The organism is Hyphomicrobium sp. 2TAF46 (assembly GCF_052114865.1).
GTDB lineage: Bacteria > Pseudomonadota > Alphaproteobacteria > Rhizobiales > Hyphomicrobiaceae > Hyphomicrobium_B.
In genome coordinates, this window is record NZ_JBFRFO010000013.1 from 1 (window position 1) to 48,468 (window position 48,468).

Annotated in this window: 33 protein-coding genes, 2 pseudogenes and 1 riboswitch; of the genes and pseudogenes, 20 read left to right on the plus strand and 15 right to left on the minus strand. The window is 58.4% G+C overall.

Annotated elements, in window-relative coordinates; genetic code table 11:
• A partial coding sequence (locus tag AB4Z24_RS21320) for an NAD(P)H-dependent oxidoreductase (RefSeq protein ID WP_441711473.1) occupies positions 1-384 on the plus strand: 384 nt, incomplete at its 5' end.
• A 468-nt stretch (positions 385-852) separates the two neighbouring features.
• On the opposite strand, the gene AB4Z24_RS21325 is transcribed toward AB4Z24_RS21320, so the two are convergent.
• A complete protein-coding gene (locus AB4Z24_RS21325; RefSeq protein WP_441711474.1) occupies positions 853-1,188 on the minus strand; it encodes a hypothetical protein in 336 nt (111 codons plus the stop codon).
• 190 nt (positions 1,189-1,378) lie between these two features.
• Entirely contained in the window at positions 1,379-3,067 is a 1,689-nt protein-coding gene (locus AB4Z24_RS21330; RefSeq protein ID WP_441711476.1) for a winged helix-turn-helix domain-containing protein, read from the minus strand.
• Between the two features lie 406 nt (positions 3,068-3,473).
• On the opposite strand from AB4Z24_RS21330, the gene AB4Z24_RS21335 reads away from it, so the two are divergent.
• The 3 genes from AB4Z24_RS21335 (at position 3,474) to AB4Z24_RS21345 (ending at position 8,060) form a co-directional block, all read left to right on the plus strand.
• Entirely contained in the window at positions 3,474-7,451 is a 3,978-nt protein-coding gene (locus AB4Z24_RS21335; protein WP_441711477.1) for an autotransporter domain-containing protein, read from the plus strand.
• A gap of 103 nt (positions 7,452-7,554) precedes the next feature.
• Complete coding sequence (locus AB4Z24_RS21340) at positions 7,555-7,734, plus strand: hypothetical protein (RefSeq protein ID WP_441711479.1); 180 nt, start codon at positions 7,555-7,557, stop codon at positions 7,732-7,734.
• Positions 7,713-8,060, plus strand: a complete 348-nt coding sequence (locus AB4Z24_RS21345) for a hypothetical protein (RefSeq protein WP_441711480.1) — start codon at positions 7,713-7,715, stop codon at positions 8,058-8,060. The genes AB4Z24_RS21340 and AB4Z24_RS21345 overlap by 22 nt, the downstream gene beginning before the upstream one ends.
• Before the next feature lie 257 nt (positions 8,061-8,317).
• Here AB4Z24_RS21345 and AB4Z24_RS21350 read toward each other — a convergent pair whose 3' ends face one another.
• Positions 8,318-8,539, minus strand: a complete 222-nt coding sequence (locus AB4Z24_RS21350; protein ID WP_441711482.1) for a hypothetical protein — start codon at positions 8,537-8,539, stop codon at positions 8,318-8,320.
• A gap of 194 nt (positions 8,540-8,733) precedes the next feature.
• Here AB4Z24_RS21350 and AB4Z24_RS21355 point away from each other — a divergent pair, with 194 nt between their 5' ends.
• Positions 8,734-9,273 (plus strand): DedA family protein, encoded by a 540-nt coding sequence (locus AB4Z24_RS21355; RefSeq protein ID WP_441711530.1) that lies wholly within the window; start codon positions 8,734-8,736, stop codon positions 9,271-9,273.
• A gap of 114 nt (positions 9,274-9,387) precedes the next feature.
• On the opposite strand, the gene AB4Z24_RS21360 is transcribed toward AB4Z24_RS21355, so the two are convergent.
• Together AB4Z24_RS21360 and AB4Z24_RS21365 are read right to left on the minus strand one after the other, a co-directional pair.
• Positions 9,388-10,782, minus strand: coding sequence for a sensor histidine kinase (locus AB4Z24_RS21360; protein ID WP_441711484.1), 1,395 nt, complete (start codon positions 10,780-10,782; stop codon positions 9,388-9,390).
• Complete coding sequence (locus AB4Z24_RS21365) at positions 10,772-11,440, minus strand: response regulator (protein ID WP_441711485.1); 669 nt, start codon at positions 11,438-11,440, stop codon at positions 10,772-10,774. Before AB4Z24_RS21365 ends, AB4Z24_RS21360 begins: the two co-directional genes overlap by 11 nt.
• Positions 11,441-11,529: 89 nt before the next feature.
• Between AB4Z24_RS21365 and AB4Z24_RS21370 the strand changes: the two genes are divergently transcribed.
• From AB4Z24_RS21370 to AB4Z24_RS21390, 5 genes are all read left to right on the plus strand, one after another.
• Positions 11,530-12,627, plus strand: coding sequence for an efflux RND transporter periplasmic adaptor subunit (locus AB4Z24_RS21370; protein WP_441711487.1), 1,098 nt, complete (start codon positions 11,530-11,532; stop codon positions 12,625-12,627).
• 11 nt (positions 12,628-12,638) lie between these two features.
• Positions 12,639-15,725, plus strand: a complete 3,087-nt coding sequence (locus tag AB4Z24_RS21375; RefSeq protein ID WP_441711489.1) for an efflux RND transporter permease subunit — start codon at positions 12,639-12,641, stop codon at positions 15,723-15,725.
• Complete coding sequence (locus AB4Z24_RS21380) at positions 15,722-16,969, plus strand: TolC family protein (RefSeq protein WP_441711491.1); 1,248 nt, start codon at positions 15,722-15,724, stop codon at positions 16,967-16,969. Before AB4Z24_RS21375 ends, AB4Z24_RS21380 begins: the two co-directional genes overlap by 4 nt.
• Positions 16,970-17,749: 780 nt before the next feature.
• Positions 17,750-19,195 carry a carbohydrate porin gene (locus AB4Z24_RS21385; RefSeq protein ID WP_441711493.1) on the plus strand — a complete coding sequence of 482 codons (1,446 nt, stop codon included), beginning with the start codon at positions 17,750-17,752 and terminating at the stop codon, positions 19,193-19,195.
• 713 nt (positions 19,196-19,908) lie between these two features.
• A complete protein-coding gene (locus AB4Z24_RS21390) occupies positions 19,909-25,008 on the plus strand; it encodes an autotransporter domain-containing protein (RefSeq protein WP_441711495.1) in 5,100 nt (1,699 codons plus the stop codon).
• A 188-nt stretch (positions 25,009-25,196) separates the two neighbouring features.
• Positions 25,197-25,257, plus strand: a riboswitch (Fluoride riboswitch).
• A gap of 299 nt (positions 25,258-25,556) precedes the next feature.
• On the opposite strand, the gene AB4Z24_RS21395 is transcribed toward AB4Z24_RS21390, so the two are convergent.
• A complete protein-coding gene (locus AB4Z24_RS21395) occupies positions 25,557-26,333 on the minus strand; it encodes an outer membrane protein (protein ID WP_441711497.1) in 777 nt (258 codons plus the stop codon).
• A 194-nt stretch (positions 26,334-26,527) separates the two neighbouring features.
• Between AB4Z24_RS21395 and AB4Z24_RS21400 the strand changes: the two genes are divergently transcribed.
• Positions 26,528-27,493 (plus strand): helix-turn-helix domain-containing protein, encoded by a 966-nt coding sequence (locus AB4Z24_RS21400; protein ID WP_441711499.1) that lies wholly within the window; start codon positions 26,528-26,530, stop codon positions 27,491-27,493.
• A 435-nt stretch (positions 27,494-27,928) separates the two neighbouring features.
• On the opposite strand, the gene AB4Z24_RS21405 is transcribed toward AB4Z24_RS21400, so the two are convergent.
• Entirely contained in the window at positions 27,929-28,225 is a 297-nt protein-coding gene (locus tag AB4Z24_RS21405) for a hypothetical protein (protein WP_441711501.1), read from the minus strand.
• 773 nt (positions 28,226-28,998) lie between these two features.
• Between AB4Z24_RS21405 and AB4Z24_RS21410 the strand changes: the two genes are divergently transcribed.
• From AB4Z24_RS21410 to AB4Z24_RS21445, 8 genes and pseudogenes are all read left to right on the plus strand, one after another.
• Positions 28,999-29,838, plus strand: a complete 840-nt coding sequence (locus AB4Z24_RS21410) for an alpha/beta fold hydrolase (RefSeq protein ID WP_441711503.1) — start codon at positions 28,999-29,001, stop codon at positions 29,836-29,838.
• A 523-nt stretch (positions 29,839-30,361) separates the two neighbouring features.
• A complete protein-coding gene (locus tag AB4Z24_RS21415; RefSeq protein WP_441711504.1) occupies positions 30,362-31,810 on the plus strand; it encodes an APC family permease in 1,449 nt (482 codons plus the stop codon).
• Positions 31,811-31,876: 66 nt separating this feature from the next.
• Complete coding sequence (locus AB4Z24_RS21420) at positions 31,877-33,121, plus strand: SfnB family sulfur acquisition oxidoreductase (RefSeq protein WP_441711506.1); 1,245 nt, start codon at positions 31,877-31,879, stop codon at positions 33,119-33,121.
• 105 nt (positions 33,122-33,226) lie between these two features.
• Positions 33,227-34,495, plus strand: coding sequence for an SfnB family sulfur acquisition oxidoreductase (locus AB4Z24_RS21425; protein WP_441711508.1), 1,269 nt, complete (start codon positions 33,227-33,229; stop codon positions 34,493-34,495).
• A 221-nt stretch (positions 34,496-34,716) separates the two neighbouring features.
• The gene (locus AB4Z24_RS21430; RefSeq protein WP_441711510.1) at positions 34,717-35,535 is read left to right on the plus strand and encodes an alpha/beta fold hydrolase; all 819 of its coding nucleotides are present in this window, start codon (positions 34,717-34,719) and stop codon (positions 35,533-35,535) included.
• A gap of 342 nt (positions 35,536-35,877) precedes the next feature.
• Complete coding sequence (locus tag AB4Z24_RS21435) at positions 35,878-36,954, plus strand: sulfate ABC transporter substrate-binding protein (RefSeq protein WP_441711512.1); 1,077 nt, start codon at positions 35,878-35,880, stop codon at positions 36,952-36,954.
• A gap of 61 nt (positions 36,955-37,015) precedes the next feature.
• Entirely contained in the window at positions 37,016-38,797 is a 1,782-nt protein-coding gene (locus AB4Z24_RS21440) for a SulP family inorganic anion transporter (protein ID WP_441711514.1), read from the plus strand.
• A gap of 69 nt (positions 38,798-38,866) precedes the next feature.
• Positions 38,867-39,058: pseudogene (locus AB4Z24_RS21445) on the plus strand (arsenical resistance protein ArsH); the annotation flags it as partial.
• Between the two features lie 134 nt (positions 39,059-39,192).
• Here the strand turns inward: AB4Z24_RS21445 and AB4Z24_RS21450 are convergent.
• From AB4Z24_RS21450 to AB4Z24_RS21480, 7 genes are read right to left on the minus strand one after another with little or no spacing between them, the layout of a single operon-like run.
• Positions 39,193-39,852, minus strand: a complete 660-nt coding sequence (locus tag AB4Z24_RS21450; protein ID WP_441711515.1) for a hypothetical protein — start codon at positions 39,850-39,852, stop codon at positions 39,193-39,195.
• Positions 39,853-39,854: 2 nt separating this feature from the next.
• A complete protein-coding gene (locus AB4Z24_RS21455; RefSeq protein ID WP_441711517.1) occupies positions 39,855-41,255 on the minus strand; it encodes a selenium-binding protein SBP56-related protein in 1,401 nt (466 codons plus the stop codon).
• Between the two features lie 60 nt (positions 41,256-41,315).
• The gene (locus AB4Z24_RS21460) at positions 41,316-42,089 is read right to left on the minus strand and encodes an ABC transporter ATP-binding protein (protein ID WP_441711519.1); all 774 of its coding nucleotides are present in this window, start codon (positions 42,087-42,089) and stop codon (positions 41,316-41,318) included.
• The gene (locus tag AB4Z24_RS21465; protein ID WP_441711521.1) at positions 42,086-42,907 is read right to left on the minus strand and encodes an ABC transporter permease; all 822 of its coding nucleotides are present in this window, start codon (positions 42,905-42,907) and stop codon (positions 42,086-42,088) included. The genes AB4Z24_RS21460 and AB4Z24_RS21465 overlap by 4 nt, the downstream gene beginning before the upstream one ends.
• A 10-nt stretch (positions 42,908-42,917) precedes the next feature.
• Positions 42,918-43,982 (minus strand): putative urea ABC transporter substrate-binding protein, encoded by a 1,065-nt coding sequence (locus tag AB4Z24_RS21470; protein ID WP_441711522.1) that lies wholly within the window; start codon positions 43,980-43,982, stop codon positions 42,918-42,920.
• Positions 43,983-44,025: 43 nt separating this feature from the next.
• Entirely contained in the window at positions 44,026-45,342 is a 1,317-nt protein-coding gene (locus AB4Z24_RS21475; RefSeq protein ID WP_441711524.1) for an NtaA/DmoA family FMN-dependent monooxygenase, read from the minus strand.
• Between the two features lie 54 nt (positions 45,343-45,396).
• On the minus strand, positions 45,397-46,863 hold the full coding sequence (locus AB4Z24_RS21480; RefSeq protein WP_441711526.1) for a tetratricopeptide repeat protein: 1,467 nt from the start codon (positions 46,861-46,863) through the stop codon (positions 45,397-45,399).
• Between the two features lie 390 nt (positions 46,864-47,253).
• On the opposite strand from AB4Z24_RS21480, the pseudogene AB4Z24_RS21485 reads away from it, so the two are divergent.
• Positions 47,254-47,976: pseudogene (locus AB4Z24_RS21485) on the plus strand (chromate resistance protein ChrB domain-containing protein); the annotation flags it as partial.
• On the opposite strand, the gene AB4Z24_RS21490 reads toward AB4Z24_RS21485, so the two are convergent.
• Positions 47,906-48,382 (minus strand): RrF2 family transcriptional regulator, encoded by a 477-nt coding sequence (locus tag AB4Z24_RS21490; protein ID WP_441711528.1) that lies wholly within the window; start codon positions 48,380-48,382, stop codon positions 47,906-47,908. The pseudogene AB4Z24_RS21485 and the gene AB4Z24_RS21490 overlap by 71 nt on opposite strands.
• Positions 48,383-48,468 lie beyond the last annotated feature (86 nt).

Here is a 48,468-nt window from a genome sequence, read left to right on the forward strand (position 1 = left end):
ATCGACTGGATACCGTTATCGACGGGCGCAATTCGACCAACGCAAGGCAAGACGCTAGCGGTGATGCAGGTCAGCGGCGGCTCGCAATCCTTCAACGCCGTGAACCAGATGCGCGTACTCGGCCGCTGGATGCGGATGATCACCATCCCAAACCAGTCCTCGGTGGCGAAGGCCTTCAATGAATTCGACGAGGATGACCGCATGAAGCCGTCCTCGTACTACGACCGCGTGGTGGATGTGATGGAAGAACTCGTGAAGTTCACGCTGCTCACCCGCGACCGCGCGGCGTACCTCGTCGATCGATACAGCGAACGTAAGGAGAGCGCCGAGGAACTATCGCGGCGGGTCAATCTTTCGAAAGCGACAGATGGCCGGTCGTCTTAGCTGGCTGCGCCGAGTCAGAAGTGTCTGTCGGCGACGGTCAGCTGACATCCGGTTCTCCGCGAAAAGCAGACACCGCGTGAGATGTGCCACCACGCTTGCGTATCGAGCGAGCGAATTCCGCTAATGGGATCTTGCAGCTATGTCGCAATGCCGAGTTTGCAGACATCGTCTCAGAGCGAGGATGCCCCGGCGGCAGCAAGCTGGAGGACGTCGGCTTAAGCCTTAGAAGCGTCCAACATTCAGGCCGCATATGTAGAGGGTTCGCGTCAGTCGATCTGCATTAAAGTCTGACGCGGTGGTGAAGGTTCGCTGTAGCTGGCTATGTCGATCCCTTTGTCTCTAAGGAATGGTGCGTCCTGCAGCTTGTCGCGCAGATTCATCATTCGACGTTCGCCTCGCCTGATAAATGTGGGGTACGCTATCGGAGAGATGACGACGCGGTCATAACCGCGAACGATCGGGTCCGCCTCAGAAGCCAACGCTGCCCTGCGGAACGATGACAAAGTCTGGCCGATTGAGTGAGCCGATCTTGCTCTTGTCGCCGAAGATCTCGCGGACAACAGTAGTCATGCCGCGATTAGACGTGTACTCAACGCTCTCGAACTCCGGTCCGAAGATCCATAGCGCACTTTCGATTAGCGGCTGAAGCTCTTTCACCTCGTCGGCCGAAGTATTGCGCAACTTGATGTCCAACTCCTTGAGCAGTTTGAGGCGCGTCTGAATGACGTCGAGAGCGATCTTGGCCGTCTTCACTGTCCAATCGGACAGCAGTTGGTGGAGGGCGTCCAGGTCGCCCGGTCCCATATCATGAAGCTTGGCGAGAAGCCCGTATTGGCTCGACGCTTTTCGAGATTGGCCAGAAAAAAGACAAAGCCGAGGCAGCAGCCAAGGCCGCCGCAGCAACAACCAAACCATCGTTAGCACGTCCGGGCTTACGGATGATCAAATGGCCCGGTTCAAGGCTCTCGGCGTGGATGGCGAATGTCAGCTGCGTTCATTGCTCCGGCAGGCCCGCATCGACCATAAGCTGGATGACCTTTTCGCACGCCGCAAGAAAAACCGGACTGGAGTTCTTCGTCGGCGGCGCGACGTTGAGCTTGGTCGTGCCAGGCACTAGTTTCAAGCCTTCCTGCATGGCGGCCTTTGCTTCGTCGAGCCGACCGGCTTTCTGATAGGCGGCGGCGAGCAGCATGTGGGTGCGTCCGGACGCCGTGGTGATTGCGATTGAACGTTGCAGCCATGGCAACGCGTCTTCGCTGCGGCCCATCAAGAGGTTCGCCCATCCCGCGCCGAGCAGCCAAGTCCAGCGTGACACTGCGGGCGTGTCGAAGCGGTCGGCTTGCTGGAATGTCGCGAGCGCATCTTCAAAGCGGCCAAGGTTGATCTGCCCGAGGCCGATGAGATAGAGCGCGCCGCCATGCCACGGGTCGAAGCTCAAGACCCTCGCGCAGGCGACGAGGCTTTCCAGAAAGCGATTGGTCGCGCTGAGGAAGCGGCAATACGTTTCCAGCACTGCAACGGAATTTGGCTTCGTCCGCAATGCGCGCTCGAGTATGGCGCTGGCCTGGCCTTCAACTGCGATCGCATCGTCCGGGCTGTACCACCTCAACTGAATGCCGCGCAGTTGAAGGGAGGAAAGCGCGACCGCGATGTTCACACTGTCGGGTTTGTCGGCGAGCGCCTTTTTCAGCACGGTCTGCGCCATGCCAAAGCGCTCGGGCGTTGTCTTGTTGATCGAGGCGAGAGCCTGCTCGATGACAACTTTGCTGTCGCCCATCGGCACGCCGTCATTCGCGGCGGAGGAGTCCTCGGCTTCCAGCAGTTCGTTCAGTCGCTGCGCCAGCAGATAGCCAGCTCCCGCGGCGAGCCGCGATTGCTGGAGTTGTCCCATCTCGTTGGAATCGACCGAAACGGTCGCGACCGATTGAACCTCGCCGGTAGCAGTCTTGATGATGCGCGAGCGCAAGGTCCACGATTGGTCAGCGCGCTGCAGTTCGCCACGGATTTCGAAATCGGCAGGCGTCGTAGAGGGTGATGCGACAACTTTAATATTGTCGATCCTGGCGAAACCATCGGCAATGCCGCTGGTGACTTCTCCGGCCATTACCACGCCGTGCGGGTCGTTGCTCGCGTCGACAATCGGCATCACGGCGATGACCGGCGGCGTTCGCTTGAAGAGGGCGTCCGCCTGCAATACGAATGTCGCGACAGCAAGCCCGATGACCGCGCAGAGAACAGCAGCGATGGCCGCGATCCGTCCGCGCGAACCGAAGATCGATCGCCGGAATTGTGACGGATCGATTACAGTTTCGGCCGGTGGCCTGGGCGCGGTATCCGCGGGCTGTGCCGGGGAGACTTCGGGAGCAGGCGGTTCAACACGCTCGGCCACCACGTCGGCGGTCAGCACATAGCCGCCGCCGGATGCGAGCTTGATCATCTGCCGCTGGTCGTCGCCGAGCGCGGTGCGCAGTTCGCGGATGCATTGGAAGAGGCTGTCCTCGCCGACGTGAATGTTCGGCCAGACCGCCTCCATCAACTCTTGCTTGCTGAGCACACGTCCGGCGTTCGTCACGAACACACGCAGCATTTCGAAGGTCTTCGGCCGGAGCTTGACGACAATGCCGTCAGGCCCGCGCAGCTCAGCGCGCTGCCGGTGCAGCTCGAAACCGGCGAAACGAATCAAAGGTTCCCCCAAAGGCGGCGTTTGAGCCGTCTCACACCCCCGAAAAGGCGGCGCTTGCGTGCCGCCTCATACCCCAAAGGCGGCGCCCAAGCTACGGCACGATAACGAGCAGCTCTCGGCCTATAAGTACAACAGAACATTATTGAAAACGGTGTTGAATCGGAAATTTCAGAAATTTTCAGAACGCTATCCACAGCGGTTTCAGGACATTGCTCTCCCACCAATGAGATGAACTCGCTGCAGATTCGTTTTCCGAACTGCGGGGGCTATCGTGCATGGATGAGTGAGCAGGCTGATCCATGCCGCGAGAAGGGGGAGCGCATTAGTGGCAGTGGGTGTGGATCGACTTGGAAGCAAGCGCCGGTTGCGCGCTGTATTGCTCTTGTCAACGTCTCTGGGCATAGCGTTGGCATTAACGGCAATCGGGACGACACCCGCTGCCGCCAGCGACATTCTGGTGTCCGACGCATCGCAGTTGTCCGCTGCGATCGCGGGCGCGGCGGCGGGCGACCGCATCCTGCTGCAAAACAATATCGCGCTCGGCACGACGCTGCTGCCGCCCGTGGCGGCCAATATCACTATCGATGGCAACGGCCACACCATCGATGCGCAGGGCAATAACCGGATATTCTTTCTCAACAGCACGGCGACGATCCAGAACGTCACGCTGGTCGGCGGCAATGCCCAGGGTGGCGCCGGCGGCAGTGGCGCTGGCAAGGGTGGCGGCGGGCTTGGCGCCGGCGGCGCGATTTTCGTCAATACTGGCAATGCCACGATCAGCAATGTCAGCTTTGCCAACAACAGCGCAGTCGGAGGCAACGCCGGCGGCTCCGCGACCGGCGGCGGCACACCTGGCGGTGGCGGCGGCGGTGGTTTGGGGGGCAGCGGCGGCAATGCCGGACAGAACGCCGGCGGCGGTGGCGGCGGCTACAGCGGCGGTGGTGGCGGCAGCGGTGGTCCGACCGACAATGGCAGCCTCAATATTCCTGGCGGTGCCGGCGGCAGCGGCCCTGGCGGCAGTGGCGGCAACGGTGGCATGGGGACAAGCGGAAGCCCGGGCGCGAACGGCGGCGGGGCCGGCGGCGCGTCGGGCGTCCGGCTATCCTTCCAGACCGGCGGCGGCGGCGGCGGCGGTGGCATCGGTGGCGGCGCCGGCGGTTCGGGTACCTCCAATGACATCGATGGCGGTGGTGGCGGTGGTGGTGGCGGCCTCGCCGCGGGCACCGGCGGCACTGGAGGCACCCACGGCGCCGGCACCAACGGCGGCATCGGCGGCGGTGGAGGTGGCGCCGGCGGCAACGGCGGCGGCAACGCCGGTAATGGCGGCGACTTCGGCGGCGGCGGCGGTGGCACCAACAGCGGTAACCCCGGCAACGGCGGCTTCGGTGGTGGCGGCGGCGGTACCGGGTATTACAGCACGAACGGCGGCGCCGGCGGTTTTGGTGGCGGCGGTGGCGGCACGCAGTCCGGGCCGAGCGCCGGGGCGGGCGGCGTCGGCGGTGGCAATGGCTCCGGCAACTCTGGCGGCGGCGGTGCGGGATTTGGCGGCGCGGTGTTYGTGCGTGGCGGCGCCAGCCTGACCGTCAGCGATGGTTCGTTCACCGGCAACAGCGTGACGGCCGGTGCCTCCGGCAGCCCGATCAGCGGTGCGGCCGCCGGCTCCAGCCTGTTCCTGATGAGCGGCACGACGACCACATTCAGCCCCACTGGTACGCTGACCATCAACGGCACCATCGCCGACGACAGCGCCGCGAGCGTGGCGGCCGGGCAGAGCTTCGCCGCCGGTACCGGCGCGGGCGCGGCGATCGCGATCGCAAGCGGCACCGTGGTCCTGAATGGAGCCAACACCTACAGCGGCGGCACGACCATCGACGGAACGGCCGTGGCCGGCAACAATTCCGCGTTCGGCACCGGCACGGTGACGATCGACGGCGGTACGCTCCAGGCCGGCGCCAACAATCTGACGATCAGCAACGCCATCGCGCTGAGCCGCAGTGGCGGCACGGTCGACACCAATAGCAACACGCTCACGCTTTCTGGCGTGATCGTCGACGCCGGCGCCAGTCCGGGCGCGCTGACCAAGGCCGGTGCCGGCACGCTGATCCTTATCGGCGCCAACACTTATTCCGGTGGCACCACGATCAATACGGGAACGCTGAAGATCGCTGGCGCCGGCACGCTCGGCGCCAGCAGCGCCACCACCACTGTTGCGGGTGGCACGCTCGACCTCGGCGGCACGACCCAGATCCAGAACGGCGGCGTGATGCTGACCGGCGGCCGCATCACCAACGGCACACTGTCGTCATCAGGCGTCTTCGGCGTTCAGGCGGGCGCCATCGACGCCACGCTCGCGGGTAGCGGTGCACTGACCAAGAGCGGCGCTGGCATGGTGACGCTGTCGGGCATCAACACCTTTACCGGTTCAACGACTGTCAACGCCGGCACACTGGTCGTCGCCTCGGGCGGGAGCATAGGCAGCGCCGCCGGCCCTACGTCGGATGCGACCGTCGCCAACGGCGCCACGTTCGAGAACGCCGGCACGGTCGTAACCGGTCTTTTGACCAATAATGGAACCGTCACCGTGGATGCGGGCGGCGCACTGACGGCGAACAGCGGGATCGCCAACCATGGCACGTTCACTAACAACGGCACAGTGACCGATGATCTCGCCAATACCGGACTTTACACCAACAACGCCATAGAGAACGCCAATGTCGCCTCGAACATCGGCGCCATCGTCAACAGCGCCGGCGCGAACTGGAACGGCAATTTCAACACGGCCGGCGTCGTTGACAACGAAGGCACGATCAACGGTTCCCTGACGCAGACGGCGGGAACGACTACCAACAATGGCTCGATCACGGGCGCAGTCATAGTCTCAGGCGGCCTATTCACCGGTGCCGGCTCTCTAGGCGGCCTGACGATCGCCTCGGGCGCGAGCTTCCGGCCGGGCAGTGGTGTCGCCGGAACTACCACCACCGTGAACGGCGATCTCACCCTAAGCGCTGGATCCACCTATGTGGTGAACGTCAATCCGGCGACGGCCTCGAAGGCGATCGTCAACGGCACCGCGACACTCGGGGGCACTGTCAATGCCGTCTATGCTTCCGGTCGCTATATCTCGAAGCAATACACGATCCTGACCGCAACCGGCGGTCTGGGCGGGACGACCTTCAGCGGGCTCACCAACACCAACCTGCCATCGAGCATCACCGACAGCCTGAGCTACGACGCCAACAACGCCTATCTCGATCTGGTGCTGAACTTCAGCATACCGGGTGGCCTTAACCGCAACCAGCAGAGTGTCGCCAACGCGCTGACGAACTACTTCAACACGAGCGACGGCATTCCTGTGGCCTTCGGTGCGCTGTCGCCGGCCGGCCTGGCGCAGGTCGATGGCGAGCTCGCCACCGGCGTGCAGCGCGTGACCTTTGACGCCATGAACCAGTTCATGGGCGTGATGGCTGATCCCTCAGTTGGTGGATGGGGAACTTGCGATATCGCCAAGTCCGGCCGTCGCAACACTGCGGCCAATCCTGGATGTGATGTCAACCGCTGGACCGTCTGGGGCTCAGCCTATGGGGCTGGCCGCAATACCGATGGCAATGCCGCCATAGGCTCGAGCGATGTGAGCAGCCATGTCTGGGGCCTTGCCGTCGGCGCCAACTACCGCTTCTCGCCTGATACGGTTGCCGGTTTCGCGACGGGTGGCGGAGCCACCGGGTTCGGTCTCGGCAATGGCATGGGCTCGGGCCGATCCGACCTGTTCCAGGCGGGCGCCTTCGTCCATCACGCCATGGGACCGGCCTATATCACCGGGACGCTCGCCTATGGCTGGCAGGACGTCACCACCGATCGCTCCGTCGCGGGTCAATTGCACGCCAACTTCAACGCCAACGCGCTTTCGGGCCGGCTGGAAAGTGGCTGGCGCTTCGATGCGCCGGGCGGGATCGGTCTGACGCCCTATGCGGCCGGGCAGTTCACCGGCCTGTTCCTGCCGGGTTATTCCGAGCATGCGCAGTCGGGCGACGGGACCTTCGCGCTCAACTACGACTCGAAGACCGAGTCGGACAGCCGCGTGGAGCTTGGCCTGCGCGCCGATAAATCCTTCGTGGTCGAGGACGGCGTCGTCACGCTCGGGAGCCGTCTCGCCTGGGCGCACAACTTCACCCCGACGCCCTCCGCCACAGCGTCGTTCCAGGCACTACCGGGATCTTCGTTCACGGTGGATGGTGCTTCCATTGGCCACGATGCGGCGCTCACCAGCGTCTCGGCCGAGATGAAGTGGCGCGACGGCTGGGCGGTCGGTGCTTCTTTCGATAGCGCCTTCTCTGGACAAAGCCAAACCTACGGTGGCAAGGGCACCCTTCGCTATCAGTGGTGACAAACCAAAACGGAATTCGGCAGAGATCAGCCAACTCCATATCAGGAATCTGAACATCACCGATTGCTATGCTCCTGAAATGTAGCAGGGAGAGAATCCTTCCATGAAGGCAGCCTTGACCACGGACGTCCACCAGTTCGTCTCGCGCTTCAACCGGATGGTCAGCGCCGACGATACCAAAGCGCGCGTTGCTGCTTGCTATGCAATCATCATGTCCATGGAATGCGCCATCTCCGAGCCAGCGATGGCGATTCCGACGCAATGGCCGGCACGCGTTCCTTAGCTCGCGCCATCCTCGACTTCGGCGGGGAACACGTCCTCACCAAAGACTTCCATGAAGATTATCTTCTGGTCGCGCGGCTGCTCACGACCCCCGGCGAAATCAAAGAAGAGGCGATGGCCTTTCAAGCCTCGACGACCTTCTTTGCCTGCGGGTGCATATCCCGCCAGAAGGAGCGAGATAGATCACCAGGTCGCCAGAGCTACGATCCTAACGGTATGTTCCGTGTGTTAGGGAACGGCAAATTCAACGCAAGCCAGACGGATAAGCTGACAGAGGACCTGAGCCGTCTCCGCGACAACAATCGCCGGGCAGCGCCGCGCAACTGATTTAGCACGACCAGCACGCGGAAGGTGCGGCCGTCTTGTGTACGGTCCTGGGTGACTTGCATTGTAACGCGGCGCCAGCTTCGCCAATGATGATCCGTGGGTCTCGGAACGGATCGACGATCCTTCGACTTGCAACCTGATTGTCGTACCTGCTACCCGCTGCTCCTATGCAGCTCATTTTTCCAGTTGGCTGTGGTCGGCTTTTGCATACGATCGTAGTGTGCAACCAAATCTAAAAAATATGAGTGTGAACGTGATCATGAAGAGAAATCGAGCATCCCTGAAATTGCAAAGTACGCCGAACTAAAAATAAATCGGCGAAAGGCAGTCGGGCAAGCTCGATCGGGACCATTTTGCGGTTCGTCACGATTGGACACACTACGATATTCGACAAACAATAATTCTTTCGCGAGCTTTCGTGGCGCGCGGAATGGAAATGTCTCCGGGGCGACCACTTCATGGGGGAACGTATCAACCATTGAGCGCCGCCATCAGTGCCACTTCAATGCAACACATCTGGCGATTTGATTGGTTCATGATCCACAATTGGCTCCCGCTGTAAGGACTACGTAAACCGGCCTAGGAAACAAACGCTCAAACGACGATTGCGGCATGCTTTCGACGGCGAGAATGCGTTTGGGTGCGGTCGGAGTGAGCTGGGATTATCGGCGTGATGATTGGGCTCTTCGCCGAATTGGATCGGTATACGGTACCTGCCCGCGAACTGATGCAGCAAGCGGGACATTGGATCATCTTGATCACCTTCGCGCTGGCATTCGTGAAATCACTTCCGTTTGTTCCCCTGTTAGTGCCAGGCACCGCGGTTCTTCTTGGCATAGGCTTCGTGGTCGCCAGGGGTGGCCTTGAGATCGTGCCTATATGGGTTGCGATCAGCACGGGTGCAGCTCTGGGAGACTGGGTTTCCTATTGGCTTGGTCTGCACTTCGCGCACGCGGTGCGCGAATCTCGATTGGCTGCTCGCTATCCCGAAGTTTTACCCCGCGGGGAGGCCTTCTTTGCCCAGTGGGGCGCGCTCAGTATTGTTCTCTGTCGATTTTTCGGTCCCTTGAGGGCGACTGTCCCTTTCATCGCGGGTGTCTGCAATCTGCCCTTCGCCATGTTTCAGCTTGCTAACTGGTCGTCGGCCTTTCTGTGGTCTGCAGCCTTGTTGACGCCCGGTGTCGTGGCCACGTTGTACCTGTCGGGCCCATAGCAATCCTGTACGGTTAGGGTCGAACGCTTTTTGGATTTGTCGCCCGGTCTTGAAAGCGAGAGTTTTCCTCGGATTTGCCGGTGCAGTCTTCAGGGAGCGGGTTACTTGAGCTTCTCACTTCTGGCGGTTCACACGAATTGGAAGCTCGATAGATACCAGCAATCCATTACCATTCGGCGATCTCGATAAGATGAGTGATCCCTCATGTATGGATGCGATATCGTTTGCGATCGTTAAACCGATTCCGCTGCCCGTACCGATTGTTCCTGGCGAACGATAAAACGGCTTCAATACTTGGAGCAGTTCGCTATCGTTGATGCCGGGCCCGTCGTCAGAGATCTTCAAGGATGCACGGTCGGCTATCTGCGTGACAGCGACGCTGACATTCCCATTTCGGGGAGTGTATCGGATGGCGTTGTCGAGGATGTTGGCGATCATCTCGGCAAGAAGGTCACCGTCTCCCCAAATCCGTCCGATTTGAGGATCTATCGCAACGCTAAGATCTACATTTTTCTGCAGGGCATCAGGCGCCAGCAAAGCGACCGTGTCGGTAACGAGCTCTGCAAAGTCAATCGTCTTGAAATCAATAATTCCAGCCAGCCCTGCTTCTGCGCGACTGAGGTTCAACAATTGCTTGGCTAATCTGACAAGCCGCGCCGAAGTGTCATCGAGATTATTCACGATGCCGCGCAGATCATTCAAATCGGTGGCGCGCACAGCCATTTCCGCCTGCGTTCGAATAACGGCAACCGGGGTACGGAGTTGATGCGCGGCATCGCCAATAAATCTTCGTTGACTGGAAATAATCGAATCCAATCGAGCCATAAGATCGTTTATGACTTGAACTTGTTCTCGCAATTCCGTCGGCAGACCTTTGGTCTCGAGCGGCGTCAAATCATCATGTGAGCGCCCGGAAATTGCATCGCGAACGCGATTAATTGGTGCCACACCTCGGCCGACGCCATTCCAAAGCAAGAGCATCAATCCAGACAAAAACAGTGCTTGTGGAGCAATCATGTAAGCAAGAGCTTCTGCTGCGAGAACTTCACGCTTGCGCATGGTCTCGGCAACGCGGATCTGAAGTGGCTTTTGAGTAGAGGCGAGTGATAATGCTCGCTCGACGACGCGGACAGGGCTGTTTCGAATGAGGGAGTTATAGAATTGGGTACCACCCAGGGCGGTTGCCTCCGGGGGCGGCGGTACAGACTCGCTTGCAGCAATCACACGTCCTGATCCGTCTGACACCGAATAAAATATTCTATCGAGGCGATCGAAGAGAATCATCTTTTGAGCGGCAGCGGGAAGGTCGATAGCAATCGAGCCTTCATCCTCTGTGATCTGTCCCGCGATTGTATCAACTGTATCTTCCAGAGCCCGATCATAAGCCAGGTCGGCAAAGCGGAGGACGACGGTGTAAGTTGCCCATATCCAAATGCAGGTCAGAACCGCTACCGGTGGAAGTAGCCACAGCAATAGCCAAACTCTCAACGTCCAACGGCTACTTTTCACGATGGAGGTCCATCAGGTAGCCTAAGCCACGTATGGTCTGAATATTGATGTGAGGTTCTAGACGCTTCCGAACGCGATGAACGTAAACCTCTATGGCGTTGATGCCAATTTCGTGGTTCCAGTCGCTGACCTGTTGCGCCAAGCTCGTTTTCAGAACCACTTTTCCGATCTTCTTCATCAGCGCTTCAAGTATCGACAGCTCGCGTAAAGAAAAATCAATTCGCTTGCCATGTAGAAGTGCGGTGCGCCCCTCGATATCGAACTCAAGAGGCCCGTTGATGAGCCGCACGACGCCGCCGGAGCTTCGCCGGATCAATGCTTCAATTCGCGCTTCAAGCTCAGAGAGAGCGAACGGCTTGCCAAGATAGTCATCGGCGCCGCTCTTCAGGCCGGTGATTCTATTCTCCAAGCTGTCGCGTGCTGTCAGGATGAGAACAGGCGTATCGTCCCGTCGAAGACGCAAATTGCGAAGCACGGTAAGGCCGTCGATATCGGCCAATCCAAGATCCAGAACGACACAGTCGTAGACATCCGTTGCAAGTGCCGCTTCAGCAGCTCCGCCATCCGCAACGAAATCAACGCTGTAGCCAGCCAGTGTCAGCGCCTTCACCAGCGCATTACGGAGGTCGGCGTCATCTTCGATAACGAGAAGTCTCATGCTTCAAGAACTGCCGTTTGTAAGAACAATGTAAGTGAGAATGCAGCACGTAAGTGGCCTAGAAAGCTGGTCTTTCCGGAGAATGCAAGATGGCCGACATACAAAAGGCGGCGCCACGTGCGGCTTGGCTGCTCGTTTGCGCCTTGCTCGGCGCTTGCTCCAATCCTGTCTCGGAAGCCAGCAATCGCAAAACGGATGACCCGCCACAGAAGCCGAATGAGTCTCTGAGGTTCGAGGTCGTTCGAAGCACGTCCGGCGAACTGAGCGGCGTTGTGCCTGGGCGTTTGGCTTTCAAGCCGACTGCACTTGCGGCAGTCAATACGCCAATACAGGCTCGGATTGTTGCGATACACGTCAGCCCAGGACAATTCGTCAGTTCCGATACGCCTCTGGCGACACTTCAAGGTTCGGAAGTTGCCGGAATACGTTCTGCACTTGAGCAGGCAGAAGCGCGCAATGCGACCGCGGAGGATGCGCTCAAGCGCCAACAAGAGATGATGCAGAAAGGGGTCGGATTAGAAGCCGAACGTTTCGCTGCGGAAACTGCAGCGCGCGAGGCCCGTTCCGAGTTGGCGCGCGCAACGCGCGCAGCCCATATGATTGGCGATGGCGATGGCGACGCATTTATATTGCGTACCCCAAAGAGCGGAGTCGTAACTGCCGTCAGAGGTCATCTCGGCGCGATGGCTTCGCCCGACGGAGAGCCATTGTTCGACGTCGGTGATACGTCAAATCTTGGGGTTGTTGCCGATGTGCCGGAAAGCGACATCATTGGGATTGATGGCGGACAACGGGCTGAAGTTTCGCTTCCGCTAATAAATAGGTCGTTTCCCGCCGTTGTCGATACCGTTGGCCGTGTTGTCGATGGGGAGCAGCGCAGAGCGCCAGTCTATCTCTCGTTCGAAGGCGACGGTGAGCGCCTGACAGCCGGCATGCTAGCCGAAGTCCGCTTTCACATCAAAGCCAGCTCCCTGATTAGCTTGCCTATCGAAGCCGTGCTGATCAAGGACGGCGCGCAACGCATTGTCTATGTCTTGCGCGAGGACGGACGTTTGGAAGCGCGCCCTGTCATCGTTTCTGCTTCGCGAGACGGGCGTGTAACTGTCTCGGATGGTCTTCACCCCGGCGACAGCGTCGTTGTACACGGTGCCCTGCTGCTCGACAGCAGTGCCGAGCAATTGCTCTGACGGGCAGTTCAATGTTCAAACTGTTCATCGAGCAATGCATCGAGCGCCGAAGCGCTATTGTTTTTATGACGCTGATTTTGGCGGCATTTGGCGTTCACGCTTATCTTAGAACGGCGATCGAAGCCTACCCTGACGTCACCAACGCACAGGTGCAGGTAATCACCCAGATGCCGGGCTATGCGGCCGAGGAAATTGAGCGGCAGATCACCGTGCCGCTGGAGCGTGCATTGAATGGCACGCCGGGAATGACGCTGCTTAGAAGCGAAAACTTGTTCGGACTCTCCATCGTCACGTTAATCTTCGCAGACGATGCGGATCCGTTCATTAGCCGCATGGTTGTCGCGCAACGCATGAGCGGCGCCGAGCTTCCCGAAGGCGTGACTCCTTCTCTAGCGCCGGAAGCAACCCCGCTCGGAAAGATCTTCCGTTTTCGACTGCAGAGCGACGCGCATGATCTCTACCAATTGCGTTCCGAAATGCAATGGAACGTCACGCGTGTCCTGCGCCAAGTGCAGGGTGTTGCCGACGTCGTTCCGTTCGGAGGCTTTCTCAAGGAGCTTCATGTCGAGGTCGACCCGAGCCGACTTTATGCCGCCGGCCTTACGATCCGCGAACTGGAAGATGCAATTACCAAGGCCAATCTAAACGTCGGCGGCGGCTTCCTGCGACAGGGCGATCAAGAACTAACAATTCGTGGTATCGGACTGCTGCAATCGGCCGAGGATATCAAAAAAATACCCTTAAAGTCGAAGGATGGCTCACCTCTCACGATCTCCGACATTGCAACGGTGAAAATGGCCGCTACGCCGCGACGCGGTTCGGTAGCTTGGAATGATAGCAAAGAGGTGGTCGAGGGCCTTGTCTTGATGCGACGCGGGGAGAATCCCTCGGTCGTTCTCGATGGCATCCACCAAAAGGTCGATGAGCTAAATAATCGTATTCTACCGAAAGGTATGCGCATTGATATCGCGCACGATCGCAGCGTACTGGTAGAGCACACGCTTGCAACCGTGCACGAAAATCTACTACACGGATTTATCCTCGTCGTTGCGGTCGTCTGGTTGTTTCTGCGCAGCGTGGTCGGTTCGGCGATCGTATCGACCGTGATTCCGCTCTCGCTTCTCGTCGCATTCATTGGCCTGTATTCACTAGGCCTGCCCGCAAATTTGATCTCTATGGGGGCCATCGACTTCGGAATACTCGTTGATGGTGCCGTCGTTCTGGTCGAAAGCGTCTTTCATGCACTCAATGCTCAAAGACCTAAAACGCGCATTGGGGTGATCAGGCTTATTGTGCAGTCGGCCGTGAGTGTTGGCCGGCCGACGCTCTATTCGATGCTCATCATCATTGCGGCGCTGATGCCCGTGTTCACGCTCGAGTCGGTCGAGGGCCGGATGTTTCGGCCGTTGGCCTTGACTTACGCGTTCGCGCTTGCTGGCGCACTTGTTTTTTCTTTGGCGCTGATCCCAGCTTTGTGTGCCTTCGCATTTCGTCCGAAGCACGCTTTCATTGAGGAGCCACGGTGGCTCATAAAGTTGCGCGAGATGTATCGCGACGGGCTTGCACGATTGCTCGCCAATAGAAGTGTGACGCTGACAGTGGCTGCCGTGTTGCTCCTCTCAGGGGTGGTCGCGGCAAGAAATCTCGGTACCGAGTTCCTGCCGGAATTGGACGAGGGTGACATTGCGATATTCGTCGAAATGCCAGCCAGCATATCGATGGAAAAGGCGCAAGAAATTCTGCTTGATGTGCACGGACGGCTCCAAAAGTTCTCGGAAGTCTCGGAAGTTCACACGGAACATGGCCGGCCTGAGGACGGCACTGACAACGAAGGCGTCAATATGCTGAAAACCTTCGTGAAGCTCAGACCGGAGCCCGAATGGGAAACGAAATGGACGAAACCGCAACTTGTTCAGGCGATGCGATCTTCGCTCGCCGAGATCAAAGGTGTTCGGTTCAACTTCTCTCAGCCTATCAAGGATAGCGTTGAGGAAGCCGTCAGCGGTGTGCGCGGCAAAGTGGTTCTCAAGATTTTCGGCGATGATTTAGAGCTCATGCGGTCCACGCTCCTGCGGGCGAAGGCCGTGATCGAGAAAGTCGACGGCGTTACAGAACTCGACCTCTATCGCGACGCGTTTATTCCCCAGCTTCAAATTCATCTCAACCGACAGGCGCTCGCGCGCTCGGGAATAGCGATCGAAGACGCCGCCCGAACGATCGAGACGGCTTTGGCAGGTCGCGTTGCTACACAATTGTGGGAAGGCGAACGGCCAGTGCCGGTCCGTTTGATACTTGCCAAGACTGCTCGGGACGACATCGAAAAGCTCAATGCTCTCTCCATCCCGACGCCGTCGGGCGGGCGCGTGAGCCTTAAGGGGCTTGCCGACATCAAGGTCGCGAGTGGCGCCGCATCGATTGTTCGAGAAGGCAATGTTCGCTTTCTCGCATTGAAGTTCAATGTCAAGGGCCGCGACATGGGCTCGGTAGTTCGCGAAGCGATCGAAACGCTTGACGCTTCCGTTACGGCCCCCGATGGCCATTACTTTGTTTGGGGTGGCGAATTCGAAAATCAGAACCGCGCCGCGAAGCGGCTTATGGTGATCGTTCCGCTGGCGGTCGTGCTCGTTCTGGTGTTGCTGTACGCGGCGATGAACAGCCTGAGAAATGCACTGCTCGTGCTTGCAACCGTTCCCTTTGCGATCACTGGGGGAATATTCACCCTGCTGCTGACAGGGACATACCTATCGGTCAGTGCGGCGATCGGGTTTATCGCGCTCCTTGGCCAGATTTCTCTCATGGGCGTGCTCGTTCTGTCTGCCATTGATGAGTTTCGCCATTCCGGTGTCAGCGTTCGCGATGCCATCGTCGCAGGCTCCGTCGAAAGGCTTCGGGCTGTCCTGATGGCCTCCACCCTGGCGATGCTTGGGCTGCTGCCAATGGCCTTGTCGACAAGTGTTGGTAGCGAGACGCAGCGTCCGTTCGCGTTGGTCATCGTTGGCGGCATGGTCACGACGCTGATCATCGCACTCTTTGTACTGCCCGTCTTCTACAGCCTCTTTGTGCCGCGCGAGGTGAAAAGCAAGGAAATAGCGCTATGAAGCGGATCTCGGCATTGTTCATATTTTTCGCGATGTCGTGCGGAGCGAATGCTCAATCTTTGCCTGCACAGATAACGCTTCGTGGGGTACTCGATCTTGCGCTTCGCGATAGCCCGCGTGCAGCTTTGGACGAGCAGGATGTGGAGGCGGCGCGCGCCGACAAAAAAACGGCCAGCGCTTATCCCAACCCCAAGCTTTCTTATACTGGGTCGCATCAACCGGGAGAGCTCACAAACTTTTCGAGCAAAAATGCGCACGACGTCTCGATCGAGATGCCTCTCTTGATTGGCGGCCAGCGACAAGCGCGGAAGGAAGCGGCACAGAAGGGTATCGAGGCCGCGGCCGCGCGAGCAACAGCATCGGGAATTAACAGAGCGGTGGAGGCTGGTGCCGCCTACATTGGTCTCCTGGTGGCGCAGGAAAAGCTCAAAACGCAAATGGAGCATCAAACGGAGCTGGCGCGTCTTCGTGACATCGTTCGCGGACGGCAGGCGAGCGGCATGGCCAGCGAATATGACTCACTCCGGCTCGATGTCGAGATGTCATCGTTTCGTACGGACATCGCAGAGACAAAATCAGACCTTGCGGAGCGGCAAGGACAACTTGCCTCCATTTGCGGTTACAAAGATTGGCGGCCTCGCGGGGTCAATAAGCTGAAGCCTTGGTCGATCGTCGTCGGTTCCGAGGATCTCGCAGCAATTGCCGACCATCCCAACATTGTGGCGGCGCGGCGAGACGAGGCCTTTTCGCGCGCTGGCGTCGAGGCGGCGCGGCGCGAACGATTTCCCGAAGTTTCGCTGACCGGCGATCGATTTTGGACGGACAATCCTTACGGCGCTACGACAAGTGTCGGCGTGTCTATTGAGGTGCCGATTTTTGACACCCGTATTGGTGCCGTCGAAAAGGCGCAAGCGGAAAGCAAGGCGGCCGCCTTGAAAAGGCAAGTTGCCGAGGTGGAACTTGAGGCCGATCTTACAAAGTTTCGGTCGCAAGTCGTCGAGCGCACTCAAGCGCTCAAGAATTTTCAGAAATCTGTTGCGCCGCGCCTTCCGGAGCTGAAGCGCATGGCAGAGGATGCTTATCGATTGCGGGGTGGATCAATTATGGATCTGCTCGATGCCACACGATCCCGAACCGAAAGCCAAATGAATTACATCGAGCTTGTTGGCCGGTTGATGGAGGCGCAATTGCGCTATGAGGCGACGCGCGGTGGGCTCGTCGCTTTATTTGAAATAGCTCGGTAGGCATCTTTGCGTTTGCGCGTGACTGCAAGTAGCTAGCTTCCATCAATAAAATTCACGCGGTTTGAAATCGGCTTGTTTCGATCTTTGATTCTATGCCTGCGAATATGTGTGGCAGACCGATTTATGCGTCCAATAAACCCCGACATCGCGATTCTGTTATTTCAACTGGTTATTAGGCGTTGAATTTATTGAGTGCCCAAATGGCATCAACAAAGGCCCTCCGTACTAACAGGACGCAATTCGCTGACCGGAATGGCGATAGCTGCGCTCCGCAAGCCGGCTCCGCTGTAAGGACTATGTAATGCTGGCCGGCTCACAAAGGCGAAAATCAAACAGCCGTCGATGAGCAATCGTGACGAGCAACGAACCTGAAAAAAAACGGGGGCGAAGAGCAAATGCGGCTATTCGTGCATAGGTCAGTCACAATTGTCGTGGCTGCGCTGGCGATGACGACGGCAGCCCGTTCAGACGCGCGTCCTGCTGAGGGGTATTGGGTTTGCAACGCTTACGGCTACAGCATGTCTCCCACCAGATGGCACATGGTCAGTGGTCCTCCAGCGGCCACGAAGCCCGATGCTATTCGGAGCGCAAATGAAAAATGCCGACGCAAAGGCTTGAACGTGTGCAGTAAGAGCGGGTGCACAAGTTACTCGAGAAATTAATCGACTTTGAGGGTTGGTGGCCGGTCCACTCCCGATCATCTGGGGCAGCACCAGACGACAGTTTCGCCAACCCGATCGCCGTTCTGGTGGCAAAATTTCGCAATAAGGGGATTGCGACGTGACTCCTCGCATGATCGATTGGGAGCTAACGCGGACCATCGTTGCAATTGGCATGCGCTTGCAGCGACTGTGGGGGCCTCAGCTTCTTGCTGCGACCGCGTCTTTGGCGTCGGGGATTTTCGCGGCGAATCCCGCCCTTGCGGATGACGCGAAGAATAGCCCGGACGGCATCCCCACACCCTCTATTGCCACAAGTTTGCCAGCCAACGGCGACCCGACAGGCGCCCGCAAATGGCTAGCCCAGCGTGGAGTCAATTACGGCGTCATTTATACCGGCGAAGCGCTCGGCAACGTGTCCGGGGGCGTTCGGCGCGGCGCGCTCTATGAGGGCAAGCTCGAAGGTTTTGTCGATGTAGATTTGGAGAAAGTCGCTGGCATATCGGGGCTGAGTTTTTTCGCCAATGCGTTCCAGATCCATCAAACGTCAGGCCCACGCGACGATCATTTTCAAAGCCTGCTCACGATAAGCAACATCGAAGCGACGCCGTCGACGCGGCTTTCTGAGCTGTGGCTGGAACAGAAGCTCTTCAACGACCGCTTTAGCATTCGTTTTGGCCAACTCGCCGCAGATGCGGAATTCTTCATCAGCGACGTCAGTCAGGTATTTATTAGCAGCGATTGGCCGCTGATCACGGGCGCCAACTTACCCAGTGGCGGGCCGGCCTATCCCCTGGCAACGCCCGGTGTTCGATTGAAGTTCGAGCCAACCGAGAATTGGACGGCACTGGTCGCGCTGTTCAACGGCGACCCCGGCAATCAGGCTACGGTCAATCGCCATGGGACCAACTTCCCAATCGATGATCCGCCACTTCTGATGGGCGAGCTACAATACCGCTACAATCAGGTGAAGGATGCCAAAGGCTTGGCTGGAATTCTGCGCCTTGGCGCATGGCAGCACTTAGGGCGGTTTGAGGACCAGAGATTCGACGACACCCATCTCTCGCTCGCGAGCCCGTTAAGTAGCGGCCGGGCCCGCATGTTTCGTGAAACGAGCGGTATTTACGGCATCATCGATCAACAGATCTATCGGCCCCAAGGGGGAGATGCAAACAGAGGAATTAGTGTGTTCGGCCGTATCGCCGGAACTCCATCAGACCGCAATTTGGTCGACTTCTATCTCGATGGCGGTATCGTATTCTCGGGCATGCTGCCGAGCCGACCAGATGATAAATTCGGTGCTTCGTTCCTCTACGGGCACATGTCGGATCGTGCGCGGGCCCTCGATCGCGACACAATCGCTTTCACCGGAGTCGACCAGCCGCTTCGAGATTATGAGCTGACTTTCGAGCTAAACTATCAGTCGCAGATTGTGCCGGGCTGGACGGTGCAGCCGTTGTTTCAATATATCGTGCATCCTGGGGGAAATGTTCCGAACCCCACCGCGCCAGCGTCAGCCATCCCGGACGGAGCTCTTTTCGGCGTGCGCAGCACTATAGCCTACTGACCAGGCTAATGGCCTTGATGGAGGCGGGCGGCAAGGACGTCGAAGAAGCCAAGCTGAGCCTTCTTAAAATGAGAGAGCTTATCCATGGATGGTCGGGGGCGTTCAGCGAGTCGACGACATCAAGCCGATACTTAGAGAATATCGGCGCGCATTCAAATTCTTGAGATGATGAAGATGAGAACTTTTGCATCATCTTTAAGGTTGATCGATAGCCGATCCGGTACACTTCCGATGGACTATTTCCTTCTTAGCGACGGTCAGCGGAAGACGGCCCGACCGAGTAACGACGCTACTTTGGGCCAATAGCGGCCATCGTAGACAATCCGTCAGAACGGCCGCTCAATCCCACAAACGACTTCGAAGCCGTTATCGATGTGAGTGACGCGAAGAAGAATCCCGCTGAACAGCTGCCGTTCGCGAGGCGGCCCAACGGTAGTCAATGACCCTAAGTGTTGTCGTTTGGCCGTGCTCCGCGGACTTCTTCGATTGCGGCCATTGAAGAGGAGAATCGTCACAAATGCTTTATGCAACTGTCCTAGTTAGCCCGCCGGTTTGGGGCGGAGAGTTGGTAGCGAATGTTGTTTTCAGTCGTGGGGTTGGTGCGTTCAGTCGCGTGCGTTAGCGGATATCGGAAGTCTCAGGGGAGCTTGCATCGGCGTTTCAAGTTGTTGTGCTCCGCGTCGGTCGCCGCTCTTATTTTGGCCGATCCAGGCGTGGCGGGGCAGCTCCCTGCATCGGCCTTTCAGAACTACGACGCGAGCGTAGCTGCGAGCATTGCCGCCGGGCCAACCGCGCTCTACACGGTGCGGGTCAACGACATCCTACCGACGCAGGCCAATCTGGGTTTTGCGGAGATCGGCAAGAAAGTCTCCGCCTATGATCTGCTAACTCCGTCAGGGCTCGCCAATGATTTGCTGACGGGCGGCAGCATCGAGCCGGTGGTTATTGGCCCTGGCGGCAAGCTTTATCTGACCAATGGCCATCATACGTTTACGTCGCTGCAACAGTCGATATACGGCGCGTCGAATCCGCTGGTCTATGTCAATGTCATCGCGAACTATTCAAATCTGACCGAGGCCGAGTTCTGGGCCAAAATGCAGGCCAGCAATTTTTTGCTGCCGCTCGATAATGGCGTTGTGACGCCTGTCGATCCGCTCACCGGGTCCCCGATTCCATCGGCGCTCTCCGGCATGACCAACGACCCCTATCGGGGACTGGAATATGGAATTCTGAAGAACAAGAGTTCAAAGCTGTTTCCGACGGCTGCGAACGTCACCGGGGCTGTCGGCTCCTCGATTCCCGGTCTCGACAAGACTGCCGCCTACTACTCCGATTTCATTTGGGCGAACGCTTACCGCAACGCGAACAACGGACTTGGCCTGCCGTATCTGTCGCCGGGCGACATTGCGCTTGCGACTCAGTGGAATCTCAACGGCGCCAATGTAACGAAGCTTCAGCAAGGCGGCACGGACGTCACCGTGGCGCAGCTTCCGGGTTACATTCTTTCGAACAGCCTCAATATCTCGAGCGTCATCGACACAAATACCGTCAACAGTGGCGTGCTGGATGGCAATGGCGGATTCACCGGCCTGCGTGGTCTCGATCTCGGGACCGTAACCATCGGCACACCAGCTTCAACGACCGGCTTCATCCTGCAACTTGGGGCCGATCGCGGCGGCACGGTCACGCTGTCGGGCAATAACACTTATGCCGGCGGCACCACGATTCTCGCGGGCACGCTGGTTGTCAGCAGCGACACCAACCTCGGCGCGGCAAGCCCGTCGAATCCGGCCATTTCGAGCATTCACACTGCCGACGACGTGCGCGCCGCGAACGGCATCGTTTTCAACAGCCTCAGCGAGGGCAACGGAACGCTGCAAATCAACAGTTCGATGACGTTCGATCGGCCAATTGGTGTCGGCGGCGAAACCGCGATCATCAACCCGAACGGCAATACCGTCACGCTGGCGGGGATGATCGTTTCGCTGGACGATAACGCCAACGGTTTCTCCGACCTCACCATAGCGAAAACGGGAGGCGGAACGGTCGTTCTTGCCCCGACTGCAGGCAGCAATCCCTATTTCTACGGCAACTGGATCATCTCGGGCGGCACGTTGCAGGCTTCGAGCGATGCGGCGTTGGGCAATACGACCGGTCCCGCCTATACAATCGGCCAGATCATCCTCGACGGTGGAACCTTCCAGGCGGGCGCCTCCTTCAATTCGGTTCGCAGCCTGGCGCTGACCGGCAGCAGCACCTTCGACACCAACGGGTTCGCGACCTCGTTCGCCGGCTCGCTCACCGATGTGCAACGCAAGCTTACCGTGACCAACAGCAGCGCGAACGATGGCGCGGTGACATTCGGTTCGCTCAATATCAGCGGCACGAACACGACGAACGCCACCGGCGCGACCTCCACCTTGGCCTTCAAGGCCGGGGGCAGCGGCCATACGACCGTCAACCTCACTAACGGCGTCACCCGCACAGACCGATCGACACTCTTCATCCAGCCAACGTCCGCGACGTCGCTCGGTGCGAGCGAATTCGTCTTCTCTGGAGTTGGAACATCGTCTCTGATCAACGGTCTGGCTCCGGCCTGGATGATTTCCGACAGCGGCGGAGCGAATGCTTACGATTTCCTGACCTATAGCCCCGTCAAAGGCTACATCAAGGCCACCTATACCCAAGTCGGTTCTGGTTCTAGTTCGGGCATTCGCGCCGCGACGGCGAGCGATATCGTCGAGCAGACCGGCAATGCGACGCTCGCGAAAAATGCGGCGGCCTATGCGCTGAAGGTCGATTCCGGGAATACCATCACGGCGACCGGCTTCACGATCACGCTCGGCAACGGTGTCGATCCGGCCGGCCTGATCCTCGGCGGAAGTGGCAGCAATACCTCCGGTATCTCAGGCGGCACGCTGGCTTTCGGCGGCAGCGAAGGCATCATCTACGCGCGAAGCACCGCGGGCACTACAGGCAATGTGATATCCTCGACGATCACGGGCACGAACGGACTGACCCTCGCGGGCCAGGGGATGCTGACCCTTGCCGCGGCATCGCCGGGCCTTTCGGGCGCCGTAAACATCGATTCCGGCACCTTGAATCTGACCGCCGCCAACGCGCTGCTGAACGTCAGCAGGGTGAACTTATCGAACGTCAAGAGCAATCCGGCTGCGGCCAGCCTATCGATGTCGGCCAGCAATGCCTTCGCCTCGCTCAATAGCGGCGGCAGCAACAGTTCGATCACGGTCTCCGGCGCGAACACCGTGCTGACCATCGGACAGATCGGCAACGCCAATGCAGCGCTGAATAATTTGGACTCGACGATCTCCAGCACGATTACGGATACTGACGTCGCTACCGGATCGACGGCGATCGTCAAAGCCGGCACTGGCATGCTCGATTTGTCCGGCGCCAAGCTAACCCTAACGACGGGCAGCAATATCGCGGTGAACGCCGGCACGTTGCGAGTCGGCGGATCGTCTTTCACCAATACGAATAACATCGTGACGGTGGGTGGAAGCGAGGTGCAGTTCGCGTCGAATGCGGGCGGCATGTTCGCAGGCAACATCACCGGCGGCGGCACGATGCACCTGATCGGCGGCACGCTGCAACTGACGGGAACCGGCAACAACTATTTGGGGGGGACAATCGTCGAGCAGGGATCGATCCTCGATCTTACCACTGCGAATGTTTCAAGCGGTAACTCCAATATCGTCAATGCCGGCGGCTTGGTCGTCTTCGATCAGGCAACCAATGGCACCTATAGTGGCGTTATCAGCGATGGCTGCCAGATGATGCTGGCCTGCACCACAAAGCTCTCCGGCAGTCTCGTCAAAGACGACAGCACTGGCGGCAACACGGGCAACGTCACGCTCGGCGCGGTGCAAGCCTATACGGGTGGCACATTCATCGAGGCCGGCACACTGACGCTCGGTTTGGCGGATGTGATTTTCTCCAGTTCAGGAGTTGACCTCGGGCGCGTGGGCGGCGGCGCGACGGTAACCCTCGCGCTTATGGCGGACAATACGATCAAGGGGTTGATGAGCGAGAAGGGCAATACGACGACGGTCGAGATCAACGACAAAACGCTGACGATCAACACCGCCAATGGCCAAGCGTGGGATTTCGGCGGTGCGATCACTGGGTCAGGCGGGTTCGTCAAATCGGGCGCAGGAGTCCAGATCCTGAGCGGCGATTCCAGCGGTTTCACCGGCGCGACGAATATTGTGAATGGGACGCTTGTCGTTGCCGGTTCGCTCGGCGGCTCGGTGGACATCTGGACCGGCGGGCGCCTGCAGGGCATCGGCACGATCGGCAATACCGTCGTCAACGGCACGATCGCGCCCGGCAACTCGATCGGCACGCTCAACGTCGCTGGCAACATCACCTTCAACCCAAACTCGATCTACGAGGTCGAGGTAAACGCAGCGGGAGAGTCGGATAAGATTCTCGCATCGGGCACGGCGACCATCGACGGCGGCACGGTCAAGGTTCTTGCGGGCACAGGCAATTACGCGGCGCTGACCCCGTACACGATCCTCACCGCCAATGGTGGGCTTTCGCCCAACAGCGCTTTCGACGGCGCGACCTCGAACCTCGCCTTCCTCGATCCCTGGCTCAGCTACGACACCAAAAACGTTTATCTGACGATGGTCCGCAACAACATCGACTTCGCAAGCATCGGCATCACGCCAAACCAGATCGCCACCGGCGGTGGCGTGGAAAGCCTCGGCTTCGGCAATCCCGTCTATAACGCGGTGCTGAGCCTGTCGGCCGAACAAGCGCAGTATGCCTTTGATCGGCTCTCGGGCGAGATCCACGCCTCGGCGAAGGCGGCGCTCATCGAGGACAGTCGCTTCATCCGCAATGCTGTCAACGACCGCATGCGCGCGGCCTTCGACGACGGCGCGGGAATCGGCGGCACGGTCGTCACCTACGAAAACGGCGAACCGCGGGCGGTCGCAGCCAACACCAATCGCTTCGCTGTCTGGGGTCAGGGTTTCGGCTCCTGGGGTCATACGCAAGGTGACGGCGACGCGGCGCGTCTCAATCGTTCGACCGGTGGTCTCTTCATCGGCGCCGATGCGCCGGTGTTCGACACTTGGCGCTTCGGCGCCGTGGCTGGCTTCAGCCGCACCACCTTCAACGTGAAGGACCGCAACTCGTCCGGCTCGAGCGATAACTACGATGTCGGCGTCTATGGCGGCACGCATTGGGGTTTAGCGGGCGGCGATCTCGCCTTGCGTACCGGTGCGGCCTACGCTTGGCACGACATCTCAACATCGCGGGGCGTGATGTTCCCCGGCTTCGTCGACAGCCTCAAGGGCGACTATAATGCCGGTACAGCCCAAGTCTTCGGTGAATTGGCCTACGGCCTCAATGCAGGTTCTGTCCAGTTCGAGCCTTTCGCGAACCTCGCCTATGTGAGCCTGCAGACAGACGGCTTCACCGAGCGGGGCGGTGCGGCAGCACTGACCGGCGCTTCGGCCAGCACCGACGCAACCTTCTCGACACTTGGCCTGCGCGGCACGGCGGTATTCAACTTCAACGGGGTAGGCCTCATCGCCAGGGGTGCGGTCGGCTGGCGTCATACCTTCGAAGATGTGACGCCGCTCTCGACAATGCGCTTTGCTGGCGGCGGCGCCTTCACCATCGGCGGCGTTCCGATCGCGCGCGATGTGGCGGTGCTAGAGGCGGGTCTCGATTACATGCTGACGTCGAATGCGACGCTCGGAGTCTCCTATAACGGTCAGCTTGGCTCCGACTCAACCGACCAATCCGTCCGGGCCAACTTCGACGTGAGATTCTGAAAGTCTTTTTGGAAATCAGGTATGGGCGCTCCTTCATAGAAGGTCAGCGCCCATGCTGGCGAGAATCGTGACTTAAAGCTTCGGAACTTGCCTTAGCATCATGTTCATGACCGCAGTCTTCCTAAGGTCGCGTGCTGAGCAGGCGCATCCGTGAGGACGTTCGCGTACGGCGCACTTGAGTATTTTCGTTGTGAGATGGGGATGTAGTCCCCCGACAATCGCCGTAAGGCTGATGGCTCCTACCGAGTGCTTTCGACGTGCCTTCGTGCTTTCGGCATATGCTGTTGGCACACTCTTCGATCAGACGCTCAACCCAGTGGACGTATTACGGGTAATGAGTCCGGCTGGGTCGTGGGCGGCGGGGCCGGGCCAGACCAGTCTCCGGCGCAGGCGCTCGATGCGACGAGGCCCGATACGACGAGGACGGCGGCAAGCCCGGCGGGTGCTGCAGCAAAGCAATTTGTTGTCACTCGTGTGCTCCATCGAGCTGCCTAGGGCAAACTCGGACAGGCAGCTCACTCTTATCGGAGCGAGCAGGAATAGTTCGCCTAGAATTTGTAATTGATGCCTGTGCGGACGATATGGCCGCTCAGCTCATCGGAAGCGGTAAAGGCCGCTCCCGATGCTGAATCCAGAAACCCGTAAGAGATCCGGCCAAGATCGTAGTAGAGATATTCGAATTTGACGCTCCAGTGATCGGCAAAGGCCTGCTCCCATCCGCCGCCTATCGTCCAGCCCGTGCGCCACTCCTTCACCGCGTTCGAAGCGCATAGGCCGGCGACGTTGCCGCAATTGGTCGTGCTGCTGAAATCATTGATGCCGACAACGCTGCTCGAGGTTTCGGCCTGACCAAAGGCCAGACCTCCGGTGACATACAGCAGCGAGCTATCCCAAGGGGTAAAGCCGAGGCGGCCGCGCAGCGTCCCGAATGCGTCGAGTCTGGATTGGGTCGCGCTCGCAAACGTGACCGGGAATGCGTCCACCGCTGTTGAAGCATCTCCCTTCAGCGCAGCGGCCGAAATATCCGCCTCAATGCCGAAAACGTAGCCGGCGGTCTGATAATTGACGCCCACTTGCGCGCCGCCCAGCAGACCTGATCCATGAATATCCTGAGATCGCGGAACGAAGCCCCCGACAAAATAAGCGTCGCTGAACGCGTTACCCGATCCGAAATCGACGGGACCGGGCTGCCATCCATATCCGAGGTTTCCGCCGACATAGAAACCGGCCCAGTCATGGACGGATGCTTTGGCCTGCAAATCAGCCGCCTGCGCGGCCTCGCATAGGATGGCGAGCAAAGTCGCAATCGTAATTCTTAGCAGCACAGTCCCCTCCCCGCTTATTGGAAAAGGCGTACTCGGAGTCGGCGGTGCGCTCTTGGACTGGGCGCTCCAACGATCAGGACTGCGCGCTCCTTGGCTCTTTTCGAACCGATTGTTATAATTGGGCTACATGCAGTTGGTTGGCCACCGAGCCGACGTAACGATTGACGAGCATCGCTGGCTGGCTGTCGAAGATAATGCAACGGATCATTTTTGATGCAGCCGGATTGCCCGGCGACGAAGGCCAACGCAAGGATCAATGGATCGAAAATCTCTCCTCCGGCTATGTGCGGCTGAATGCTGATCCTGATGTGAGCGTGCCGTTCCGGGGCTCGCTCAGAATCGCGGCTCTCCGCAACGTCGCCGTCGGCACCATTCAAGGCACGGTGAAAGCCATCACCCGGACAGGACGGGAAATCGCGCTGGAGGATACGGATAACATCGTGCTGCTGTGTAACGCAGGGAAACAAGCGATACGCATCGTTCAGGGCGCGGGGGTTGTTGATCTCAGCGAGGGATCATCGGTTTTGATCGAACAGTACCGACCATCCCAAATTACTGCTCCGCACGGGAGCTGCCGTTTGCTGGCGCTGCAAGCGCCCCGTGCGTGGCTACGCGCGCGCCGACCGCTTGTGGAATCCCAAATCATGAAACCCATCGGCCGACACTCCTCGGCGCAGGACCTTGCGAAGGCCTACGCCGGAATTCTGCTGCGCGATGAGGGAAGCGAGCATCTTGAAGGGTATGCGTCAGACCATATAGCCGACCTGATCGTCGCGATTGGCTCATCATCTCAGGAGCCGGTAGAAACGCGCGGCGTGCGAGCGGCACGTTTGCGCGCCATCAAGGATGACATCGCCCGCCATCTCGGCTCGCCTTCTCTTTCGGCGTCCGAGATCGCTTCCCGGCAGGGCATATCGCCGGCCTATCTGCGAAAGCTCTTTTTTGCGAGCGGTACCAGCTTCACCGATTTCGTACTCGGGGAGAGGCTCAGCCGGGCCTATCGCATGCTGCGTGATCCGAGGCTCGCCTCCCACCAGATCGGCACCATTGCATTCGATGTCGGCTTCAGCGATCTCTCCTATTTCAATCGGACCTTCCGGCGTCGCTACGGTGCAACGCCTTCTGAGGTGCGGGCGAGCTCCCGCGACAAGGAGATATAGAGCGCCTCCGGAAAAGGGATGCCGCATGTGCGACAGCGACGTGTATTGGGCCGTTCCTGGATCGGAGTTGATCGCTGAACTTTCGCGGCTCCATCCGGTCAGTTCTGAAACTATTGGGCTTCAGCGATGGGGCCCAACTAGACTCCCGCTTTGTTGCCGACAACCCCGATCGCGACGCCGACTACGGCTATTCCCTCTCTCGATCGCTTCTGGAACGAGTTCTCGGCGACGCCAGCACGCTTTACCGAAGCGGCGCGTGAGCATTATGCGAAGCTCTACGCGCTGCCCGGTGCAATCTATTCTGGTTCGCCGAGAAAGCGGACACCCACCGTCGAACGCGTTAGACGTCCTGGTGCGTCAGCACGGCGGCCGCAATGCCATCTCAAGCAGACGTCCATCAAATGACGCGAAGGGCCACTAACCGACATCACATAGTTAGCACGCAGCGATCGCTTCCTGCCACCTAAAGGGGCTAGAGGAATTTGCGGCTATTCGGGCGGATTGCTTCGAAAATCCGAATGGCGATTGCCGTTCACGCCTGAGCCGGGGGAATATGCCGTGGATCGCGTTTTCGAGTTGAGCGATGATTTTGAGAGCGCTTGAACGCATCGCAAAGATGCTGGGACTAGGAAAATTTGCCGTGTCGGCCAAAAACTTTTTCCGGATCTCTATCGCACGAGAGTTGCCAACAAGAGCTTGCTTCGCAACTTCCAGTTCTTTGTCGTTGCTCATGGCTTGTCCGGGCGTTACAAAATAGAACAGCCGAGCGTCTAAGTTCGTCTCACGAATGCAGCGCTCGTGCTGCGGTTTCTCTCCTCCAATGCTTTTCGCCTTCGCTATGCTGATTTTTCACCTTCCACATTTTTCACAATGTAGTCTGACAAAACCCGTTCCAGAGATGCGTTGCACCCGAGAAAAAATGATTTGAACGACAGCGGCGAAACCGAGTATCGCGGAAGAAGGGAGATTTGGATCGGCAAGAAATCTGCGGGCCTACCTGATGTCGCCGTACGACCCAAAACTCTATCCCACCGAAGCCGATATTGATCGTGCCTTTCACCTGTAGCCGCGCGGCAATGATTGGATGGCCGTTACGTTGGCGCACATAGAACAGCGTTATCCCGATAAATTCGCTGTTCCAATGTTCAGACATTGACTGCCTGACATCTGGTGGTCGCATATCGATTTTATCGGAATAAAGTTCCCCACATCCGTGCCCATGCTTCGGAGAAAGAAGTGAGTCCGGCGCGTCGACGGCGTCTCTCGGGCGGCACCACGAGCGGGCCAAACAGGGTCGAAATGCGATAAACATCGAAGAAATTCTTCGTTACCTATAAGGGCACCCCGCAATACCCTAGCTGCGCCACAACCCGCGCTGCGTCGATCTCCGACTCGGCGACGCTAACCAAATGACTTGCGTCTCACGAGAGCGGAACACCGGCTTCGCTTTTCTCGAGCGCCGCTATCTTCATCACCGATCAATTGGAACATAGAGGAATAAATTGATGCGCTTCTTCGCGCTCGTATCTTTGGGATTGGCCATAACGACGCCGACGCTTGGGGCGGAAAAATGGGAAGCCTTGCCGCCGACACCTGCTCCCATTGCCACGGATCGCGGCGGAGAAATTGCGGCCAACGGCATCAAAATCCACTATGCGATCTACGGCCAAGGTTCCCCTGTCGTCTTCCTGCACGGCGGTCTCGCCAATACTGATTATTGGGGCAACCAAGTTCCCGCCGTTGCCGCACACCATACCGTCATCCTCATCGATAGCCGCGGCCATGGCCGCAGCACGCGCGACAACCGTCCTTACGGCTATGACCTAATGGCCGACGATGTTGTGGCCGTGCTCGACGCTCTAAAGATTCCCAAGGCAGACATTGTCGGTTGGAGCGATGGCGCCATTCTCGGAATCGATCTTGCTTTGCGGCACAAGGATCGTGTCGGCAAAGTCTTCGCCTTTGCAGCGAATACCGTTACTTCGGGCGTCAAGGAGGGCGTTGAGAAGAATCCAACGTTCGCAGCATACATCGAGCGTGCCGGCCACGAGTATGAAGCGCATTCCGCCACGCCAAAAGAATACAACGCCTTCGTCGATCAGATCAGCAAGATGTGGGCCGAGCAGCCAAATTGGACCGATGAGCAGCTAAAGTCGATCGTAACGCCGATCCTCGTCGTTGATGGCGATCACGACGAAGCCATCAAGCGCGAACATACTGAATATATCGCGGCGACGATCCCGCATGCAGGCCTCTTGATCCTTCCAAATGTCAGCCATTTCGCCTTTCTGCAGGATCCGGCTCTCTTCAATTTCACGGTGCTCCACTTCCTGGACGGCCAGTGAGGCAGTCGGAAGGTGAAAGCCTTCGCCGCTGAAACCGGACGAGCTCTTCATCAGGCCGTTCGTGAAACGAACTGACGTTAAGACAAAACTTTTGAGGCATATGCCGAAGCCACATGGCCTGGATTATCTGCCTCACTGCCTTTGCCTAGACAAGCGTTAGTGCGCACACAGCCGATTCCGGATCGGCTTTTGAAAGAGGCCCGAATTGGCGTCGCCCGACAACTAAGGGCGACGCCACGATGCGATACACGTACCGCAATCGGAATTCACGGCCGCTCATATTCTTCCATGTTTTTCTTTGTTCGCCTCCTGGCTTGAAGCCACGATTATCGCCGCGAACCGCGGGCGGCTGTTTCGAAGGCGTTCGTGGGTTCATGCGTCATCTTTTTATCATTCGGTGTCCCTTCGACCGATTCCGGTTGGCACTGACTGAACACGGGAGGTGGTCAGTCCTCGCCCTTCAGCGCCGGCGACAGATGACCTCGGCACGTCAAGAGACAAGGCCAGAGAGCAGGAGATATCCATGGTCAGCACGTCGCCGGAGGTCGCATCTCATGCGATCACTCCGGGCAAGGGACTAAAAAGAAATTATCTATCGTTTTCCGAAATCGTCGCCCAGTCCATCGGGACCATTGCACCGTCCGGCACGCCCGGCTTGGTCATCTCGGTCGTCTTTGCGACGGCCGGCAACGGCACGTGGCTCGCGTACGCCTTTGCGACGATCGCACTCCTGATTGTCGCATTCCAGATCAACGTCTTTGCGACACGCGTCGCAACGCCTGGGGCTCTCTATGTATATGCCGGACTTGGGCTCGGACCTTTTCTTGGGGTGATTTCGGGATGGGCGCTGCTCATCGGTTATGTGTTCACAGCCGCCGCCGTCATCAACGGCACCGTCTACACCTCATTGGCGGTCTTCCACTCTCTCGGGGTAACGACCCTGGATACGGTGCTTAACTATGGCATCGCGGTCATTGCTACGTTTGCGGCCTGGTGGCTTGCATACCGCGACATTCGCCTCTCCACGCGGACGACACTCGCCATCGAGCTCACCACTATCGTGCTCATTCTTGCGCTCGTCGCAGGCTACTTTATCCATCGTCAAAGTATCATCGATGAACCCCAGCTCCACTTGGAGGAAGTCGATTTCGATAAGCTCCGGCTAGGCCTGGTGTTGGCGTTCTTCAGCTTCGTAGGCTTTGAGAGCGCCGCCGTACTCGGTGCCGAGGCGAAGGATCCCCACCGGTTGATTCCGCGGTCGGTTATCGTCAGCGTGATCGGTGTCGGCTTGTTGTTTATTATCGCTTCCTACGGCCTGACCTCGGGCTTTCGAGGCGCCAATCCGCCGTTGAGCACGGCCGAAGCACCGCTGACGACGCTCGCGAACACCTTCGGAGCGGGAACGGTCGGGTTTCTCGTATCCATCGGCGTAGCGTTGAGCTTCTTTGCCTGCATTCTGGGCTCAATCAATGCTGCGGCGCGTGTGCTTTACACGCTGTCGCATCACGGCCTCTTCCATCGCACGGCCCGCTCAACACACGCGACCAATAGCACGCCTCACATCGCCGTAACGCTCGTAGCCATCATTGCCCTCGTTCATGCTGTTGCATTGACGTTCGGCGGGTGGGGGCTACTCGATGGCTACGGTATTCTCGGCTCGATCGCGACCTACGGGTTCCTCGTCTCGTATTTCCTGGTGTCGCTTGGAGCACCGCTCTATCTCCGGCAACAGGGCAGCCTCAAGTTCTACCATGTTCTCTCCTCTGCGGCTGCAATCGTGCTGCTTGCCGTCGTGCTGGTCGGCACCGTCTATCCCGTACCTGCGTGGCCCTACAATATTCTGCCCTACGTGTTCCTGGGGCTGCTTGGCGTAGGCGTCGCTTACTTCCTCCTTCAGCGCGTGATCGCTCCTGACCAGCTCGTCGCCGTTGAGAACGACCTGCTCGGCACTCCCCCTGCAGTGAAGGGCTGAGAAAGTCAGCGCGGTGACGTCCTTGGCGACGTCGCCGCGCGCTCCTCAATCAGGAAAGAGCAAACCATGACCGAACTGCAATCGACCGCGAGCTTAACGAAAACATCCTTGCCCATTCTCGAGGAGCCGAAAGGCGCTCACGTCGTCGCCAATGCAAATGAAGCAGTCGAGGTTGCGAAACGCTTTGCCGCAAAAATTGCGGGTTCCGCCAGCGAACGTGACCGTGAGCAGCATTTGCCAGTCGTCGAGATCGTCGAATTTACCCAGAGCGGGCTCTTGTCGCTCAACGTCCCCAAAGACTATGGAGGGCCCGATCTTTCCTATTCGACGATCGCTGAAGTGATTGCCATCGTCTCAGCAGCGGATCCATCCCTCGGACAGTTGCCGCAAAGCCATATCGATTTCGTCGATACGCTTAGAACGACGGCAACGCCCGAACAGAAAGCCGAATTCTTCCCCGCCATACTCGCAGGCACCCGTACCGGCAACGCTTTCTCCGAACTCGGAAGCCGCACCGCTGCCGATTTCGAGACGAAGATCACGAGACGGGGCAATGACTATGTCGTCAATGGCAAGAAGTTCTATTCGAGTGGCGCGCTTCTCGCCCACCTTGTCCCCATCACGACGGTCGATGCCGAAGGCAGGCTCTATATTGCTGTCGCCGACCGCTACACTCCGGGTCTTACTATCATCGACGATTGGTCGAGTTTTGGCCAAAGGACAACAGCAAGCGGCACTGTAATCATCGACAATGTCGTACTTCCTGCTTCACGTGTCATTCCGACCTATGCGGCGCAGGATAGCCCAAGTGCGAACGGCGCGGTCTGCCAGATCATTCACGCCGCCGTCGATGCCGGGATTGCTCGCAGGGCCATCGACGATACCATTGCGTTCGTCCACGATTCCGCTCGTCCCTGGATCGACAGCGGCAAAGGGAAAGCAGTCGAAGATCCTTACACGATCTCCGATATCGGCGATCTCAAGATCAAGCTGCACGCGACGGAAGCCTTGCTCGCGCGGGCCGGGCGCGTCCTCGACGAGGCCGTGGCCAATCCAACCGCTGAGACCGTCGCGGCGGCATCAATTGCGGTGGCCAAAGCCAAAGTCCTGTCGACCGACGTTGCACTTCTCGCAGCGAACAAGCTGTTTGAGCATGGCGGCGCGCGTTCGACGCTTCTCAAAAACAACTTCGACCGCCATTGGCGCAATGCCCGAGTTCACACCATCCATGACCCGGTGCGTTGGAAGTATCCGATCATCGGCAACTACCACCTCAATCACGTACTCCCGCCCCGCCACTCGTGGATCTAGCTACGCGCCAACGCGGGCGGAGGACGCACAAACGACAAGCCGTTCTCACCACGATGCTGCGCGGCCCATCGACGAAATCGAATTGCAAAACGAAAGAAACGACAAATGTCAGAACATAAGCCACTTGCCGATCAGATCGACCGCGGGTCCGAGCGTTCGCTCCCTCCTGGCTGGCCGCCATCACGACCCCTGCAGAACGCGACCGTCATCACCAGCGATAAAGAGGCCATCGAAGCCGCTCACCGTCTCGCGCCCATCTTCGCGGAAGGCGCGAGCGCGCGTGACCGATACCGGCAGTATCCCGTGGCCGAGATTGACCGCTTCTCGCAAAGCGGTCTTTGGGGGATAACGATCCCTAAGGAAGACGGCGGACCCGGTGTGTCCCAGACGACGGTCGCCAAGGTGTTTGCAACGCTCGCGGCCGCCGATCCGTCTCTTGCTCAGCTGCCCCAAAGCCACTTCGAGATCGTGGACGTCATTCGTTCGACAGGAACTCCCGATCAGAAGCGGGAGCTATTCGGCGCCATCCTCTCCGGCTCCCGGCTCGGAAATGCCTTTTCGGAATCAGGGGGCAAGAATGTCGAAGATTTTTCCACGCGGATCACGCGGGATGGCGACCATTATCGCGTGAATGGGAAGAAGTTCTATTCGACAGGCGCTCTCTTCGCGCACCTCGTCCCGATCGTGGCGCTGGATGAAGAAGGGCACGTCCTCGTTGCCGTTGCCGACCGCAATAGTCAGGGGCTAACGGTCGTCGATGATTGGTCGGGCATCGGGCAACGCACGACAGCGAGCGGAACCGTCACCCTCGACAACGTCGCGATTCCAGCCTCGCGCGTTCTTCCCGCCCACATCGTCTATGAACGACAGAGCCCCGTCGGCCCGCAGAGCCAGCTCATCCACGCCGCCATCGACCTCGGCATTGCAAGAGGGGCGATCGATACCACCATAGCCTTTGTCAAGCAGCGCGCCAGGCCGTGGATCGACAGCGGCCAGGACGCAGCGAGCCAGGACCCGTTCACGCTGCGCGACATAGGCGATCTCGAGATCCGCTTCGAAGCCGCCGATGCACTGCTGGAGCGCGCCGGCCATCAGCTCGACGCGACGTACAAAAATACCAACGAAGACACAATCGCTCTCGCGAAGGTCGCGGTCGCGGAAGCCAAAGTGCTGACGACCGAACTCGTGATCCTCGCCGCCAACAAGATCATCGAACTCGGGGGCTCACGCGCAACGCTTGAGGCCAACGGCTTCGATCGCTACTGGCGCGACGCCCGGACCCACACCGTACACGACCCGGTTCGCTGGAAGCCCTTCGCTATCGGGCAATACTACCTCAACGGGGTCAATCCGCCGTTGCACTCCTGGATTTGATGCATTTGACGCTCGTGAACGTACAGGTCCCAACCACGTCGATCGGATCAAAGCGGTCCGGTCGATGTGATACGGGACATCGCTGCTAACGCCGCAATCCGAAAAAGGATAGCAGGATCAAATGTTGGACGGAACGCGAAGTCACCGATAGCTCTATTCGCAATCTCTGACGTCGTCGCGGCACGGTGAAGGGAATTCTTCGGACAGAAATGGAGATCACGATGAGCTCGAACGCCGTCTCCGTGTCACGCGCCTCAACGAGTTCGTTCGTAACTTTTGGCAATGGCCGCAAGTACCACTATTTGGAACGATACGCGTCCGGTCCATCCGTTTTGTTTCTACACGGATATATTGATTCTTCCTATAGCTTCGAAGCCTTGCTCAACGCGTTTGAGCATCCCGTTCATAGTTTCAGTTTGGATTGGCGCGGCCACGGAGCGACGGAAGAGGCCGACAGCTACACGCTCGCCGATCACGCTGTGGATGCGACCGAATTCATCGAGCGGGTCATCGGCGAGCCGGTGATTTTGGTCGGCCATTCGCTCGGCAGCATCGTCGCCCAGCGTGTGGCTACAGCGCGCCCTGATCTCGTCAAAAAACTCGTCCTCATTGCCGCCGCGCCAACGGCCGCCAACCATCCGGGGCTTTTGGAACTTCGTGATGATCTTGCACGATTTGATAAGGCCGTTCCGGACATATTCATCGAAGATTTTCAGCGCTCCACCGTTTACGCGCCCATCTCGGAAACGACTATTCTCCGATACATCGACGAAAGCCGCAGAGTTGGTCTCGGTGCCTGGCGCGGCGCTCTTGATGGCCTCATAGGCGAGCCCCCCGGCGCTCCTCAGCCGGTAACGGTGCGGGCGCTCGTGTTGTGGGGTGCGCACGACGGCCTCTTCGATGCAGAGAGTCAGAAGGCGCTTAAAAGTCTTCTCGCGCAGTCCCAAACCGTCCGCTACGACGATGCGGGGCACGCACCACATTGGGAATTTCCCGAACGTGTAGCGCGTGACATCGAGAGATTTCTCGAAGAAAAATAGGATGCCATAAGTCGCGGTACGTAAGGAAATTCTGTTGTTTTCTGCGGAAGTCCAAATCTTCCCAAAAGCGTCGACTATTCCTCTTCGCTCCAGATATAGCTTGAGAAATCTTGGACCCATTCAAAGTAACTGCGACGTGGTCGCCGTCCGTCTCGACGATGTTGCACCGAGCGGTTAGATGCGTGCATTGGATATGAAAAAATATGAGAAGCGCATTAGCGCGCCTCAAATTGAATGGGCCTGAGAAGTGGCTTAACACTGAAAATGTCGTCGAGAAATACCTTGTTCGCTCTCAGCTAGGAATCTCTGCGATCGGTTCTTGGAATTGCGAGCAAAGGTCGAATGCCTATGTTGGATACGACAAAGACGTCTCGAACCAACCCGCATATTTGGCATCGTATTCAGTGGCTGAATGTTTTTGGTATCTTTGCCGTCATCCTGGCAAGCAGCCTGATTGCGAATGAAAATCTGCGGGGCGATACGTCGAAGCAGATTCTCAACGTCTCTTACGATCCGACACGTGAGCTTTACGCCACGCTCAATACGCAATTCGTCGAGCAATATCAGCATCAGACTGGCGTAAGTCTGCAAATCAAACAGTCGCACGGTGGCTCCTCGCGGCAGGCGCTTAGCGTCGTTGATGGCTCGCAGAAGGCCGATGTCGTCACGTTGGCTCTGCCGACGGACGTCGACGCGCTGCGCAAACGCGGGCTGATCGCGGCGGAATGGCGAGCACGCCTGCCCAATAATTCAGTGCCGTACACATCGACGATCGTCTTCGTCGTCCACAAGGGTAATCCAAAGAACATTCACGACTGGCCGGATCTCATCAAGGGTAACGTCGCCATCGTGACGCCCGATCCGCGCACTTCCGGCAACGGCAAATTGAGCGTGCTCGCGGCCTGGGGTTCCGTCACAACAAGGGGGGGCGGCGACGACGAGGCACTCGCCTATCTGAGAGAACTGTTCAAGCATGTCGCTGTCCTTAACGCGGGTGCGCGTGGCGCGGCGACAAGTTTCGCGATCGAGAAGACCGGCGATGTGCATCTGACTTGGGAGAACGAGGCGATCCGTGAAGTTAGTGCGAATAAGGACGAATTCGAAATCGTCTATCCTCCGGTCAGCATAAGGGCCGAACCGGCCGTTGCGTGGGTCGATGCAAATGTCAAGGACAAGGCAACGGCGGACTTCGCTAAGGCATATCTCGAATATCTTTTCACGGACGCCGCTCAGGAAACGATCGGCAAATTTGGCTATCGGCCGGTAAGCCCGGCAATTCTGGCAAAAAGTGCCGATACTCTGCCCAACATCAATCTATTCCCGATCAGCGCCATCGCCAAAGATTGGGATGACGCTCGCGAGAAATTCTTCGCCGACAACGGTATCATCGATCAAGTCGCGCCAGCCAAAACGAAATGAGAAGCAAACGATTTCGCGCCGCGATCGGCTGCGAGTGCCGCACGGGCCCGAGGAGGGAAATATGAGCTTTGCATTGGATTATGATTGGATCCGAGGGCGTCGCGATATCATTGCCGGCCTGACCGTCGCGGCAATTGCGGTCCCAGAGGGTATGGCATACGCGTTGATCGCCGGCGTTGATCCGAAGTTCGGTCTTTATTCGATGATCGTGGTGACGGCGGTGGCCTCAATTTTGGGCTCTTCATCGCAGCTCATCAACGGCCCCACGAGCGCGATCTCGCTGCTCGTCTTCGGGGCGCTTTCCTTTCTGGACCCTGAAAACCGCACGGATCTTTTCGAAGCCATGTTCTTTCTCGCCTTCCTTATCGGCACATTTCAGATCCTCATCGCCGTCTTCAGGCTCGGCGATCTTACGCGCTATATTTCCGAATCCGTCATCATTGGTTTTATGGTCGGCGCGGCTTTCTTACTCGCGATTGGGCAGATTGCCGGCGCGCTCGGGATGCACAATAAAGGAAACGGCCATATGCAGGTTCTGGAACGCCTGTGGCTGACGCTCTTTCACGGCGACCATGTCAATTTCAAAGCATTGCTCCTGAGTGCCGTCGCAATCGTTCTTGCTGTGCTTTTTCGATCGATCGTGCGCCGATATAAACTGCCCCGCCTCGACATGCTTTTAGTGCTAGTTGTGACGGGCTCTATCGCTTACATAGCGGGCTGGTCGGTTGCAGGCTCCGGCGGTGAAACGGCGATCGAGGTCGCGGGCAAAATTCCGGCAAGTTTTCCCACACTGCATGTTCCTATTTTCAAGACGAGCTGGCTTCCCGATCTTACGCAAAGTGCGCTCGCTATCGCCTTTGTGGGCGTGATCGAGGCGCTCTCTATCGCCAAAGCCATTGCCCACGAGACTGGGCAGAAGATCGACTACAACCGCCAGATTATCGCTGAGGGCATTGCCAATCTGACTGGTGCATTTTTCCAAAGCTTGCCGGGCTCAGGATCTCTGTCGCGCTCGGCGATCAACCATCAGGCGGGCGCCGCAACCCGCTTTTCGGGCATTGTTACGGCGGGAGCCTCCGCCGTAGCCCTCGTTCTCTTCGCGCCGCTCTTGCATTTCGTGCCACGCCCTGCGCTCGCCGGTATTTTGTTGCTAACGGCGGCGCGCTTGGTCGACTTCAAGCGGCTAGTCTATACCTTGAAAGTATCGCGCTATGACGCCGCTCTCGCCATCATAACAGCAGTCACTGCGATCGCGATCAACCTCGACACCGCCGTTCTGCTCGGCATCGCTTTGTCGATCCTATTCTTCGTGCCGCGTGCGGCTAAGCTGAAAGCCTCAGAATTGATCGTAACACCCGATCGCGTTGTACGCGAGCGGCTGGCGTCCGACTCCGTCGATCCCCGGCTCGTCATCTATGATCTCGAAGGCGAATTGTTTTTCGGCGCCGCCCCGGAACTCGACCGCTATCTCGACGCGCTCGCCAAGCGCGTGGCCGCACAGAAGGCGAAATTCATCGTGCTGCGCTTGAAGCGTGCCCGTAACCCGGACGTCGTTTGTATCGAGCGGTTGGATCATTTCCTGCGCGAGCAACAGGCGCATGGCGTTACCGTGCTCCTCGCCGGCGTGCGCGATGATACGCTCCGCGCGTTACGCAACATCGGCTTTGAAAGCTGGTTTTCGGCTGAGCAGGTCTTCCCAGAGGAAGACAAAGAATACTCCGCGACGCTCAAGGCAGTGCGTTATGCCTACGCAAAACTCGGAAAGATTGATTTTGGTGCGCCGAATGCCGCAACGGAAAAAGGAGACGAGGACGAGCGGTCGAAACTCTACTACCTAGTTTGAGGAAGCAAACGTATGCGGGTTTGGCGAACCTAGCTTAGCGGATTCCGACTTCTACATGCTTGTTGAATCGAATTCGACAAAGACGGACGCATGAAGCCGTCGTCCTACTACGACCGCGTAGCGGACGTGACGGAGGAGCTTCCGAAGTTCACCCTGCTCTCCCGCGACCGCGCCGAGTACCTGGTGGACCGCTACAGCGAGCGCAAGGAAAGTACGGAAGAGCTGTCGCGGCGCGTCAGTCTTTGGAGAGCGGCGAAATAAATATTCACATCTTCCGCTTTGGGTCATTCGCCACCATCTGTCAGCTGCTCTCAGGCGTTCGCTTACCTTCGGAAAGCGGACTTCTGCGGCAGCGCGTAGTGCTTCGAAACTGGTGCAACGTTGACTGAGGCGCATCAAAGCGCACCAGCGACTGCAACAAGGCCGACGGCGACGAGACTTCCCGCCCAAACCGTATCGAGATTGATCCAGGCTTTGGACAGGACCTGGAGACCGAAATAGCGATAAGTGAGCCACGCGACCACGCCGCCGGCGCTGATCATCGCGATTGCGTGCGCGGCGGATACGAGAACGGCCAGGCCGAGGTTGTTCGTGACGATCGACATTGCCGCGTCGTGGTCCAGGATCGATGAAGGCTTTGTCGTGCAGAGCCCGAGATACATCGGCACGAGCATCAATCCCGCGCCGTGGGCGGTGGCGATGGCGAACGACCAAAGCCCGAGCTGGCTCGGTGGAATGCGCGCAAGCACGCGTGGATGCCGGCGATAGACGAAAAGCAGAATGCCAATGCAGATGACGATCAAGGCCGCGACGATGCGGATCTCATGGTTCCAATACTGCAGGGCCGTCAACATTCCAAAGGGCAATAAAATGACGGCCATCGCCAGGAAGTGGCCGCCGGCCAATGGGCCGAGGGCTGCCAGGAGCGCAGATGGCCTGCGTTCCATCAAGCCCGCAGCGACGGCCAGCGGCCAACCCATGCCGGGGTTGATCCCGTGATAGATGCCGCTGGCGAGGACGGCGAGCCAAAGTCCGATGTTCAAGCCATCGCTCATGGTCAGGCGGACGAGTAGCAGAACGAGTCAGTCGAACAATCGCCGCCTTCGAGCCGGACCTGGTGCGTGCGATAGCCTTCAGGGATTTCGACGCGAAACGTTTTGTTGAATGAAATGCCACCCGCCGGTTCGACGTTGACGATCGCCAAGGCCCCGGGAACTCCCTCGGGATAGAATTGATCATCCCATGTCGAATAGAGCGAGTTCGTTACGTAGACGCGTTTTCCATCGCGGCTGATTTCGAGCATCTGCGGGCCGCCTGCGAAGGCGCTTCCATCGGGTCGGGGCGTCCGCCGCGCGATGCCGCCAGCATGAAGACTGCCGGCGAGCTTCGGCTTTCGCGGGTCGGTGACGTCATATTGGCGAAGCTCGCCCGTTCCCCAGCACGCGACATAGAGAAATTTATCATCGAGGGAGAGATCGATGTCGGTCACCAGCGGCGGGACGGCACCGAAGCCTTTGAGGAGGGGAGGCAATAACTCCGGATCCGCGGGTTCGGCGGGAATTGTCGCCGTTTTTTCGATGCGGAACTCGGAGCCTTCCCGCCACCACGTCCAGATCGATCCTTCGAGGTTGGTGGTATCTACGACAACGCCGAGGAAGCCATATTCCCGGGCGGGATCATGCGCTGGGCGCACTTCGAGCGCCATCTGATGTTGAGCGCCGAGATCGATGGTTTGGACGTTGCGGCGTGCGCGCAAATTCCAGAAGTGAACGCGGTGTCCGTATTTGTTCGCGAGCAAGTCTGCCTGCACGATGCCGTTTTCAAACTGCGGCGGCAGGCCCCACTCGCTGCTGACCATGTAATCGCGCGGCAGGTTCCACCAGAAATCGTAGTGCAGCAGTTGCGGTCCGCGGTCGATCTCCCAACGGCCGAGCACGTCGAACGTTTCACAGTCGAGAATGAAGATGCCCGGAGGACCGTCGGTACCGTCGGGCCCGGCACCGCCCAACGTGCTGACGTAGATGCCGTCCGGTCCGCAGTGGACCGTGTGAGGGCGCGAATAGCCGGTCTTATGGAAGATTTCTTCCGGCTCGATGATCTTGTGAATTTTCGCCTGTGCCGGATGCGGCTTGGTGTCGATGACATAGATGCGCGACGAGCGGAGGCCAGGGATGACGAGGAAACGTCGTTCGATGAAGGCGTGACCCGAGAGCGGAGAAAGTGCTGACGAGCAGGCGTTCCAGCCGAAATGATGAAATTCGTCGCCCTTGTTCGGCATCGTCACGGTGTGCACGATTTTTCCGTATTGCGATGATGCCGGGTCGACATCGACGATGGCGAGCGCGTCCGGTTTCGAGAAGTCTCCGCTCAGCAAGAGCGTGTAGGCAAACTTCTCGGGCGCAGCTTCGATGGCGAGTTTCGGAGAGGCGTGGAAGGTGGAATCTGGTCTTTGAATCATTGCTTATTTCCGTTCAGTTGTCGTCTTTGCGCGCATTTATGCGCGGACAATTGCTATGGGTCAGCGGTATTTGCGTTTCTTTGAGCGGTTTCCTTGCCTGCCGCTCTTTTGAGTAAACGGCGTGACAACGGTCGAGCCTGCCTCCGGAGATCCGTCGGAGGCGATCGTTCCCCCGCCGCCCGGGGCGAAACCGAAGGATACGAGCCGGGTTGCCAAGGTTTGTGCTTCGGCGAGATCGTGGGTCACCATAACGATCGTCGTGCGGCTCTCGCGCCAAAGTCTCAGAACAACGCGATGAAGTTGCGCGCGGATTTCGGGGTCGAGCGCTCCGAACGGTTCGTCAAGCAGCAAAACTTTCGGCCGGCAGACGAGCGCTTGGGCAATAGCCAAACGCTGGCGCATGCCGCCTGACAGTTGGCCCGGATATTTCGATGCGGCCTCGGCGAGGCCGACATCAGAAAGCGCTTGTGTCGCCTGCGCGACGAGCTGCCTGCGCTCGTTGCCGAAGACGCGGCCGATAAGGCGAGAGCGTTTGAACTGCGGACCGACAAGGACGTTTTGCAGCGCGGTCTTGTGCGGGAAGACGGAGTAATCCTGAAATACGACGCCGCGATCCGGCCCTGGGAAGGCAGCAATCGGAGTACCGTCGATCAAGATTTCGCCAGCCGTTGGCCGCAACTGACTGAGCAGGAGGCGGATAAACGTCGTCTTGCCGCTACCCGACGGGCCGGTGACAACGCAGAAATCACCGCTCGAGACGTCGAGGTTGATGTGACGGAGAACGGGATGTCCATCAATCACGACATCCAGGTTGCGGACGGTGATCTGGCTCATCTTGTGTTTCCAGGTTGTGACCAGGGTGAGAGCCGGCGCGCGCCCCAACGTAACCCAAGATCGAATATAAAGGCCAATATGCCGATCCAAATGACGTAAGGGATGATGACATCCATGGCCATGTATCGCCTGACGAGAAAGATCCGGTAGCCGAGACCGCTCTGCGCGGCGATGGCTTCGCCGGACAAAACGAAAAGCCAGGCCGGACCAAGGCTCAGGCGGATGCTTTCGAGAAGACGCGGAAATATTTGCGGGAGCACGATATGGAGCGTGATCAACCACGTCGATCCGTAAAGGGTCTGCGCCTTGATGAGCATTTCCTTCGGGATTTCTCCCGTGCGAGCAGCGATATCGCGTGCAATGAAAGGCGCGATGCCGATCACAATCAGGATGATTTTCGAAGTATCTCCCAAGCCGAATGCAATGAACAGGATCGGGAGAAGCGTAATCGGTGGAATGATTGAAAGCACGGCGACGAACGGCGCAAGCGTCGCGCGCGCAAGGGGCATCAGTCCGACGGCGACGCCAATGCAGAGCCCGATAATCGCGGCGATGCCGAGCCCTACGCCGAGCCGTTCGAGGCTCGCCAGTGTGTCGGCCAGAATGACAAGGTGGCTCGAGATTGGATCCGTCTCGAAACCGACGCGTTGAAGTCCGCTGAGCATCGTCGCGAGAGATGGCAAGAGATTGTCACGCGCATTGACGAGCAACCGTTCAGCGGATGCGAACGCGTACACGCTCGCGACGGTGATAAAGGGAGCTGCCCCGAGGGCAAAGGTCAGCCCTCGAGACGGTGTTGTATTCAGTAAGCGAGCCATCGGATTTTTCTTAGAGTTTGCCTGCTGCCGCGAGAGCCAGAACCGATCTGTCGAACCGCAAGAGAACGTTCTTCGAATTTCCGACGACTTCGCCGTTCGGGAGCTCGATGCCGATTGCGTTGGCGTCCTTCACGTCCTTGCCGAGGAGATTATAGCGATGGGCGAAATCTCGAACGCGGATGAGCGTGTCCTTGGTTTCCGGTCTTTCCGCGAATGCGAGTGCGGCTTTGGCGTCGGAGAAGAGGACGACGGATTTCAACTGCTGCTCATAGCCCGCAGCATCGGTCGCCGAAGCGGTGGCAAGCGCTTTGATGACTTCAGCGCGCTGGGCCGATGTGCCGTTGATGATGCCGACGGTTTCGTACCAAGCGCCGAGCAGGGCTTTGGCGACGTCGGGGTTTTCCTTCAGCTTGCTTGTGTGCAGGAGCACTGATTCAAAGATTTCTCCTGGGATTTTCGAAGAATCGAAGACGATATGAGCGTCGCCGGTTTTCTGGATTTGTTCGACCTGTGGGTTCCACGCGACGATCGCTGAGACGTCGGGGCTCTTATAGGCTGCCACGAAGTCGGCATCGGACGTATTGACGCGCTTGACGTCCTCGGGTTTCAGATTGCCGGTCTCGAGCGCACGATCGAGTAGATAATGGGATACCGAGAACTCGACGAGATTGACCGTTTGGCCCTTGATGTCGGCGAGCTTGTCCTTCTTCTTCAGGATGATGGCATCGGCGCCGTTCGAGTAGTCAATGGGGAAGATTGTCGTGTCGACGCCGTTGGCCACCGGGATGGAATAGACGTCGGCGATGCTGCCGAGCACGCCATCGAGGCCGCCTGCCGAATATTGATTTAGGGACTCGACATAGTCATTGAGCTGCACGAGCTCGATGTTGACGTTGTACTTGTCGGCCCATTTTTTCAGGATGCCGCTCTGCTGTGCATATCCCCAGGGCATCCAAGGCGTAAACACGATCCATCCGAGCTTGAATGTTGGCTTTTCAGCTGCGTGAACGGATTGGGTACCGGCTTGCAGGAGCGATGCAAACGCGAGAAGTGCAGCTAGTATAATTCGTTTCATGAGTTCCTCGTGAGGGGCTACGGAGAAGGTTCGAGTTTATGTTTCAGAATGCTCGCAGGTTTTCGCGTAGTGTTTTGTGTGTGTAGCCATCGCGAACCAGGCCTCTGCGCTGCAGCGCCGGCACAAGACCGTCTGTCACTTCGGCGATATGCCGGCGGTTGGTCGAAAGGCTTGGTGTCGTGATCAAAAAGCCGTCGCCGCCGACCTGCTCGAGAGCTTCGCCCATTTGATCTGCAACTTGGTCCGGCGTTCCGACCAGTTCGATCGAAGCGCAAATTCCGCCTGACGCTTCGACGACGAGCTGGCGCAAGGTTTTGCTGCTGCCCCATTGCTGGAACATGTCGAGCGAGCCCTGCTCCCCGTTAGTAACGAGGCGTTCAGCCAATGGCTTTTCGAGATCGAATTTTTTGAAGTCGATATCGGTGATCGCGGAAATCAATGCGAGGTTCTGCTCGATGAAGCCCGGAGCGAGTGTGATGCGTTCGTGCCGATCGCGTGCCTCGCGCTCGGTTTCTCCGAGCACCGGCGTTACGAGGAACATCACCTTCACGTCATCGGGGTTGCGACCGTGCTTCTTGGCGCGAGCCCGAATATCGTCGCGGTATTCCTTCATTCCTTCGACACCGCCGCTGACGGCAATCACGGCGTCGGCATATCTTGCCGCAAAGTCGCGGCCCGTTGGCGATCCGCCAGCTTGAAGAAGCGTCGGACGCCCTTGCGGCGACCGCGCGGTGTTCAAGGGACCGCGTGATTTGAAATATTTGCCCTCGAAGTCGATCGTGTGGACCTTCTTGAAGTCGGCGTAGGTTCCCGATGCGCGGTCACGGATGATGGCACCGTCTTCCCAGGAATCGAAAAGCTTGAAGACGAGGTCCATGTATTCGTGTGCTCGTTCGTAGCGCTCTTCCCTGGGCGGCAAACGATCCAGGCCGAAGTTCTGCGCGGCGGCGTTTTCGGCGCTCGTCACGATGTTCCAGCCGAAACGTCCGCCGGCCAAGTGGTCGATAGTCGAGCACAGGCGCGCCAGGAGGAACGGCGGATAGCCGAGCGTGGACATGGTTGCGACGACACCGAGATTTTTGGTCGATGCCGCGAGCAACGTCGCGAGTGGAACCGGATCATGTTTGGGTGCCATCCCCAGTGCATGCTTCAGGTAAACCTCGAAACTGCCGCCATATGCTTCGGGAATGGCGAGCTTGTCCTCGAGCATGATGAAGTCGAAACCGGCGCGATCGAGAGATTGGGCCATTTCGATGTGAAACTTGCCGTCCCAGGAATTGCCGCCGTTCGAGAAAGGCTCGTTCCACTCGTCGGCAGTGAAGTTCGTGAACCAACCCAAGTGGAATTTCTTCGATGACACGGAAACTTCGTCCTTTTTGACTTTTGGTGAGGGAAGTGATGCGTTGTTGTTGCGTCAGTGTTGTTGGGAATAGGCGTGTGCCGCGGCGCTGCTTCGCGGGTATGGCTGATCGAGACTCCGCAAGACTTCATCTCTGAGCGATTGCGATCGAGCGTCGCTCTCGCCCGCTCGCTCCAGAGCCTGCGACAAGCGAAGCGCCTCGGCCATTTTCGACCAGTTGTACGGATTGCTCGGATTGAGATTGATGCGTTCCGATGCGAGCGCGCCGGCCAAGTTGAAGCGCCCGCTTCTGATTGCTGCCTCGAGCAGCGTCCGGTCGATTGCGTCGCGCTGCGCTTCGGACCCGCCGAATTCGATCGCGTTTTCGCGAACGCTGTAAAGAAGATCGAGCGCAGTTTCGTAGCGGTCTTCGCCGAAAGCGACGAGTGCTCTTGCGAGGGGGCGTCCGACGCGAACGGTGTTGTGGTAATTGTTCGTGTCCTGATGGCCGTTGGCGATATATTGATCGAGGCGGTTTACCACTGCACGCGCGGCGGCAATGCGGCCGCTGCCGACGTAGGCCATGACGGCATGCACGTCGTTGAAGACGTAGAAGGGTTCCTGCGCCACGGCGTCCCAGGCATCGGCGAGTTTAGAAAAGCGATCCGCGACTGGCACGCGCTGAAGATGAAGGCGCCACAGCAAGGACGATGCGTCCAGCAGGACGAGGGCGATCTTCGGCGAGTCCTGGTTGAAGATGGCATTGTCATAGATTTCGAAAGCGGCGGAGTAGTTGCCGATATCGGTGTTGAAGAGCGACTTGTGCCACCAGTTGTGGGCGCTGAAGAGATTGCCTTCCGCCCAATCATTGCTGCGTTCTGTCATGAAGCGAAGACCGTCGGCGATGGCGCCCCGCATCTCGAAGCTGTGCGTTACGGCGTGCAAGGCCCAGACGTCGTCGGGGCGAACGCTGAGCGCGATCAGGCCATGCTCTTCGGCTCGCTCGAACTGGCCGTTTTCTTCGAGTCCGAAGGCATAGCATCCCTGTACGATGCCGTAGTGTGCATCCGATGGGGTCCAGGCGTTGAGTTGGCGTGCGATGCGATCGCGCAAACTTCTTTTGTTGCCAATGAAGAAATCAAGTTCGTGTCCGATCCGAAGCGCTAGAATATCGCGCGGTTCATCGAGCCCGAGCTGATCGAGGATGCGTGCCGACTTTCTAAGATCGCCGCCGATCCATGCCTCGATTGCCGCCGCGTGATGCCGTTCTCTGTTCGAGAGTTTGTCGATGTTGACGGTCTTCTTAAGCACTTCCAGCGTGTGCTTCGCGCGCTCAGCGAACTGTGGTTCGGTCATGAAGAGATCTAGATAGGCCCGTGCGAAATAGGGAAGGGCGAACCCTGGATCTTCAGCTATTGTTTTATCGAGCGTCGAAAGAACCGAGGATTTGAAGTAGACCAACTCGTCGAGAGCGCTGCGAAAAAGCTCCGCTCCCTTTTCGGTCGAGCCCGTGAGCGCCAGTCCTTCTTGATCGACTTCCATGGGTGTTCTCTTTTTTCAATTCCCGTATTCGCGCGAAGCCGTCGTGCGCCGCAGGTATCGCCTGGGCGGCGGAATGATTGACCGTTGCACTTCAAATGCATTGTGAAATGCATGTTGTGATTTGTGCCGGTATCTCAGCGGAAACAGCGTCCGCGATACGCAGTGCGCCGAAGCGCTAGGAACAAGGGCCGCATCTTTGCAGCCGCCGATTTAGGTCATCCGTCAACTTCCACACCGCTGCGCTTAAAACGGAAGTTGATTTACTCACGAGAAACGAATGTGAGAACTGAATAGAATTTCTAAGCTTAGATGGTCGTTTGCAGAATTGTCTTCCGTGCACGCTGCGTTGCGCTGGGGCACACATGAGCGCGAGGGCCCTCGCGACGGGGCAATAGTCCGCTGCTCATCGACGTGCGGCCGGACGATGCTCCTGTCCATGATCCGCATCTCATTCCCGGCTCTATTCCGCGACCAGACGCTAAAACAGACCATTTGATTGCCACTATCGGCAAAAGACCCTCCGTTGTTATTTGCGAGGACGGTGGCGCTTTGAGCCAAGGCATTGCAGTATGGCTGCGCCATACCGGTGTGGCCGCCGAGACGCTCGAGGGCGGCTACGCCGCGTGGCAGAAGACCGGCCAGCCACTTATCACTACCAAGAACTTGCCACCGCGCGACGTCGAGGGACGCACTGTGTGGGTAACACGCGCGCGCCCCAAGGTTGACCGCATCGCGTGCCCCTGGCTGATCCGTCGCTTCGTCGATCCTGAAGCCGTGTTTTTGTTCGTGGCACCAAGTGAAGTGCTGGAGGCCGCCAAGCGTTTCTCCGATATTCCCGATGTGTTTTGGAGCCACCGGGGCGAGAGGTGTTCCTTCGACACGATGCTTGACGAATTCGGCCTCGCGATTCCGGAGCTGGACCGCGTCGCCACGATCGTGCGTGGCGCCGACACTGCAAGGTCGGATCTTGCGCCCGAAGCTGCCGGACTTTTGGCTGCGTCGCTAGGGTTTTCGCGCATGTACTGCGATGACCTCGAGCAACTCACCGCCGCGATGGCGCTGTACGACGCCTTCTACCGCTGGGCGCGCGATGCAGGTCCAATTGTCGTTTAAAGCTTTCAAAATTCGGCACAAGATCGGCGATTGTGAATTGGTCGAGATGCTGCGCGAAAGCTTCCAGCGCTCCCGCCAGCGCATGACGTAGCGCGCATGCCGGCGTCACGACACAGTTATTGGTCGCCGCGTCGAAGCACTGCACGAAGGCCCCGTTGTCTTCCATGACGCGCATGATCAAACCGACGTTCAAGCTCTCGGCGGGCCGTGCTAGTTTGAGACCGCCGCTCCGACCGCGCATGCTCTCGACAAATCCTTCCGCCGTCAGTCGTTGCGCAACCTTCATGAGATGGTTCTTCGAGATACCATAAGCGCTTGCGATTTCGGCGATCGAGTGGTGGCCCTCTTTGACGGCCAAAAACATCAGCGTCCGAAGGGCATAGTCGGTCTGGAGCGACAATCTCATAAAAGATGCATATCATATACTGGATTTTCCCGCCAAGCTGTGCAAATAGTGCATTTTGAATGCATCTTATTGAGGCGAGGCGTATG

Coding starts and splice junctions, on each gene's coding strand:
- AB4Z24_RS21340 (WP_441711479.1), top strand. CDS start 7,555: ATGAAGGCAGCCTTGACCACGGACGTCCACCAGTTCGTCTCGCGCTTC.
- AB4Z24_RS21405 (WP_441711501.1), bottom strand. CDS start 28,225: ATGAGCAACGACAAAGAACTGGAAGTTGCGAAGCAAGCTCTTGTTGGC.
- AB4Z24_RS21450 (WP_441711515.1), bottom strand. CDS start 39,852: ATGAGCGATGGCTTGAACATCGGACTTTGGCTCGCCGTCCTCGCCAGC.
- AB4Z24_RS21380 (WP_441711491.1), top strand. CDS start 15,722: ATGAAGCGGATCTCGGCATTGTTCATATTTTTCGCGATGTCGTGCGGA.
- AB4Z24_RS21430 (WP_441711510.1), top strand. CDS start 34,717: ATGAGCTCGAACGCCGTCTCCGTGTCACGCGCCTCAACGAGTTCGTTC.
- AB4Z24_RS21490 (WP_441711528.1), bottom strand. CDS start 48,382: ATGAGATTGTCGCTCCAGACCGACTATGCCCTTCGGACGCTGATGTTT.
- AB4Z24_RS21480 (WP_441711526.1), bottom strand. CDS start 46,863: ATGGAAGTCGATCAAGAAGGACTGGCGCTCACGGGCTCGACCGAAAAG.
- AB4Z24_RS21440 (WP_441711514.1), top strand. CDS start 37,016: ATGAGCTTTGCATTGGATTATGATTGGATCCGAGGGCGTCGCGATATC.
- AB4Z24_RS21365 (WP_441711485.1), bottom strand. CDS start 11,440: ATGAGACTTCTCGTTATCGAAGATGACGCCGACCTCCGTAATGCGCTG.
- AB4Z24_RS21455 (WP_441711517.1), bottom strand. CDS start 41,255: ATGATTCAAAGACCAGATTCCACCTTCCACGCCTCTCCGAAACTCGCC.
- AB4Z24_RS21355 (WP_441711530.1), top strand. CDS start 8,734: ATGATTGGGCTCTTCGCCGAATTGGATCGGTATACGGTACCTGCCCGC.
- AB4Z24_RS21400 (WP_441711499.1), top strand. CDS start 26,528: ATGCAACGGATCATTTTTGATGCAGCCGGATTGCCCGGCGACGAAGGC.
- AB4Z24_RS21465 (WP_441711521.1), bottom strand. CDS start 42,907: ATGGCTCGCTTACTGAATACAACACCGTCTCGAGGGCTGACCTTTGCC.
- AB4Z24_RS21460 (WP_441711519.1), bottom strand. CDS start 42,089: ATGAGCCAGATCACCGTCCGCAACCTGGATGTCGTGATTGATGGACAT.
- AB4Z24_RS21345 (WP_441711480.1), top strand. CDS start 7,713: ATGGCCGGCACGCGTTCCTTAGCTCGCGCCATCCTCGACTTCGGCGGG.
- AB4Z24_RS21470 (WP_441711522.1), bottom strand. CDS start 43,982: ATGAAACGAATTATACTAGCTGCACTTCTCGCGTTTGCATCGCTCCTG.
- AB4Z24_RS21425 (WP_441711508.1), top strand. CDS start 33,227: ATGTCAGAACATAAGCCACTTGCCGATCAGATCGACCGCGGGTCCGAG.
- AB4Z24_RS21375 (WP_441711489.1), top strand. CDS start 12,639: ATGTTCAAACTGTTCATCGAGCAATGCATCGAGCGCCGAAGCGCTATT.
- AB4Z24_RS21370 (WP_441711487.1), top strand. CDS start 11,530: ATGGCCGACATACAAAAGGCGGCGCCACGTGCGGCTTGGCTGCTCGTT.
- AB4Z24_RS21410 (WP_441711503.1), top strand. CDS start 28,999: ATGCGCTTCTTCGCGCTCGTATCTTTGGGATTGGCCATAACGACGCCG.
- AB4Z24_RS21350 (WP_441711482.1), bottom strand. CDS start 8,539: ATGGTTGATACGTTCCCCCATGAAGTGGTCGCCCCGGAGACATTTCCA.
- AB4Z24_RS21325 (WP_441711474.1), bottom strand. CDS start 1,188: ATGGGACCGGGCGACCTGGACGCCCTCCACCAACTGCTGTCCGATTGG.
- AB4Z24_RS21415 (WP_441711504.1), top strand. CDS start 30,362: ATGGTCAGCACGTCGCCGGAGGTCGCATCTCATGCGATCACTCCGGGC.
- AB4Z24_RS21420 (WP_441711506.1), top strand. CDS start 31,877: ATGACCGAACTGCAATCGACCGCGAGCTTAACGAAAACATCCTTGCCC.
- AB4Z24_RS21435 (WP_441711512.1), top strand. CDS start 35,878: ATGCCTATGTTGGATACGACAAAGACGTCTCGAACCAACCCGCATATT.